The following is a 53,666-nucleotide window of genomic DNA, read 5'->3' on the forward strand; positions in this document are numbered from 1 at the left end:
ACGGCGGCGAACAGGTCGAGCAGCGGCGGTTCGCCGGGCGCCAGCGCCACGCTCGCCACGCACCAGACGAGCACTGCCACCGCCAGGACCGTCGTCACCACACCCAGCCGCCCGCCGCGTGCCGGCAGCGCCGACACGGCGACCGCGAGCAGGAGTACGCCGAGAACGAGGCCCCACGCGATGAGCCGCTGCCGGTCCATGCCGTCCTGCCAGTGCTCCAGCAGGTACGCCCTCGCCGCCGCCTGGCCCCGGGCCAGGTCGCCCGCGTCCGTCCCCCATCCCCGATGCCGGAGCAGGTTCGCCGCCACCAGGGCGAACACCCCGGCACCGGCCGCGACGCCCCGCCGCACCCGGGGCGTACCGGAGGTGGTGAGCGCGTGGCCGCACAGGGCCGCCAGGGTGACCGCTGCCCACAGCAGCGACGCGTCCGGCATGGCGAGCAGCGCCGCCCCGACCGACAGCAGGCCGGCCACGACCGCGGCGGCTCCCAGGCTCGACGACAGACGCATGGCGCAGAGAGTGGCACAGGAATCCCGGCCACGGTGACCCGCCGGTTCCGTCGGTGGTCTCGGGCATGATCGCGTGCGTCGCCGGACTACGAGGCGGGTGCCCGGAACGAGATCTCCTACTGGGGGTTCTCCGGGGACTAGCGTGCCGTTCCGGCGAGCAGCCACCGCCGGACGGGCACCTCCAGCAGCACCCGCTCACCGTCCGGCGTGACCGGCTGCCGGATGTCCCATCCCCCGTACTTCTCCGCGAACGCCGCGACGACCTCGGGCGGGAAGCCGGTGCGGTGTACGCGGGCCTCGCCCTCCGCTACGACCGGGTGGACACCGTCCTCCAGGGCGAGCGAGACGCGGGGGTCGGCCGTCACGTTGCGGGCCTTGACGCTGCGCCCCTCGCAGCCGATCCACCAGACGCCGTCCGCGTAGACGAACCACACCGGCGTGACGTGCGGGGAGCCGTCACGGCGCAGCGTGCAGAGCCAGACGTTGCGCTCGCGGGCGAGCCGGTCCTCGACGGCCGGCGGGAGCGGTGTGGCGGGAGATGAGGCCATGCGACAAGTGGATCAGGTGTCACGCGGCGGAACGCGACCGGCTCACTCGCAGATCCGCCACTCGCCGTCTTCCTTGACCATCGGGAACGACTGGGTCACGTTCGTGCCGACCGAAGGCGTGAAGCGGATGGTCGTCGACCCGCTCACCCGCCCGTTGTTGTTCGACACGTTCAGCCCGGTGATCTCGTAGCCGGTGAACTCCGGCTGGGAGGACTGCTGCCGGGTGAAGTCCGCCTCGCTGACCCGGTCGCGCACCGAGGAGCAGAACTGCCGGTACGCGGCGGGATAGTCGCGGTCGACGATCGCCTCGGCGTAGGTCTCCGCTGTGGACCGGGCCGGGCCGGTGGCTTCCTGCACGGCCCGGAAGAGGAAGAAGCCGGCGAGCACACCGCCGGAGCAACAGATCGCCAGCACCACGCCGAGCACGATGAACAAGGTTCGCTTGGGCTTCTTCGGCGGCACCATGGCCGGCTGGTATGCCATACCCCGCAGGGTAGGAAACACCGGCAACCGTAAACCGGATGCCGCGGCTCCGCTTCTCGGCGACCATCGATCGATGCCCGCACACCGCCCGGCCGAACCGGACATCAGTCGCTACTACACCGAGGTCTACGCCGAGGCCGACCGGCTGGAAGGGTCACCGCAGGGCCGGCTGGAGGCACGGCGTACCCGCGATCTGCTCGCCCGGCTGCTGCCCGCCGCACCCGCGGACGTGCTGGACGTCGGCGGCGGTCCCGGTGCCTACGCGGGTCCGCTCGCCGCGGCCGGTTACCGGGTGCACCTGGTCGACCTGGTGCCCGCGCACGTGGCGGCGGCGCGGTCCGCGTACCCGCTGGTGACCGCGTCGGTGGGGGACGCCCGCGCGTTGCCGTCGCCCGACGCGGCGGCGGACGCGACGCTGCTGCTCGGCCCGCTCTACCACCTGCCGCGGCAGGCCGACCGGGTGGCGGCGCTGCGCGAGGCGGCGCGGGTGACCCGGCCGGGCGGGACGGTCGTGGCGGCGGCGATCAGCCGCCACGCCGCGCTGATCGACCTGAGCGCGCAGGGCCGCGTCGACGAGCACAACCGTCGGTTGCTGCGCGCCGAGTACGAGACCGGCGTGAACGATCCGCGCACGGGCTTCACCACCGCGTTCTTCCACCGGCCGGAGGAACTGGCCGCCGACTTCGTCGCGGCCGGACTGCCCGACCCCCAGGTGTACGGGGTGGAGGGTCCGCTGTGGCCGCTGCTGAACGCGCTCGGCACCGGGTCGCACGAGCGGTTGTTCGCCGACGCGCTGGCCTGCGCCGAGACGTTCGAGCGGGACGCGGCGATCCTCGGCGCCAGCGCCCACCTGCTCGCCGCCGCGCGCCGCTGACCGCCGGGCCGGAGTGCGGTCTGCTTTACGCCGGAGCGAAACTCGTCAAGCACCAAGGGTGACCAGTTGCGACAAACCATGTTATTCTCCAGCGTCAATCTATGCCGCGCGGACCCGGCCGGGTCGCTGCCGGAAGGACATCCCCCCGATGCCGGTCGCTGCCGCCATGCCCCTGTCACGGGCCCCGCTGGCCCGTCCGGCGGGTGACGCGTTCAGCCGGATCTTCACCACCCTGCCGGCGCTGCTGCGGCTCACCTGCGGCCTGGTCGGCGCGGTGGTCGCGCTGTCGGTGCGTACGCCACCGGTGCGGGTGGCGCTGCTGGTCCCCGCGGTGGCCGTGCTGACCGCCTGGTCGGTCTGGTACGCGTTCCGCGCGTTCCGGCACGGCATCGGCGGCGCGCTGGTCGCCGGGGACGTGGCGCTGACCACCGCCGCCGCGCTCGCCGTCCCGTGGCTCGTCGCGCCGGAGGTGCTGCCGGGCGAGGCCAGCTGGGTCGCGGTGCTGGCCAGCTCGACCGTCATCAACGCGCAGGCCACCGCCCCGGCCCGCTGGTCCGTGCCGGCCGGCCTGCTGGTCACCGCCGCGTACGTCACCGGCACCACGCTGGCCGGCAACCCGGTCGAGGCGCGGGCGCACGCCGGGACGCTGCTGGTGCAGACCGGCAGCGCGGCGGTGATGACAGCGGTGATGCGCCGCCGGATCGCCCGCGCCGACGCCGCGTTCGCCGACTACCAGCGGCTGTCCCACGAGGCGGTGGTGGCACGCGCCGCCCGCGAGGACGAACGGCGGCAGAACCGCGACCTGCACGACACCGTCCTGGGCACGCTCACCATGGTCGGCCTCGGCGCCGTACCCGACTCGGCGACGTTGCGCGAGCGGTGCGCGGACGATCTGCGTACCCTCACCGCCCTGGCGGGCGCGCGGACCGCGACCGCGCCCGGCGAGGCCGACCTGGACGAACGGCTGCGCGAGGTGCTGGCTGGGACGCCGGGGCTCGCGGTGACCGCGACGCTCGCGCCGTGCCGGCTGCCGGCGGAGGTCGCCACGGCGCTCGCCGACAGCGCCGCCGCCGCGCTCGCGAACGTGGCCCGCCACGCGCCGGGCGCGGCCACGTCGCTGCGCCTGGCCCGCGAGGGCGGCACCGTCGTGGTCGAGGTGGTCGACGACGGCCCCGGTTTCGACCCGTCCACGGTCCCGGCCCACCGGTACGGGCTGCGCGAGTCGATCCACGGGAGGATGAGCACTGTGGGCGGTCGGGCGGTGGTGACTTCCGCCCCTGGCACCGGCACCCGGATTCGGCTGGAGTGGTCCGATGGCGAGTGAGTCGGGTACGGCCGTGACGGCCGGCTCCGCGCTGCGCCCGCTGCCCCGGCCGCGGACGGCGACGCGCTCCGCGGCGGCCACGGCCCCGCCGGAGGCGCACGCGGTGGCCGACGCGTCCGACGGCGGCGCGCGGATCGCCGCGATCGTCATCGCGGCGGCCTGGCACCTGGCGGTGGCGCTGCCGGCCGTGTTGCGGGCCGGGCCGGGGATGGCCTTCCCGGCCGTGGTGGCGACGGGCTGGCTGGTGACCGCGCTGGTCGGGGTCGGGGCCGGCGTACGGCTGCTGCGCGGCGGGCTGCCGGCGGCCGGGCCGCTGGCCGCGGTGCTGCTGGTGGTCGACGCGGCGGTGGTCGCCGGTGCCGGCGACCGGTTCCTGTTCAGCACCGCCAACTGGGTGTGGGGCGGTCTGGCCTGGTTCTTCCTGCTGGTGCTCTGGCAGCGGCCGGTGCGTCGGCTGCTGGTCATGCTCGCCGCGCACGGCACGATCGCGCTGGCCGCGGTGATGCTGTACGGGGCGACCGCGCCGGCCGACCTGAGCCGGGCCGCGATGTACGTCTACGGCACCTCCACCCTGCCGGTGGCGGTCTTCGTCGGCGCGGCGGCGCTCACCGCGCAGGCCCGGAACCGGGCGGCCACCGCCGCGGCGACGCTCGCCGTGGCGGCGGAGCAGGAGGCGGCCGAGCGGGCCCGCACCGAACGGCAGGCACGGCTGGCGCTGGTCAGCGGCACCGCCGAGGAGGTGCTGGCCGAGCTGGCGGCGGGCGACGCCGACCCGGCCGACCCGGCGGTACGGCGGCGCGCGGTGCTGGCGGCGGCCCGGCTGCGCCGGCTCATCGCCGAGTCGGACGACGTGCCGGACGCGCTGCTGCACGAACTGCGCGCGGCGGCCGACCTGGCCGAACGCAACGGACTGCCGATCGACCTGGTGTCGGTCGGCACGCCGCCGGAGCTGCCGGTGGAGATCCGGCGCGGGCTGGCCGACCCGCTCACCGCGGCGCTCGCCGCCGCCGAGGGTTGGGCCCGGCTCACAGTGGTAGCAGGCCAGGACGAGGTGGTGGTCAGCCTGGTGACACCGGATCACGACGGCCCGGACGAGCCGGCGACCGGCGGGGACGGGCCGGTGGAACACCTGCACGAGCGGGACGGGGAGATCAGATGGACGCAGACCCGCTGGCGGCGGACGTGAACGCCGGAACCCCGATCGGGGTGGCGATCGTCGACGACCATCCGGTGGTGATCGACGGGGTGCGCGCCTGGCTGGCCCGCGAGCCCCGGTTGCGGGTGCTGGCCACCGGCGACGACCCGGACGAGGTGCTGCGGGCCGCGCCGGACGCCGAGGTGGTGCTGCTCGACCTGCGCCTGCACGGCCGGATGGTGCTGGACAAGCTGGCCGAGCTGAGCGCGGCCGGGCGCCGGGTGGTGGTCTACTCCGAGCACAGCGACCCGCAGACCATGCTCGCCGCGCTCGACGCCGGGGCGGTCGCGTTCCTGGCCAAGCACGAGGGGCGCGAGCACTGCGTGGCCACCGTGCTGGCGGCGGCGAGCGACCGGCCGTACGTGCCCCCGGCGCTGGCCGGCGCGATGGTCGGTGACGCCCGCCCGGATCGTCCGTCCCTGTCGGACAAGGAGCGCGAGGCGCTGCTGCTGTGGTTCCAGTCGATGTCGAAGGCGTCGGTGGCGCGCCGGATGCAGATCAGTGAGCACACCGTGAAGCAGTACGTCGACCGTGCGCGGATCAAGTACACCCGAGCGGGGCGTCCGGCCGCCACGAAGGCGGCACTGCTCGCCCGGGCGATCGAGGACGGACTCGTCCGACCGGAAGATATCGGCATCTACCGGTCGCAGGCGTCGGCCGACCGGCCGACCCCCTAACAGGCGTCATGACAGTCACCCCAGGAATCGGGCAGGCTCGCCGTTACCGCCAACCGTCATCGGGAGGTCGTACCGTGCCGGAGGACGCCACACCCTTCTTCGTCGGACCGCACCGGTTCGACGCCGACGACGACCCCACCCGTCCCGTGCTCGACCGGCGCTACGAGCTGGTGCCCGAGCCGGGCGAACGTCTGCTCGGTCAGCACTGCCTGCGCGTCGCCGGGCACCTGCTCGGCCCGAGCGAGGACGTCCGCTGCTGGTCGCTGCCCGCCCCGGCGACGATCACCGTGACCGACCGCCGCCTGGCGTACGTCTGCACCGGCTCCGAACTGTCGGTGGTGTCCGGGCGGGACAGCCGGGCAGGTGCCCGGCACCGGCGTCCGGCCCGGCTGTCCCGCCTGGTCAGCGGCCAGATCCGCTGGCAGTGGCCGTCCCGGCTGGAGCTGGCCGAGGTGGGCGACGGCATCGCCGAGCTGCGCATCGTCTGCGACGCGCTGCGCACCATCCGGCAGCCGGCGCTGGCGCTGACCGGGCCGGTCGGTCTCGTCGCCGGGCTGGCCCGGCAGGTACGCCGCTCGGTGGCCGGTTTCCGGCTCGCCAACGCCGACCTGGTGGACCTGTCCCCGCCGGAACGGGACGTCCTCGCCGTCCGGGTCGCCGCCTCCCCCGGCCCGACGCTGGGCACCGTGACGCTGCCGGGATCGCTGCCGGTGGAGTTCCTGTCCCGCGACGACTACTACCGTCCGCCGGAGGCCGAGGCGTCGCCGTGGGCGTGGTCCGGCTTCCCCGCCCACGACCAGCCCGGCTCCGCCTGCTGACGCTCCCCCGCGGCGGAACCCGGCGTGGTCAGGAGGCGCTGCGGGTGCGGCGCTCGGACCGGTCCAGCTCGACCGCCTCCTCCGGGGTCGGCGCGCCGCCGCCCAGGTGGGCCGGCTGCCACCAGGTGTCGTCCGGGCCGGACGGCTTGTCCGGGTACTCCCGCTGGGCCCGGTCGACCAGCGCCGACAGGCGGGTACGCAGGTCGGCGGTCATGACGGTGGCGTCCGGGTAGGCGGACGGGTCCATCGGCTCGCCGACGATGATCGTGATCGGGGTGTGCCGGCGGGTCAGCGTGCGCGGGCGGCCCTTCGTCCACAGCCGCTGGGTGCCCCAGAGCGCGACCGGCAGCAGCGGCACGCCCGCCTCCTGCGACATCCGGGCCGCGCCGTTCTTCAGGTCCTTGACGGTGAAGGAGCGGCTGATCGTCGCCTCCGGGAAGACGCCGACCACCTCGCCCCGGCGCAGCGCGCTCACCGCGGCGGCGTACGAGCCGGCGCCGGCGGCCCGGTTGACCGGGATGTGCTTCATGCCGCGCATCAGCGGACCGGAGACCCGGTGCCGGAAGACGCTGTCCTTGGCCATGAACCGGACCAGCCGCTTGGCCGGGTGCGCGCCGTAGCCGCAGAAGATGAAGTCGAGGTAGCTCACGTGGTTGGACGCGAGCACGGCGCCGCCGGTCTGCGGCACGTGGTCGCTGCCGGACACGTCGAGGCGCAGGTCGAGAAGCCGGAACATCGTCTTCGCGGCGGTGATCACAGGGGGGTACACGAGTTCCGACATGTCGAAACTTTACCCCGAGTAGGTTACGCGACCGTAGGGCCGATCTGCCCTCGGCAGACCCGGGTCGCGCACCGGCCCGGGCCCGGCGACGATGGCGACATGACCGAACGCGCGGTGCTGCTCTGGATCCACGGCGGAGGATGGCGGGCCCGCGCCGAGGAGGACGGGACGGCACTCGCGTCGCTCGGGCTGCGCGTGGTCCCGGCCACGTACCGGTTCTCGCACCAGGCGCGCTGGCCGGCGCAACTCGACGACGTCCGCGCCGCGGCCCGGGCCGCCCGGGCCGCGGCGGGCGGCCTGCCGCTGCTGGTGGGCGGCGACTCGGCCGGCGGGATGCTGGCGCTTCAACTCGGCCTGCGCGGGGTGGACCGGCCCGGCGACGTGGCGGGGGTGCTCGCGTACTGGGCACCCGTCGACCCGCTCGACCCGGAGCAGCGGCGCCGGCGCGCTCCCGGCGACGACCCGTGGACCGACCTGCTGGGCCGTCCGCCGACCGCGGGCGATCCGGCCACCGTCGACGCGACTGTCGCCACCCACCTCGGCTCCGGCGTACCGGTGCTGCTGGTGCAGGGGCGCGACGACGAAGCGGTGCCGGCCGCCCAGCCGGTCGAGCTGGCCGGCCGGCTGCTCGCCGCCGGGCACCCGACGCATCTCTGGCTCACGCACGGCGGTCACGCGCTCGACCTGGCCCGGCCCGACCTGCGCGCGGCCGCCGCCGCGTTCCTGGACAGCGTCCTGCCCGCCGCCGCGGGCGACTAGGTTCGAAGAATGCCCGACCTCGCCGCGATCGTCATCCACTGCCGCGACCCCTACCTGCTCGCACCGTTCTGGAGTGCGGTCACCGGGCTGCCGGTGGTCGAGGCGGACCGGGTGAAGCTCGCCGAGGGCACGCTCGCGCCGACCGAGGCGGTGCTGCTGCGCGACCCGCACGGACGGCGTCCGGACCTGTGGATCAGCCCCGCCGACGTGCTGCCGGAGCCCGGCCGGATCCACCTCGACCTGGTCGGTGACGCCGAGGAGCGGGCCGCGGTGCTGGAGGCGGGCGCGACAGTCGTGCGCGAGCTGCCGCGCTGGACCGTGCTGGCCGACCCGGAGGGCAACGAGTTCTGCCTGCTCCCCCCGAACGAGGCACACACCGCGCCGCCGCCCGGGCACTGACCCGCCGCCCGGGCGCCGGCACTTGTCCCGGGCGCCGGCCCGCTCAGTCGGCCAGCTCGTCGAGGTCGAGCCGACCCCGGGCGAACGCGTCCACCCGGCCCCATCGACCCGGGATGTCCAGCACCTCGATCCGTCCCATGCCCACCGGCAGCCGCGGGTCGACCGCCAGGTGCTTGTCGTGCGGCTCCAGCCCCAGCATGGTGCGCAGCAGCAACAGCGGCGCGCCGGTCGACCAGGCCTGCGGGCTGCACGCGGTCGGGTACTCCACCGGGAACTTGGTCAGCTCGCGCTGGTAGCCGCCGAACGCCTCCGGCAGCCGGCCGTCGAAGTAGGTGGCCGCGTCGAGGATGCCGTTGGCCACTGTGGCGGCCTCCTCGGCGAAGCCGTACCGGCGCAGGCCCCAGGCGACGAACGAGTTGTCGAACGGCCAGATCGTGCCGTTGTGGTAGCCGATCGGGTTGTAGCGGACCTCGCCCTCGGCCAGCGTCCGCACCCCCCAGCCGGACCAGAGCCGGGGACCGACGAGATGCTCGGCGATCTTCGGCGCCCGCTCGTCGTCCACGATCCCGCTCCACAGCAGGTGCCCGATGTTGGAGGTGAGCACGTCGCACTGGCGCCCGTCCGGGTCCAGCGCGAGCGCGTAGAAGCCGCGGTCGGCGACCCACCAGTCGTTGTTGAAGCGCCGCTTCAGCTCCGCCGCCTCGCGTTCCAGCTGATCGGCGTACGTGGGGTCGTCCCAGAACTCCCGGGCCATCCGGGCGGCCCGCATCTTCGCGTCGTACGCGTACCCCTGCACCTCGCAGGTCGCCCGCGGGAACGGCGGAAGCGTGCCGTCGGCGTACGAGATGGAGTCCCACGAGTCCTTCCAGCACTGGTTCTCCAGGCCGGTGTCGGTGTTGCGCCGCTCGTACCAGATGTAGCCGTTGCCGAGCAGGTCGGCATAGTCGTCGATCCACTTCAGCGCGGCCCGGCACTCCCGTTCCAGCTCCTTGACCAGCGCGCCGTCGCCGCTCCACCGCTCGTACTCGTCGAGCAGCACCACGAACAGCGGCGTCGCGTCCACCGAGCCGTAGTACGGCGAGTGCGGCTGCTCCTCGAACGCGGCGGTCTCGCCGTACCGCATCTCGTGCAGGATCCGGCCCGGGTCCTCGTCCCGGAAGTCGTCGAACCGGGTGCCCTGGAGCGCGCCGAGGATGCGCAGCGTGGTCTTCGACATCTCCGGCGCGAACGGCAGCACCTGGAGGCAGGTTAGGATGCTGTCCCGGCCGAACATGGTCATGAACCAGGGCAGGCCGGCCGCGGGCAGCGTCTGCCCGCCGAGTGACAGCGGCGAGAAGCGCAGCGCCGCGAGGTCGACCAGGCTCCGCCGGTACGTCGCGGCGAGTTCCTCGTGCTCGCTGTTCAGCTTCGGGGCCCGGCTGATCCACTCCTCCAGGTCGTGCTGGAGCGCGAGCCGCTCGGTGCCGTGCGCGCGCAGTCCCATCCGCAGGTCCCGGCCGCCGGGGCCGATCGCGAACGTCTGCACGTCGATCACGGCGTCCCACTGCTCGTTGGGTTCCAGCCGGATGCTCCAGGCGAAGCCGCGCTGGTCGTAGCGGGCCGGCTGGTTGGCGGAGACGAGCGTCTCGCGCCGGAAGTTGCCACGCCGGTAGCCCAGGCGCAGCCGGTCCGGCTCGGCCTCGGCGTAGTGTTCGCCCTTCTTGTTCAGGATCTCGTCCTTGACCTGGAACAGGTCGGCGAAGTCGGAGCCGGCGTCCATCCGGATCTCCAGGTCGACCGCCTTCTCGTCGTGGTTGAGGATGGTCAGCGTCTCCCGGAAGCTGCCGCCGACGGCCCGCTCCCGGATGACCGACAGCTTCGCGTCGATGTAGTGCGTGGCCATGCCGGGCACCAGGAAGAACCGGGCCTCGTAGTACTGGAGGTCGTCGTAGGAGAGCGCGTTGAGCCGCTCGCCGTTGACGGTGAGCACCCACTTCGACAGGTACCGCGTGTCGAGCGAGAACAGGCCCGTCGGCTCGCTCGGCGTGGCCTCGATGTCGCCGGTGTCCTCGCACACCACGAACGTGTTGCCGTCCAGGATCCGAACGGTGTTGCCGCCGGGCATCAGGCACCCCTCCCGCTGAACGTGTGATGCGGTCCGCGGGAGTCCGGTGGGCCGGGGAAGACCCGCTCGACCTGAAGCACGAGCCGCAGGTCGCCGACGACTGTCATGTCGCCGCGCAGCAGCGCCGCGATGGCGTTCTCCTCGCCGCCGACCAGCTCGGCGAACAGGCGCGGCTCGGTGCCGACCACCGTGTCCGCCTCGCCGTCCTCCTGCCGGACCCGCAGGTTGCCCCGATCGATCTCCAGCAGCCAGTGCGTGGTGTGCGGGCCCTCGTGCAGGTCGAAGCGGAGCGTTCCGGATGTCTTGACCAGCAACGGCTCGAACCCCCGCCGGTCCAGGTCCTCGAAGAATCTCGTGGTCATGTCCACCATCCGGGCGACTCCTCCCGCGATCCGCGGTCCACCTGTCGAAGCTCCGTGTCCCCACCCGGTCCGGGGCCAACCTCGCCCGAACCGGGTGAGCGCGGCACCGTCGCGACGCGCGACGCCGGCCCCCGAACCGGGGGCCGGCGTCACCGCGGCGGACAGGTCTAGTTGTTGGGGTCGTCGGCGCTGATGTCCGCGAGCACCGACTGGGGTTCCCGCTCCACCGCCAGGTCACCCATGGAGATGAGGCCGACCAGCCGGCCGTCGTCGACCACCGGGAGGCGGCGGACCGCGTACGTGCGCATCAGGTCGGCGGCGGCCACGGCGTCGTCGTTCTGGCTGACGGTCACCACGTCCTTGCTGGTGATCTGGTTGAGCCGGGTGGCGGTGGGGTCCATGTTCTCGGCCACGCCCCGTACCGCGATGTCCCGGTCCGTCACGATCCCGACCACGTTGTCGCCGTCGGTCACCACCACGTCGCCGATGGCGCTGTCGCGCATCTCCTGCGCCGCGGCGATCAGCGTGTCGTTGCCGTCCATCGTCACCAACCGGGTCGTCATGAACTCTCCGACCGTTGTCATGGTGCTCCCCTCTCGGTGTCGGCACCGCCGTCTACCCGCCGCCACAGGCGGGGTAACGCGGGCGTCACCGCCGGTGACGCAGGCGCCGGCGCAGGTCGTAGAAGCCGTTGCTGGACAACCCGTAGAAGAGCGGCAGCAGCAGGAGCACCACCAGCGCCGCCGGCACGCTCAGCAGCACGCCCACCAGACCGGCGATCGCGTACGCGAGGACGCCGAGCAGCGCCCGGACGCGTTCGGCCTCGAAGAACCGGGCGGGGACGTGCGGCTCCAGCAGCTCCCGGTGTCGGCTCAGATAGTGGTAGAGCCACAACCAGGTGATCGACAGGATCACGCCGACCAGCGCGTACGCGGACACCGCAATCCGCTCGTCGAAGACGTCGCCCTCCTCCACGGCCCGGGAGACGAGCGCGGTGACGAACGGAAGCAGCGCCACGCTGAACAGCACGCCGAGGTTCGCCCAGTGCAGTCCCCGGTCGGCGCAGCGGACCCGGTGGAACGTCCCCTTGTGGTTCAGCCAGTTGACCGCCACGTACAGGTAGGACGTGACGTAGGCGAGGTAGACCGGCCACTGGTCGAGCAGCGCGCGCAGCATCCCGCCCGGCGCCGTCTCGGGCACCCGCAGGTCGAGCACCAGCAGCGTGATGACGATGGCGAAGACCGCGTCGCTGAACCCGATCGCCCGACCGGTGTCCGGGAGGATCCCGGCGTCACCGGTGTCTCCTTCGGCCGTCATCGGCACCCCCGCCCTGCCGGCGCGGGGCGGCCGGCGACGCGGGTGCATACCCGCTGCGGGGGCGTCCGTGCCGGGTGGTCCGGCACGGACGCCCGCGGGGTCAGCGCTCGGCGGCGACCAGCTCGGCGAGCTGCACGGCGTTCAGCGCCGCGCCCTTGCGCAGGTTGTCGTTGGCGCAGAACAGCGCGAGCCCGTGCTCGACGGTCTCGTCGGCCCGGATCCGGCCGACGTACGTCGGGTCCTGGCCGGCCGCCTCCAGCGGCGTCGGCACGTCGCGCAGCGCCACGCCGGGCGCGCCGTCGAGCAGCTCGCGGGCCCGGGCCGGGTCGATCGGCCGGGCGAACCGGGCGTTGATCTGCAACGAGTGGCCGGTGAAGACCGGCACCCGCACGCACGTGCCGGAGACCTTCAGGCCGGGGATCTCCAGGATCTTGCGGCTCTCGTTGCGCAGCTTCTGCTCCTCGTCGGTCTCGTCGGAGCCGTCGTCGACGATCGAACCGGCGAGCGGGAGCACGTTGAAGGCGATCGGACGGGCGAACGAGCGCGGCGCCGGGAACTCCACCGCCCCGCCGTCGAAGGCGAGCCCGGCGGCGTCCTCGGCCACCTTGCGGACCTGCTCGTCCAGTTCCGCCACCCCGGCCAGGCCGGCGCCGGACACCGCCTGGTAGGTGGCGACGACGAGGCTGACCAGCCCGGCCTCGTCGTGCAGCGGGCGCAGCACCGGCATGGCGGCCATCGTGGTGCAGTTCGGGTTGGCCACGATGCCCTTCGGGCGGTCCGCGATCGCGTGCGGGTTGACCTCGGCCACCACCAGCGGCACCTGAGGGTCCATCCGGAACGCCGAGGAGTTGTCGATCACCACGGCGCCGGCCTCGGCGACCCGGGGAGCCAGCTCCTTCGCGGTGCCCTTGCCCGCCGAGAAGAGCACGATGTCCAGACCGCGGTAGTCCGCGGTGGCCGCGTCCTCCACGGTGACCTCGCCGCCGCGCCAGGGCAGCGTGCGCCCGGCCGACCGGGCCGAGGCGAACAGGCGCACCTGCTCCGCCGGGAACTCGCGCTCCGCCAGCACCTGCCGCATGACGCCACCGACCTGGCCGGTGGCTCCCACAATGCCGATCCTCATGCCCGCGAGGCTACCCAGCCGGGCGGTGCGGGTGGGAAACGTTTCCCACCGCGCGGATGCGGGGCGACGGGAATCACAGGCCCGCCGCCCCGTCCGGTCACGTGTGGTCGACCACCTCGCCGAGACCGCTGGCGACCAGCTCGTCCCGGATGACCGCCGCGTCCCCCTCGATCACCATCGTCAGCGACTCGGGGTGCAGGTAGGTCGCGGCCGCGGCGGAGACGTCCTCGACTGTCGCCGCGAGCAGTTGCTCCCGCAGCCGCGCGTGGTAATCGTCCGGCAGGTCGTGCACGACCAGCGTGCTCAGGGCCGCGGCGATGGCCCGGGGGCTCTGCAACTCGACCGAGAGCTGCCCGGCCCGCCAGGAACGCGCCACCTCCAGCTCGTCCTCGCTGACGCCGGTGAGCTGGGTACGCGAGATCTCGCCCACCGACTCGACGAGCGCCGGCGCGGTCACCGCGGTCTGCACGCCGGAGCTGACCGCGAACCGGCCGAACCGCCGGGACGAGGCGAAGTCGCCCCGGATCCCGTACGTGTAGCCGCGCACCTCGCGGATCAGGTGGTTGAGCCGGGACGTGAACGCGCCGCCGAGCACGGTGCCGGCGAGCGTCATCGGCACGTGGTCGGGGTGGGCGCGGTGCGGGGACGGATGGCCGAGCCGCAGCGTGGACTGCACCGAGCCGGGCCGGTCCACCAGGATGATCCGGCGCTGCCCGGCCAGCGGCACGTCGATCGGGCCGCCGCGTTCCACCGGGCCGCCGCCGGCCCCGGCGAACGCCGTCGCGGCGAGCGCGTCCAGGTCGATCCGCTCCAGGTCACCGGCGACGACGAGCGTGCCGGGGCGGATGAACCACTCGGAGTGGAAGACGGTTACGTCGTCCACCTCCAGCGCGGCCACGCTGTCCGGGTCGCCGTAGAGCGGGCGGCCCCACCGGTGCTGCGCGCCGAACAGCTCGGCCCGCAGCACCGCGTCGGCACGCGGGCCGGGGTTGGCCCAGTCCATCCGCAGCGCGGTGGCCTCGTCGTCGCGTACGCGCAGCACGTCGGCCGGGTCGAGCCGGGGCGTACGGACCGCCTCGGCCAGCAGCTCCACGGCGGCGGTCAGCCGGTCCACCGGCACCTGCACGCTCACCTGGAACGAGTCCCAGTCGAGCCCGGTCGCCAGCTCGGTGCCGAGCGCCTCGATGGCCAGCGCGTACGCGGTGGCGTCCCGCTGCGCGGTGCCCTCCTCCAGCGCCTTGGCCAGCACCGCGCCGAGCCCCTCCTTGCCGACCGGCTCCCGGCCCGCGCCGCCGTCGAGCAGCAGCAGCGCGACGGCGAGGTTCTGCCCGGGCAGGTGCGCGGCGACCACCTGGCCGCCGGCCGTCGTCCGCCGGACCACCTGCGGGAACCGGTAGGCGCGGGCGGCGCCGGGGCCGGGACGGGTGGCGATCAGCGACATCAGTTCTCCTCGGGCAGGTAGGTCAGGATCACCCGGTCGGCGGCGCCGAGCAGCTCGGCGGCCTGCTCGGCGATCTGCTCCGCGGTCACCGCGAGCCAGGCCGGCAACCGGTCGGCCGCGCGGGCCGGGTCGCCGAACTGGGTGGCGTACCGGCCGAGCGTGTCGGCCCGCCCGTCGACAGTGGACATCTGCCGCCACCACATGGTGCTCAGCAGCGCCTTGGCGCGGTCCAGCTCGGCGGCGGTCACCGGCACTGTGGCCAGCTCGTCGACCACCTCGGCCAGCCCGTCGCGCAGCCGCTCGGCGCTCACCCCGGGGCGGGCCGTGGCGGTGGCGATCAGCGGGGCGGGCGCGTGCGCCAGGTCCACCCCGTACGCGCCGACCAGGTCCGGCTGGGCGATCCGCTCACCGTCGGCGAGCCGCTGGTAGAGGCGGCTGCCCCGGCCGCTGCCGAGAACGGTGCCCAGCACCGTCGTCACGTCGTACCCCTGGGTGCCGAACGGGTGGGTGCGGTGCGCGACGTAGACGCGGGGGGCGGGCACGTCGGCGGTGACCGTCTCCACCGCCGGGCTGCCGGTGGCCGGCACCGTGCGGCCGTCCGGCGCGGCCGGGATCTCGGCGCGCGCGGCGAGGCCGCCGAAGTACTTGTCGGCGAGCGCGAACACCTCGGCGGCGGTGGTGTCGCCGACGACGGTGAGGACGGCGTTGTTCGGCGCGTAGTAGGTGCTGTGGAACTCCTGGAAGGTGGCCAGGTCGGCGGCGTTCAAGTCGGCCATCGACCCGATCGTCGCGTGGTGGTACGGGTGGCCGGGCGGGTAGAGCAACGGCAGCAGGCGCAGCCACGCGTCGCCGTACGGCACGTTCTCGTAGCGCTGCCGCCGCTCGTTCTTCACCACCTCGCGCTGGTTGTCCAGCGTCTCCTGGGTCAGCGCCGGCACCAGACCACCCATCCGGTCGGCCTCCAGCCAGAGCGCCAGTTCCAGGTGCTCGGCCGGGACCGTCTCGAAGTAGTTGGTCCGGTCCGGGTTGGTGGTCGCGTTGAGCGAGCCGCCCGCGCCCTGGATCAGCTTCATGTGCTCGGTCTTCGCCACGTTCACCGAGCCCTCGAACATGAGGTGTTCGAAGAGGTGGGCGAAGCCGGTCTGTCCCGCCGGCTCGTGGCGTGAGCCCACGTCGTACCAGAGGTTGACCGCCACGGCCGGGGCGGTGCGGTCCTCGCTCACCACCACGCGCAGGCCGTTGTCCAGTCGGGTCGTCTCGATCGGCCAGGGGAAACCGCTGTCGGGCATGGGACGACGCTATCCGATCTCGGAGGCGGAAAGGTGACACGCGCGCCGGAGCATCGTCGCCGCGCGCCGGGGTACCCGTGCGGGCATGGCCGCCACCACACCCTCCGCCGTCGAGCGCGCCGCCGCCGCGCTGGCCCGGCTCCGGCACGCCCGGCTGCTGCACCCGGCCGGGCGCACGTTCGCCGGCGAGACCCGGGTCTGGGGTACGCCGGGACCGCCGACCGGTGTGCCGCTGCTCGACCTGCCGGGCCGGTGGCCGGCCACGATCCGCCTGTCCAAGGGCGTGCCGACGCCGGGCGGCTGGCCGGACGTGCTGGGCGTGGCGGTACGGCTGCACCGCGACCCGGAGCCGCCGGTGGACCTGCTGTGGAGTTCCAGCGGCGCCGCGCCGGTGCTGCGGAACCTGCCGCTGCCCCGGCGGCGCTTCACCGGGACGTACACGTCGATCATGCCGTTCCGGGCCGGCGGGCGGCGGCTGTTCCTGGCCGTGCTGGCCGACCCGGAGTCACCCGACCTGGGTCGCGGCCTGGCCGAGGCGGGCGCGGCGGTCGCCGCCGACGAGCCCCGGCTGGTGCTGGCCGTGGCCTCGGCGGTGGGCCGGTGGCGGCCGTTCGGCGAGGTACGCCTCGACGACGAGCGCGGCGCCGCCGAGGACGCCGCGCTCGCGTTCGACCCGATCGGCAACGTGCCGCCGGGGTTGTGTCTGACCGGCCCGCTGGCCCGGTTGCGGGACGACAGTTACCGGGGTTCCCGCCGGGCCCGGGGCGCGACGCTCAGTCGGGCGGCTCGACGGGGGTGACGGTCTGCTCGGAGGTGCGGTGCTCCAGCACCGTGTCGGGGGCGGCGTTCTGGTCCGCCTCGCGGATGTCGGACTCGGCGAGGATCGCGTCGGCCTGCGCCTGCGCGTCGTCGCTGCCCGCCGCCGCCTCCTCCGGCAGCAGATGTGCTCGGGACTCGATCCGTTCCTGGTCACTGGGGTCGTGGCTCGTGGTCATGGCGATCACATACCCCGCGTTCCGCACTTCGGAACGACAGCGGGAATTCCGGCCCGTGTCGGGTACGCTGGCCGACGTGACGCGGTCGTATCGATGGTTTAGGCAGCCGGCTGGAGGAGCCGGTGACTCGACCGTGAGCTGACGTCACCACCTCTTCGAGCCGGCCGGGCAGGGATTCTTTTCCCTGCCCTTTCGTATGCGAGCAGCCGGCTCGATCCCCCGGACCCGGCACGGGGGCACGGTCGGCGGAAGGAATCCCCACCGTGACCACGTCCCAGGACGCCCATCGGGTCATCGACCAGCGCATCGACCGTGTGGTGCCGCTGACCACCCCGGCCCTGCTGCACCACCACCTGCCGCTCGACACCCCGCTGGCCGAGGCCGTCGTGGCGGGCCGGCGTGCCGTCGGCCGGGTGCTGGACCGCGCCGACGACCGGTTGCTCGTCGTCGTCGGCCCCTGCTCCGTGCACGACCCGGCCGCCGCCCTGGAGTACGCGGGCCGGCTGCGCGAGGCCGCCGCCCGGGTCGCCGACGACCTGCTCGTGGTGATGCGTGTCTACTTCGAGAAGCCGCGCTCGACGGTGGGCTGGAAGGGCCTGATCAACGACCCGGCGCTGGACGGCTCCGGCGACGTGAACACCGGTCTGCGTACCGCGCGGGCGCTCCTGCTCGACGTGCTGCGGCTGGGCCTGCCGGTGGGCTGCGAGTTCCTCGACCCGATCACCCCGCAGTACATCGCCGACACGGTGGCCTGGGGCGCGATCGGCGCGCGGACGGTGGAGAGCCAGGTGCACCGGCAGCTCGCCTCCGGGCTGTCCATGCCGATCGGCATGAAGAACCGCCCGGACGGCAGCATCGCCACCGCCGTGGACGCGATCCGGGCCGCCGGGGTGCCGCACGTCTTCCCCGGCATCGACGTCTCGGGCACCCCGGCGATCATGCACACCCGGGGCAACGCGGACGGGCACCTGGTGCTGCGCGGCGGGGGCGGCCGGCCCAACTACGACGCGGAGTCGGTGGCCGGGGCGCTGGAGCTGCTGCGGGCGGCGGGCCTGCCGGAGCGGGTGGTGGTCGACGCCAGCCACGCCAACAGCGGCAAGGACCACCGCAACCAGCCGCTGGTCGCCGCAGACGTGGCCGCGCAGCTCGCCGCCGGTCAGCGCGGCATCGTCGGCATCATGCTGGAGAGCTTCCTGGTGCCCGGCCGGCAGGACCTGGACCCGACCCGGGAGCTGGCGTACGGCCAGTCGGTCACCGACGCCTGCATCGGCTGGGACAGCACCGCCGAGGTGCTGGAGCACCTGGCCCAGGCCGTCCGGGCCCGCCGGGCCACGCTCCCGGCGCCGGCCTGAGCGGGGTTGGGGCGAGTTTGACCGGTTCGGTGCCGGGTAGGTGGTCGGCGTGACCGATGACGCGCCCGTGACCGAGCAGCCCGACACCAGGCCGATCGACGACCTGCTCGACGACATCTACCACGGCCAGGAGCGGATCACCCAGGCGGACATCTACCGCCGGGCGGTGGCCGCCGAACTCCCCGCGGAGCTGCTCACCCGGATCGCCGCGCTCCCCCAGGGCGAGTACGCGGCGGACGAGGCGGCCGATCTGCTGGGCGGCACGGTCGCCTGAGCCCCCGGAAGACCGAGAGGACGCGACATGACCGACCACAACCCCGACCACGAGCACCTGGCGGCGCTCGGACAGCCCCCGGAGGGCGTCGACACGCTGCCGGAGCCGGACTTCGCCAACGAGCACGACCGCACCGCTGTGGACCGGGACGTCGTCACCGGGGAGGACGAGGACGAGCGGGAGCCGGAGGCGTCGCGCGGCTGGGCCGGCGAGGACCACGGCACCACCCCCACCTGACGGTGGGAGACACGCGAAAGGGGGCCGGCGCCCGCGCGCCGGCCCCCTTCGTGTCCACGGGTCACGACTCGTGGCGTCCGCCCTCGGCCGCCTGCTGGGCGACCGCGTACCCCATCTGGAGGAAGTCGGAGGCGGCCACGGCGGTCAGCGCGGTGGCGACCAGCCGGGTCAGCCGGGGCGCCAGCACCAGGCCGCCGGTGAGCCCGGTGGCCACCCAGACCGCCAGGCAGAACGGGCAGCTCACCAGCTCGCCGAGCGCGTGCCGGGTCGGGCTGCCCTCGTCGCGGACCTGCTCCATCACCTCGCCGCTGCCGATCGGGTGGTCGTAGCGGGTGAACGGCGCGCGCAGCGGGCTGGTGATCGCGTCCTTGGACAGCAGCCGGCTGAGCTTGTGCGTGGCGATCGAGAGCAGCACCACGTCCGCGGGCGTGGGCCGCTCGGGCACCGGCCGGCCGGTCGCCCGGACCAGGCCGACGAGCGCGGCTGTCACACCGGCGTACGTGCCCATCGCCTTCAGGTAGCCCTCCAGCGGCCGATGCTCGTGCGGCGCGTACGCCTGGCGCAGGCGCGCCACCTTCTGCTTCAGGCCACTCCCGGTCAACCCGGCCTCCTCGTGCTCGTCGTGCGGCCGGGCTCAGCCGGCGGTCAGGTTGTCGGCCACCTCGCGGTCGAGGTTGGCCAGGATCTCGTCGGCCAGGTCGTGGTCCGGCCCGGCCAGGTCCAGCCGCACCCGCGCGCCGCCCGCGTCGGCCGGCTCCACGTCGATCTCGGCGGACCAGTCCGCGGCGCTCCACCGGGCCCGCATGTCGTCGGCGTCGACGACCTCCACCCGGCAGGCGCCGGAGCTGCGCAGCCGCTCGGGCAGCCAGGCCGACGAGCGGTCCGGGTCGGTCGCGGTGTTGAACACCACCTCCGGCGGCGCGGACATGCCGCGCTCGGCGTGGCTGGCCATCAGGCGTCCCGCAGCCGGCTCGGGTCGACCTCCCGGCCGGGGTGCCGGGCCAGGTACTCCGTCTCCAGTTCGGCGGTGCGCCGCAGGTGGTTGGCGAGCGCCGAGTCGGTGGCGTGCCGCAGCGTGTCCAGCCGGGTGCGGTGCAGGCTCTGCATCTCCCGGATCAGGTCCTCGTCGCCCAGCTCCGTGGGGTCCACCCCGAGCTGCTCGCCGTCGGCGTCGACGGTGCGGGCGTGGTCGCCGTCCCATTCCGCGACCCGCTGTTCCGGGCTCGCGTCCCGGCGTACCGATTCGGTCATCGTCGCCCCCTCGTCTCGTTCGGGTTGGCACCTGTTCGGATGCCCAGCGCGCGTGCCACCAAACCCCGCCCGTCCTACGACGCCGTGTCGGAGACGCCCCGGCGGCCCCGGTACTCTCGTGGGCATGGAACGGCTCTGGACACCGGCGTGGATCGTCCGCCACGTGGCCATGGTCGTGCTGGTGGCGGGTTGCCTCGGCATGGGCTGGTGGCAGGTCACCCGCGCCGCCGGGGGGAACGCGATCAGCTTCGGTTACGCGATCGAGTGGCCGGTGTTCGCCGCCTTCGTGGTCTTCGTCTGGTGGCGTGAGGTCCGCCAGACGCTGCGCGCCGCCGACCCGGCGCCGGCGGAGGACACCGCGCCGTCGGCCGGTCCCGCGCCGTCGGTGACCGCCGGCACCCCGGCGGTACGCCGGCCGGTGCGCGTCGTGCGGGTGCCGGCCGCGCCGGCCGACGGGGCGGACGACGCCGAGCTGGCCGCGTACAACCGCTACCTATCCTGGTTGAACGCCAATCCGGGCGCCCGGCCCGGCGACTATCCCGGCTGAGGCCGGTGCGGAAGGACGGACGACGGTGGGCGGAGCCTTTACCCGGTACCGCGTGATCGCCTGGATCGTGGGCGTGGCGCTCGTGGTGCTGGTCCTGATCGGCATGCCGCTGAAGTACGGCTTCGACAACCCGAGCGTGGTGGGCGTGGTCGGCGTGGCGCACGGCTGGCTGTACATGCTCTATCTGGCGCTCACGTTCGACCTGTCGCGCCGGGCGAACTGGCCGCTGAAGCGGATGCTGCTGGTGATGCTCGCCGGCACCGTGCCGTTCGTCTCGTTCTACGCCGAGCGGCGGGTGAGCCACTGGGTGGCCGCCGAGAGCCGCCAGCGTACGCCGGAGCCGGTCGCGGGCTGACCGCCGCTCACCGGGCCGGCCGCCACGGCTCGGCCGCCGGCGGGTCGGCCCAGCCGCCCAGGCGCGCCGCCTCGCGGGCCCGCGCCAGCGCGCGGGCGACCTGGCCGAACTGCCGCTCGTCGTCGCTGCTGAACAGCAGCACCTCGGTGCCCCGCACCCGTCCCCACAGCTCGTGCGCCGGGGGCCGCACGCGGTCGCCGATCAGCACGAGCAGCAGCGGCACCACCCCGACCGCGCCGAGCATGAGGTACGCCCCGGCGGTCAGCCGGTGCAGGCCGCCGGTGAAGCCGAGCAGCAGGCCGACCGCGGCGATCATCGCGGCGGACACGGCGACGGCCCGGATCGCGAGCCGGTCGTGCGGTCCACGGTCGGTCCGGAGCTGGGTGATCTCGGCAACCGGCCAGGTGTTGCGGCCGACGGTGAAGCGCTCGGCGGTGACGACGATGCCGGGCCGGGCGTAGAGCAGCCTGGGTCCGGCCGGTCGCGGCGAGCGGGGCGGCTGGGTGGCGGAGCGGTCGGTCTGCACGGCGGCCTCCCGGGAGCAGGGATCCCGTGGTGGGATTTCCCGTCCGGGCTCCATTGTGTTGGCCTCGCGCCACCTGACCTCGGGGTTTCGGCTGTCGCAGGGTTGACCGGCCCGGCCCTGCCCGCCGGAAACAGAGAACGATTTCCGTCTTTGTCATGACTTCGCCTGGCGTCGCCTGGCGACATCCGTCCAGAACGACGAATCGGGCGAGTCGCCTCATCCACCCACCGGATCCCCCTCATCACTTTCCGCCACTTTGCCAACTTTCGCCCCTGCTTGAACTCCCGGCTGCTGCGATCACGGGTTAGGTTGTCCAGGTCGGCCCGGTCGACAGCCGCCCACCCGGACGGCCCCGGGCCGGTGTCGCCGGGTCGCGAACGCGCCCGGCGACCGGTGGGAGAGGAGCTTTCCGCTCTTGTCGTCCTTACGGATGCTGCTCCGCTCGCTGGCGGTGGCCGGCCTCTCGGCCGCACTGCTCGCCCCGGCGCAGGTGGCCCGGGCCGAGCCCACACCCGCCGAGCTGACGAAGCAGATCGAGAAGTCCTCGACTGAGCTGGAGCGAATCGTCGAGTCCTACAACAAGCTCAACGAGGACATCAAGGCCAACAAGGCCACCGCGGCCAAGTTGGAGGCCCGGATCGGGCCGCTGCAGGAACAGGCCGAACGCAGCCGCGCCGACGTGGGCGTGCTGGCCGCGACGGCGTACAAGACCGGCGGCATGCGCACCGCGGCGGCCCTGCTGGACCCGGGCGGCCAGGCCACGCTGCCGGAGCGGCTGGGCACGCTCGACCAGCTCACCCGCCAGCGGCAGCGCACCATCAACAGCTTCACGGCCGACCAGCAGCGGCTGATCGACCAGAAGACCGCGCTGGACGTCACGCTCGCCCGGGAGGCGGCGCAGGCCAAGCAGCTCAAGTCCGCGAAGACGCGGATCGAGGCGGACCTGTCCGACCTCTACGAGATGCGGCGCAAGGCGTACGGGCGGGCCAACGAGGCGCCCGGCAACCCCAGTTCGGCGGGCAAGCCGCCGGCCGTCTCCGGTGACGCCGGCACTGTGGTGCGGTTCGCCTACGGCGCCGTCGGCAAGCCCTACGGCTACGGCCAGGACGGCCCCGGCAGCTACGACTGCTCCGGCCTGACGCTTGCGGCGTGGCGGACGGTCGGCAAGTCGCTGCCGCACAGCGCGGCCCGGCAGTGGAGCGCCACCACCCGGATCAGCCGTAGCGAGCTGCAACCCGGTGACCTGGTGTTCTACTCCGGGCTCGGGCACGTGGCGCTCTACGTCGGCAACGGCCAGATCATCGACGCGCCCAGCGCCGGGCGCAACGTCAGCAAGCGCGGCATGAACATCATGTCGATCGCCGGCTACGGCCGGGTCTGAGCACCGCGAAGACGGCGAACGGCCGGCGTCCCCCTGTCGGACGCCGGCCGTTCGCCGTTCATTGTTACCAGGTCAGGCTGCCTGGAGCCCTTCCGCGCGAGCCAGCTCACGCAGCCGGCCCAGTGCCTGGATCTCCAGCTGGCGGATGCGCTCGCGGGACAGCGAGAACCGCGACGCGACCTCGGTCAGCGAGTGCTCCCGCCCGTCCTCCAGGCCGTACCGGGCCCGCATGATGCCGGCGGAACGGTCGTCGAGGTGGTTGAGCAGACCCTCGATCCGCTGCCGCTCCAGGCCGGTGAGCACGATCTCCTCCGGCGACGGCGCGTCGCTGTCGGCGACCAGGTCGCCGAGGTTGGTGTCGCCGTCGTCGCCCACCGGGGTGTCCAGCGAGACGGTGTCCTGCGACCAGCGGACCAGCTCGTTGACCCGCTCGACGGTCACGCCGAGCGCGGTCGCGATCTGCTCCGGCTCCGGGTCGCCGCCCAGCTCACGGGTGAGCTGCCGGGCCACGTTGCGCATCCGGTTGACGTCCTCGACCAGGTGCACGGGCAGCCGTACGGTCCGCTCCTGCTGGGCGATCGCCCGGCTGATCGCCTGGCGGATCCACCAGGTCGCGTAGGTGGAGAACTTGAAGCCCCGCTCGTAGTCGAACTTCTCGACCGCCCGGACCAGGCCGGTGTTGCCCTCCTGGATCAGGTCCAGCATGGGCATCCCGGAGCGCACGTAGCGCCGGGCGATCGACACGACCAGCCGCAGGTTCGCGCGGATGAACAGGTCCTTCGCGCGCTCACCCTCGACGACCAGCCGCTCCAGGTCCTCCCGGTCGACGCCGTCGGGGATCCGATCCTCGTCGAGCAGGTGCTCGGCGTAGAGGCCCGCCTCGATCGCCTTGGAGAGGTCGACCTCCCGGGCGGCGTCGAGCAGCGGCGTCCGGGAGATCTCGTGCAGGTAGACGCCGACCAGGTCCCGCTCCTCGGCGACCTCGTCGGTACGCATGCCGATGTTCTTGTCCACGATTGCCACGGTCCCCTCGCTAGCGCCGGTTGCCCGGTTCCTTGCCATCCCCACGTTCATCAGCCCTCCCCGTAACCTCCGCTGTGCCCGTAGGTGCTGACACCTACACAACAGATGTGACGCGTCGGGGATTCCATGTCGTGAGTCGAAACTGTCACGAATGCCTGAGTAGTAGCTGAGAGCCCGGTCCATGTTTCCTGTTACCGGCCCGGTTCGGGCGGCTCGCGGGCGCCGTTTTCGGCGCACACCGGAGCTGCGAAATCGCCGTTCGCCCATGGAATGGCACCATTGCCTGTTCCATGAACACAGCGAGCCGCGTCACCGAGTCGTTGCGATCCTGGTCACTGCGAGATACGCGCCTGCGGACCGGTCGGTTCAGCCATGCTCAAGGATTACCCTCCGCCTCGTTGAACAATCCGTGCGGGAGGAGTCGTCCCCTCCCCGCACGTGATACGCGTCGCACCCGCCGGGCGGATGCGCCGGGCGGGTGGATCGGGCGGGACGGGCCTGCCCGCGGCGGGGGCCGGAACGCTCAGGAGGCGAGCAGTTCGAGCGCGCCGCGTACCTGATGGGCGGAGCGGGCCAGCGCGGCCCGGGCGGCCGGCACCTCGGCGCCGGAGACGAGCGCGACGAGCGCGGTCTTGAGGTCACCGTCGGCCTCCCGCAGGGCGACCCGGCACACCTCCTCGGCACAGCCGGTGGCCTCCATGAGGATCGAGATCATGCGGCCGCGCAGTTTGGCGTTGGTGGCCACCATGTCGATCATCAGATTCGAGTAGACCCGGCCCAGACGCACCATCACGGCCGTGGAGAACGTGTTGAGCACCAGCTTCTGCGCCGTGCCGGCCTTCATCCGGGTCGACCCGGTGACCACCTCCGGTCCGGTGTCCACCCCGATGAAGACGTCCACCGACGCGGCGGCCTCGGCCTCCGGATTCGCGCAGAGCAGCACCGTACCGGCCCCCTGCGCCCGGGACGCGGCGAGCGCCCCGAGGACGTACGGGGTGCGCCCGCTGGCCGCCAGGCCCACCACGAGGTCGCCGGGGCGTACGCACTCGGTGGCGTCGGCGGCACCGCCGCGCTCGTCGTCCTCGGCGTCCTCGACGGCGCGCCACATGGCGTCCGGGCCGCCCGCGAGGTGCGAGCAGAACCAGTGCCGGGGCGAGTTGAACGTGGGCGCCAGCTCGGCCGCGTCCAGCACGCCGAGGCGGCCGGAGGTGCCGGCGCCGAAGTAGTGCACGCGGTGCCCGTCGCGCAGCGCGGCCACGGCCAGGTCGACCGTCTCGGCGATCTCGTCCAGCACGGCGGCGACCGCGGCCGGCACCCGCCGGTCCGCCTCGTTGATGACGGTGAGCACGTCCCGGGTGGACATCAGGTCGAGGTCGACGCTGTGCGGGTTGCGCCGCTCGGTCGGCGCGCCGACGCGCACCACCGGCCGCACCGCCGCCACGCCGTCGCGCTCCACCCGACCCGCCGTCATCCCCGCCTCCGCCCGGGGCCGACCCGGTGCGACTGGACCGCCTCGGCGGTGGCCTCCAGGGCCTTCTTGGTCCGGGCCCGGCTGCGGGCGGCCACCCCGACGAAGAGGCAGTCGACCACTGTGAGCTGGGCCAGCCGGCTGGCCGTCGCGCCGGACCGGTACGTCGTCTCCCGGGCGGCTGTGGTGAGTACGTGGTCCGCGACCTCGGTGATCGGCGAGCGCGGGAAGTTGGTCAGCGCCACGGTGGTGGCGCCGCGCGCCCGCGCCTGCTCCAGCACCTCGATGACGTCGGACGTGGTGCCGGTGTGCGAGATGCCGACGGCCACGTCGCCGCGGCCCAGCAGGGCGGCGGAGGTGAGCGCGGTGTGCACGTCCGGGAAGTAGAACGCGATGCGGCCGATGCGGTGCAGCTTCTGCTGGAAGTCGGAGGCGACGAAGCCGCTGGCGCCCGCGCCGTAGACGTCGATCCGGGCGGCCGCGCCGATCGCCTCGACCACCTGCTCGCAGACCGCCGGGTCGAGCTGCTCGGCAGTCTCCTCGACGGCCCGGGCGTCGTTGAACGCGATCGTGGCGATGATCTGGGCGAGGTCGGCGCCCGGCGGGATGTCGCCGCCGACCACGCGCGCGTCCGGCGGCTCGACCCGGCGGGCGGCCTCGGCGGCGAGCCGGATCCGCAACTGGGGATAGCCGTCCATGCCGACCGAGCGGCAGAAGCGGATCACTGTCGCCTCGGACGTCTCGGCGGCGGTGGCGAGGTCGGTGATCGTACGCCGGGCCGCGTCCGCCGGATCGGCGACGACCAGCCGGGCCACCCGCTGTTCGGCCGGGGACAGCGAGGGCAGCAGGCCGCTGATGTGGACGATCAGTCCACCGGGCTCGTGACTCGCAGAAATCTTCGAACTCTTCGCCACGGATGAAACTTACTTTCACGAGGCGTGAGCGTCAACCATGACACCGCGTATCGGGAAATTTACTGTCTTCCGTGCCCGCCCCGGGCCAAGGATCCCATTGTCGCAGCCCTACCGCCTCATCCGCTCCGGTCGACTCACTCCTGCCGCCCGACGTGCCGGTCCGCCGTCGCGCCGCAGGTCCTGCCCGGTCGGCCTCGACCCGGCGGGCCGGACGGCCCACCGGTCCGTCGCCAGGGCGGTTGGCTAGCGTGTGTCCATGACGGAACGCACGGTACTGGTGACCGGAGGCACGGGCGGGCTCGGCGGCGCGGTCACCGCCACCTTCCTCGACGCCGGCTGGCGGGTGGTCGTACCCCAGCGGGAGCCCGGGACGGACGACGGCCCGGTCCGGGTCGTGGCCGACCTGCTGACCGCCGACGGGGCCGCGCGGGCGGTCGAGGCGGCGACGGCCGAGCCGGCCGCGCCGCTGCGCGCGGTGGTCAACCTCGTCGGCGGGTACGCGGCCGGCGGCCTGGTGCACGAGACCCCGGTCGACGACTTCGAGCGGATGCTGCGGCTCAACCTGCGCCCGACGTACCTGGTCACCCACGCGGCGCTGCCGCACCTCATGGCGTCCGGCGACGGCGCGGTGGTCTGCGTCGCGGCCCGGGCGGCGGTCTCGCCGTTCCCCGGCGCCTCCGGCTACGTCACCGCCAAGGCCGCGGTGCGGGCGTTCGCCGAGGCGGTGGCGGTCGAGTACCGGCAGCGCGGCGTGCGGTGCAACACGGTGCTGCCGAGCGTCATCGACACCCCGGCCAACCGCGCCGCCCAGCCCGGCGCCGACCACGGGCGCTGGGTGCCGCCGGCCGAGATCGCCGAGGTGATCCGCTTCCTGGCCTCCCCCGAGTCCGCGCCGACCAGCGGCGCGAGCATCCCGGTCTACGGGCGGGCCTGAACCGGCACCGGCCCGTCCCGCCCGGCGCCACCGGCCGGGCGTCGCGGACCGGCCGGAGCCGGACCGGCCGGAGCCGGCCCGGGACCGGCGGACGGGTCGTCGGGCAGCCACTCGCTCAGGTGCGCCCGGATCCGGCGGGCCACCTCGTCCGGCGGCCCGTTGCCGTCCACCACCACGAAGCTGCCGTACTCCGGCAGTTCCCGGTAGGCGGCGGCCGCGGCGGTCAGCCACTCCATCGTCTCGTGGTCCGTGCCGCGCCGCTCGATCCGGCGGTACGCCTCGGCGGGGTCGACGGTGAGCAGGAACGTCACCCGGGGCGCCGGGAAGATCCGGTACCCGGCTCGGGCCAGCCGCTCCCACCGCTGCCCGCCGTGCGCCCGGATGCTGGCGTACTGGCAGGCGGACCACCTGTCCATCACGGCCGTCCGGCCGGTCACCAGGCAGCTCAGCAACGCGAGCGCGATGGCCAGCCACCGCAGCACCGACTCGACCACGAGCAGGCCGTCGCGCCCGACGAGCCGCTGCGCGTCCGGACGGCCGACCCGCTGGGCGATGCGGCCGAGCCAGCGGCGGCCACCGGCGTTGCGGTGGTAGGTGGCGGGACGGCCGGCGGCGGTGAGCGCCTGGGCGAGCCGATGGGCCTGGGTGGTCTTACCTGAGCCGTCGATGCCGATCAGGGCGACGGTGCGCAGTCGGGCCCCGCCCCGCCGCGTCCGCAGTGAGCTGGCCACCCTCCCGAGGTTATCCGACCGATGCTCACCCGAGCCCGGATGTCGCTTTCCTGCCCTGACGGGCCGATCGCGCCGCAACAGGTGTGACCGGAGCGTCCGCCGGGTACGCATCGTGGTCCCACCGCAGATATGACGACGAGGGAGCCGCAGATGGCCGAGCGCGGGGACGAGACCCTGGTGCACACGCTGAAGAAGGTCGCCGCCGTGCTCAAACAGTCCGAGATCCCGTTCGCGCTCGGTGGCAGCTTCGCGGTGTACGCGCACGGCGGCCACTCCAGCGACCACGACGTGGACTTCCTGCTCCGCGAGGCGGACGTCGACCGGGCGCTGGAGGCGCTGGTGGAGGCGGGCTTCACCGCCGAGCGTCCGCCGGAGGACTGGCTGGTCAAGGTCTACGACGAGGACCGGATGGTGGACCTGATCCACCGGCCGGTGGAGACGCCGGTCACCGAGGAGACGTTCGCCGACACGATCGTGCGCCCGGTCGACGCGATCCACATGCCGGTGCTCTCGGCCAGCCAGCTCATGGTGCACAAGCTGCTGAGCTTCTCCCAGCACTACTGCGACTTCGCCCGCGCCCTGCCGCTGGCCCGTTCGCTGCGGGAACAGATCGACTGGGAACGGGTACGGAAGGAGACGCAGCACTCGCCGTACGCGGAGGCGTTCCTGGTGCTGCTCGACCGGCTGGACGTGCTGCCCGGCGGCGCGCCCGGCGGAAGGGAGACCCTGTGACCGGACTGTCCGGCGACGTTCCCCCCGACGAGTACGTCGAGGCGGAGATCCAGAGCATGCTGGCCGAGGACCCCACCGTGGCCGAGCAGGGCATCACAGTGGTGCGGCGGGAGAACGGGCTGGTGCTCTACGGCGAGGTGGAGAGCCCGCACCGGCGGGAGGAGATCCTGCGGCGGGTGGCCGAGCGCTTCCCGGACACGCCCGTGACCAGCGACATCGGGGTGATCCGTACGCAGGCGCCCACCCAGGTCGAGGAGTTGCCGTGAGGGAGGTTCGATGGTGATCCGGATCGCCGCCGTGGGCGACGTGCATCTGGACGAGGACGTGGTGGGCCGGTTCCGTCCGGCGCTGGAGGAGCTGCCCGGCTGCGCCGACGTGCTGCTGCTCGCGGGTGACCTGACGCGGCACGGCACCGAGGCCGAGGCGCGGTGCGTGGCCCGCGAGTTCGGCGACCTCGGCGTACCGGTGATCACCGTGCTCGGCAACCACGACCACCAGTGCGACGAGGTGCCGCAGGTGGTGAAGGTGCTGGAGGACGCCGGGATCACGGTGCTGGAGGGCACCGGCACGGTGGTGGACACCCCCGGCGGGCGGCTCGGGGTGGCCGGCGTGAAGGGGTTCGGCGGCGGGTTCGCCGGGCGGTGCGCCAGCGACTTCGGCGAGCCGGAGATGAAGGCGTTCGTGCGGACCACCCGGGAGAGCGCCGACGCGCTCACCGGCGCGCTGCTCTCGCTGGAGTGCGACGCGCTCGTCGCGCTCACCCACTACTCCCCCGTACCGGACACGTTGGCCGGCGAGCCGCTGGAGATCTACCCGTTCCTCGGCTGCTACCAGCTCGGCCAGGCGATCGACTCCGCGCCCACCGCGCTGGCGCTGCACGGGCACGCCCACCACGGCACCGAGCGCGGCACCACACCGGGCGGCGTACGGGTCCGCAACGTGGCCCACCCGGTGATCAAGCAGGCGTACAGCGTCTTCCACCTGGGCGGTGATCAGGTCGACTGACCGGGAGGTTTCCGGTAACGGGCGCACGGGTATTCAGCCGACATGGAGCTGATTCTCTGGATTCTCGCAGTCGTACTGGTGGTCGCCGGAATTCTCGCCCTGTTCCGCCGGCAGATCCTCTGGGGCATCGTCCTCATCGTCGTCGGCCTGCTGGTCGGCCCGGGTGGCGTCAGCATCTTCAACACGTAACGCGGTTCTCGTTCCCGCCGGGGTCGCCGGGCCCGGGCGTTCCGTCCTGCCGGACCGGAACGCCCGGGTCGGGTGACCCCGGCTCTTCCGCGTCCGGGTCCGGTGACGCCCGGGCGTTTGCCGGGCCGGTCGAGCGGAAACATCTCGACCATGGAGATGTCGCAGAGTGGCACCCGGCGCACCACCGGAGCCCGTACATGGTTGGCGCTGCTCGGCTTCGCCGCCGCCACCTTCGCCGCCGCCGCGATCGGCGGGCTGGGTGTCCAGGGCACCTCCGCCGAGTACCAGAGCCTGGAGCAGCCCGCCTGGGCGCCGCCGTCGTGGCTGTTCGGCCCGGTCTGGACCGTGCTCTACGCGCTCATCGCGATCGCCGGCTGGCTGGTCTGGCGCCGGGCCGGTTTCGGTCCCGCGGTCTGGGCCTGGGTGGTCCAGCTCGTGCTCAACGCGATCTGGACCCCGCTGTTCTTCGGCGCCGGGGCGTACGGGCTGGCGTTCGCCGAGATCGTGCTGATGTGGCTGGCGATCGGCGTGACGGTGGCCCTGTTCCGGCGCGTCTCCCGGCCGGCCACGCTGCTGATGCTGCCGTACTGGGCCTGGGTGACGTTCGCGTCCGCGCTGAACTTCGCGGTGTGGCGGCTGAACTCCTGACCGGTACGGGCGCGGGGGCCGCTCGCCCCCGCGCCCGCCGGGTTCAGCAGCGGGGTACGCCCGGGATGTAGCCGTCGTACCCGGTGTAGACGTAGGCGTCGGAGATGAACCGGCCGGAGCCGATCCGGTCCCAGATCGAGCTGGTGCCGTACGTGCCGGTGACGCTGGTGCCGCTGGTCTGGCACTGGATGGTCACCTTCGCCCCGTCGGCCACCGTGCCGACCGAGCTGTAGCCGGTGCCGGGGCCGGAGCGGACCGTCAGCGGGGAGCCGGCCGTGTTGACGGTGCCCTCGCCGGTGTTCGTCCCGCCGCAGCCGTTGTCGCTGGTGTAGGTCTTGGTGCCCCAGTAGAGCGCCTGGACCCCGTTGAACTTGATCTTCACGGAGCTGCCGTCGATGCGCTGCTCGTAGTGCAGGTGCGGGCCGGTGGAGCCGCCGGTCGTGCCGACGTAGCCGATCACCCGGCCGTAGCCGACGGTCTGCCCGACCGAGACGTTGAAGGCGTTCAGGTGGGCGTAGTAGGTGGTGTGACCGCCGCCGTGGTTGATCCGGACGTACTTGCCGTAGCTGGTGTCGCCGAGGTTGGTGACCACGTCGACGGTGCCGGGCGCGCTGGCCACCACCGGGTCGCCCAGGTCGTCGGTGCGGTTGAAGTCGATCGCGTTCGCCGGGCTGTGGTTGGTCCGGGTCTGACCGGACCAGGACTGGTTGCACGGGAACGGGACCTTGAACGTCGGCGCGGCCATCGCCGGCGCGGCCGGCACGAGGGTCGCCGCCAGGACCGCCGCGCTCGCCCCGAGGGCGAGCCATCGCTTCCGCATCCACTACCTCCAATGTTGAAAGTCTTCAATGTGATGCGGACATCGTGACAGAAAGTTCCGTTCCCGGGAAGATTCGTGGGAGCGCACCCACCGCCCGTGGTCAGGGTTTCGGGATTGTTACCGGGCCGTGTCCGGCCAGGGGTGGACCCGACACGATGCAAGCGCTTACATGTGAGGACGACCATCGGACCGGCGCGGGTTCGATCCCCCCACGCGCCGGCAAGGAAGGAGATCGGCATGGCGTTTGCCAGATCGCGCCAGGCGCTCGCGGTCGCCGGCGTCCTGGGGCTGGCGCTCGGCGTCGCCGCCTGCGGCACCGGCAACGACAAGAAGAGCAGCAACGCGGGCTCGGCCGAGTGCGGCGCATACGAGAAGTACGAGGGTCACGACGGCAAGAAGGTGACCATCTACTCCTCGATCCGTGACATCGAGGACGAGCGCCTCCAGCAGTCCTGGAAGGAGTTCGAGGACTGCACCGGCATCGAGATCGACCACGAGGGCTCCGGCGAGTTCGAGGCCCAGCTGCCGGTCCGGGTCGACGGCGGCAACGCCCCCGACCTCGCCTTCATCCCGCAGCCGGGTCTGCTGAAGCGGTTCGTCGACTCGGGCAAGCTCAAGCCGGCCGGCGCCGACACCAAGGCCATGGCCGAGCAGAACTACTCCGCCGACTGGCTGAAGTACAGCACCGTCAACGGCCAGTTCTACGGCGCCCCGCTCGGCTCCAACGTGAAGTCCTTCGTGTGGTACTCGCCGAAGACCTTCAAGGAGAAGGGCTGGACCGTCCCCACCACGTGGGACGACCTGATCAAGCTCTCCGACCAGATCGCGGCCAGCGGCACCAAGCCGTGGTGCGCCGGCATCGAGTCCGGTGACGCCACCGGCTGGCCGGCCACCGACTGGATCGAGGACGTGCTGCTGCGCACCGGCGGCCCGGACGTCTACGACAAGTGGACCACCCACGAGATCCCGTTCAACGACCCGCAGGTGGCCGACGCGCTCAACCGGGCCGGCACCATCCTGAAGAACGAGAAGTACGTCAACGGCGGCTTCGGCGGCGTGAAGAGCATCGCCACCACCTCGTTCCAGGAGGCGGGCACGCCGATCACCACCGGCAAGTGCGCGCTGCACCGGCAGGCGTCCTTCTACGCCAACCAGTGGCCCGAGGGCACCAAGGTGGCCGAGGACGGCGACGTCTTCGCGTTCTACTTCCCGGCCATCGACCCGTCGAAGGGCAAGCCGGTGCTGGGCGGCGGCGAGTTCGTCGCGGCCTTCGCCGACCGTCCCGAGGTCCAGGCGGTGCAGACCTACCTGGCCTCCGGCGAGTACGCCAACAGCCGCGCCAAGATCGGTGACTGGGTCTCCGCGAACAAGAAGCTGGACCTGAACAACGTCCCGAACCCGGTGGACAAGCTCTCCGTGGGCATCCTCCAGGACGAGAAGACGGTCTTCCGCTTCGACGGCTCGGACCTGATGCCGGCCGCGGTCGGCGCCGGCACCTTCTGGAAGGGCATGGTGGCCTGGATCAACGGCAAGGACACCACCGCCGTCCTGAACGACATCGAGGGCAGCTGGAAGTGATCTAGCAGGTGGCCCGGTCCGGTTCCCCCGGACCGGGCCACCTCTGCTAGCCGAACCCTTGAGGGAGGGTCGATGGAGTTCGACTTCGCGGCGGAGCAGCCGAAGTTCCTCATGCTGATGTACGGGCTGATCGCCTTCGTCGCGGTGGTGGGCGGGCTGCTCCTGCTCCTCGACGTGGTGCCGTCGTTCTTCGCCCGGCGCCGGGAGGCACAGCTCGTCGCGGCCTCGGCCAGCGGCGCGCCGCTGCCCCGCCGGCGCAAGCAGGGCGAGGGCGCGTTCGCGTTCTTCTTCCTGTTGCCGACGCTGCTGCTGCTCGCCGTCGGGCTGGTGGTCCCCGCCGTCCGCACCACGCTGCTCTCCTTCATGGACTCCGGCAGCAACGACTGGGTGGGCCTGGACAACTACCGCTGGATGTTCGCCGAGGACTCGATCGTCCGGGTCCTGATCAACACGCTGATCTGGGTGCTGCTGGTGCCGCTGGTGGCCACCGCGTTCGGCCTGATCTACGCGGTCCTGGTGGACAAGGCCCGGTTCGAGGCCGTGGCCAAGTCCCTGATCTTCCTGCCGATGGCGATCTCGTTCGTCGGCGCCTCCATCATCTGGAAGTTCGTCTACGCCTACCGGGGCGAGGGCGACCAGATCGGCCTGCTCAACCAGATCGTGGTGAGCCTGGGCGGCGAGCCGAAGCAGTGGCTGCTGGACTCGCCGCTGAACACGTTCCTGCTCATCGTGATCATGGTGTGGATCCAGGCCGGCTTCGCGATGGTGGTGCTCTCCGCCGCGATCAAGGCCATCCCGGCCGACATCGTCGAGGCGGCCCGCCTGGACGGCACCACCCCGTGGCAGATGTTCTGGCGGATCACCATTCCGAGCATCCGGCCGGCGCTGATCGTCGTGGTGGTGACGATCTCCATCGCCACGCTCAAGGTCTTCGACATCGTCCGGACCTCCACGAACGGCAACTACGACACGAACGTGATCGCGACCGAGATGTACAACCAGGCGTTCCGCTACCAGGAGAACGGTCAGGGCTCGGCGCTGGCGGTGTTCCTGTTCGTCCTGGTGATCCCGATCGTGATCTACCAGATCCGCAACCTGCGCAAGCAGCGGGAGGGCTGAGATGACCACCGCCACGCCCACCGTCGGAGTCGGCGCCCAGGCCACCGAGCCGACCACCCGGAGCGCACGGGTGCGCAAGCGCCTGAACAGCCGTACCGCCACGCTCGTGTCGATCGTCATCGCGATGCTCTGGACGATCCCGACCTTCGGCCTGTTCATCTCCTCGCTCCGGCCGGAGAACGAGATCAAGACCACCGGGTGGTGGACGTTCTTCACCAACCCGCAGATCACCCTGGAGAACTACCAGGAGGTGCTGTTCAGCCGCGGCTCGTCCGGGCAGTTGGCCAGCTACTTCATCAACTCGCTGGCGATCACCATCCCCTCGGTGCTCTTCCCCCTGGCCTTCGCGTCGCTCGCCGCGTACGCGCTGGCGTGGATGAACTTCAAGGGGCGGGACTGGGTCTACATCGGGATCTTCGCGCTCCAGATCGTGCCGTTGCAGATGGCCCTGGTGCCGCTGCTGCGGTTCTTCTCCACCGGCGTCACAGTCGCCGGGGTGCAGATCATGCCCGCGTGGGACCTGGTCGACGAGCAGAAGTTCGCCCAGGTGTGGTTCGCGCACACCTGCTTCGCGCTTCCGTTCGCCGTGTTCCTGCTGCACAACTTCATCTCGCAGCTCCCCGGCGACCTGATGGAGGCGGCCCGGGTCGACGGGGCCACCCACCCGAAGATCTTCCGCACCATCGTGCTGCCGCTGATCATGCCCGCGCTGGCGGCGTTCGGCATCTTCCAGTTCCTCTGGGTCTGGAACGACCTGCTGGTCGCGCTGATCTTCGCCGGTGGCGGCGACGAGACCGCCCCGATGACCGTCCGGCTCGCGGAGCTGGCCGGCACCCGGGGCAACGAGTGGCAGCGGCTGACGGCCGGCGCGTTCGTGTCGATCGTCGTACCGCTGATCGTGTTCCTGTCCCTCCAGCGCTTCTTCGTGCGAGGTCTGCTCGCCGGCAGCGTCAAGGGTTGATCCGGCGCCCCGCCGCCGGCACGGCCGGCGGCGGGGCCCGGGTCACAGCGGGGAGCTCACGATGACCAAGATTGACGACGTCGCCCGTCTGGCCGGGGTCTCCACGGCCACCGTCTCCCGGGCGCTGCGGGGCCTGCCGACGGTCTCGGCCGCGACCCGCCGCCGGGTGCTCGCCGCCGCCGAACAACTCCAGTACGCGGTGTCGCCCAGCGCGAGCCGGCTGGCCGGCGGCCGGACCGGCACGGTGGCGGTGGTGGTGCCCCGGATCACCAGGTGGTTCTTCGGCACGGTGGTCGAGGCGGTCGAGGAGTTCCTCCAGGACAGCGGCTACGACCTGCTGCTCTACAACCTCGGCGGCCGGGAGCGGACCCGGCAGCGGGTGCTGCGCACGGCCAGCCTGCACAAGCGCGTGGACGCGATCATCCTGGTCGCGACCCCGCTGCGCGCGGCCGACGTGCACGCGCTGACGAAGCTGGACCTGCCGGGCGTGACGATCAGCTCCGGCAGCGAGGTGCCCGGCTGGCCCTGCGTCCGGATCGACGACGTGGCCGCCGCCCGGACCGCCACCCGCCACCTGCTCGACCTCGGCCACACCCGGATCGCGCACATCTCCGGCGACCCGGACGACGAACTGGCCTTCACCACCCACCTGGACCGGCGGCGCGGCTACCAGGAGGCGTTGCGGGCCGCCGGGCTGCGGCCCGATCCGAGCCTCGACGTCGAGTCGCGGTTCACCATCGACGGCGGCACCCGCGCCACTGCCGAGCTGCTGGCCCGGGGCGAGCCGCCGACCGCCATCTTCGCCGCCTGCGACGAGATGGCGATGGGCGCGATCACCGCGCTGCGTGACGCCGGGCTGCGGGTGCCGCAGGACGTGAGCGTGATGGGCATCGACGACCACGACCTGGCCGGCGTGCTCGGGCTCTCGACGATCGCCCAGCCCGCCGCCGACCAGGGGTCGCTCGCCGCCCGCATCCTGCTCGACCCGCTCGGCGTACGGGCCACCGAGCCGTATCCCGGCCTGGTGCCCGCGCCGCGCGGCGCCGACACCGGCGACGGGACACCACCCCCGGTGATCCTGCCCACTCGCCTGGTGGTGCGTGAATCGACCGCGCCGCCCCGGGCACACTGAACGAACTCGCTCGTCACCGCACCACCCAGACAGGAGTAAGGCGCTGAACACCGACGCGACGCAGCAGGCCCCGGGCACCGGCTGGTGGACCGAGGCGGTCATCTACCAGGTCTACCCGCGCTCGTTCGCCGACTCCGACGGCGACGGGATCGGCGACCTGCCGGGCATCACGTCCCGGCTCGACCACCTCGCCGAGCTGGGAGTCGACGCGGTCTGGCTGTCCCCGTTCTACCCGTCCCCGCAGGCCGACGCCGGGTACGACGTGTCCGACTACCGCGACGTCGATCCGCTGTTCGGCACGCTCGCCGACGCCGACAAGCTGATCGCCGAGGCGAAGGCCCGCGGGCTGCGGGTGATCGTCGACCTGGTGCCCAACCACACGTCGTCCGCGCACCGCTGGTTCACCGCGGCCGTGGCGGCCGCGCCGGGCAGCCCGGAGCGGCAGCGGTACGTCATCCGCGACGGCAAGGGCCCGGACGGCACCGAGCCGCCGAACGACTGGGTGAGCGTCTTCGGCGGGCCCGCCTGGACCCGGCTGCCCGACGGGCAGTGGTACCTGCACCTGTTCGACGCGGGCCAGCCCGACCTCAACTGGGACAACCCGGAGGTCCGCGCGGAGTTCCTCGACGTGCTGCGCTTCTGGCTGGACCGGGGCGTGGACGGCTTCCGGGTGGACGTGGCGCACGGCCTGATCAAGCAGGCCGACCTCGCCGACTGGCAGGAGCCGCAGGAGATCCTCTCCGGCAGCGAGGTGGACAAGCCCCGCCCGCCGATGTGGGACCAGGACGGCGTGCACGAGATCTACCGGGAGTGGCGCCGGGTACTCGACTCGTACCCCGGTGAGCGGATCCTGGTCGCCGAGGCGTGGGTGGAGCCGGCCGAGCGGCTGGCCCGGTACGTGCGCCCCGACGAGATGCACCAGGCGTTCAACTTCGAGTACCTGCTGGCGGCGTGGAGCGCGCCGGCCCAGTACGCGGTGATCACCCGCTCGCTGGAGGCCACCGACGCGGTGGGCGCGCCGACCACCTGGGTGCTGTCCAACCACGACGTCGTCCGCCACGCCTCCCGGCTCGGGCTCGGCACCGCCGGCGGCCGGGCCAACGGCGTCGGCGTCGACGACCCGCAGCCGGACGCCGCGCTGGGCCTGCGCCGGGCCCGGGCGGCCAGCCTGCTGATGCTCGCGCTGCCCGGCTCCGCCTACCTCTACCAGGGCGAGGAACTGGGCCTGCCGGAACACACCACGCTGCCCGACGAGGCCCGGCAGGACCCGACCTGGAAGCGCAGCGGCCACACCGAGCGCGGCCGGGACGGCTGCCGGGTGCCGATCCCGTGGGAGGCCGACGCCCCGTCGTACGGCTTCGGGCCGACCGACGCGAGCTGGCTGCCCCAGCCGCCGGTGTGGGCCGAGTACGCGCTGGACCGGCAGCGCGGCGTGCCCGGCTCGACGTACGAGCTGTACCGGACCGCGCTGCGGCTGCGCCGCGAGCACGCGCTGGCCCGGGGCCCGCTGCGGTTCCTGACCTCCGGCGACGAGGTGCTCACGTTCACCAACGGCGACCTGACCGTGCTGACCAACTTCGGCGCCGACCCGGTGCCGCTGCCGGCCGGCGCCCAGGTGCTGGTGTCGAGCGCGCCGCTGGACGGCGACGCCGTGCCGACCGACGTGACGGTCTGGTTCCGGAGCTGACGCGGTGGCCCCGCCAGACGGTCACCGTCCGGCGGGGCCCTCGCTCTCCAACCGGCCGGCGCGGGCGTGCAGCAGGTCGTGCACCTGCGCGATGTCCCGGGGCGAGGTGCGGGCAGCCAGCCAGTACATGATCCCGGTCGGGATGAAGAAGAGCTGGAACGCGGCCAGCCCGACCGCGTAGTTCAGCGGCGGCGGGAAGGCCGCCCGCAGCGCGGCGAACGCCACCCCGACCAGCCCGTTGCCCGCCGCCCGGCCCACACCGTTGACCAGGTTGCCCAGGCTGTAGACGGTGCCCCGGTGCTCGGGCGGGTTGACGTCGGCGATCAGGGCGAACCAGTTCGGCGAGTTCGCCGACGTCAGCGCCAGCGCCACCACGGCGGTGAGCAGGCTCAGCCCCACCGACGGCTCGGTGAACACGCTGGACAGCACGGCAGTCACCACCGCGCCGGAACCGGCGCCGTCGGGGACGTCGATGCGGATCGGCACGAAGAACAGGACCAGGTAGAACGGCAGCGCCGCGAGGATGCCGACGGCCGCGACCATGGCCCGGCCGCTGGGCGTACGCCGTTGCAGCGCGTCGCCCACCAGACCGCCCACGATGGACAACACGCCGCCGAGCTGGAACAGCGTGGCGAAGACGCTGCCCACCACCACCGCCGTGGCGGGCGAGTAGCCCTGCGCCTCGGCCCGCTGGCTGAACAGCACCGGCAGCCAGACCAGCGAGCCGAACGCGGCCTGGGCGGTGAGCCCCTGGAGGATCAGCCAGCGGTTGGTCCGGCGGGCCAGGATCCGGGGCAGGTCGGCACGGCTGATCCGGTAGTCGTACTCGTTCCCGGCGTCGATCGCCCCGGCCAGCTCCGGTTCGCTCTGCCCGCGCCGGATGTCGTAGGTGAACAGGTACGCCACAGTGGCGGCCAGGCCCACGCCGGTCAGCAGCAGGAACGGCCGCCGCCAGTCGGTCGCGCCGAGCACGCCGCCGAGCAGCGTCCCGGCCAGCGTGCCGACGCCCTGGGACAGGCCCCAGAAGCTCATCACCAGGCCGCGGCGGCGCGGTGAGATCAGGTCGGTGACCACCGAGAAACCGACCGACCCCACCGCGCCGAGCCCGACCGCGCCGACGAACTGCGCGATCAGGAACGTCGCGTACCCACCGGCGAGCGCGCTGCCGCCGGTGCCGGCCGCCCAGAGCAGCGTGCCGACCATGAGCAGCGGCTTGCGGTTGGTGCGGTCCCCCACGTACGCCCAGCCCACCGCCGCCACCGCGCTGACCAGGAAGCTGACGGCGGTGACCAGGCCGAGCATCCGCTGGGGTACGTCCAGCGCGGCGGAGATCGGCCCGTACAGCGGGGGCACCAGGCCGATCGCCACGTTGTCCAGCGAGGCGAGCACCACGAAGACCACGACGCTGTAGAACCGGTGTGCCGCGTTCCCGCGCCGGGAGATCCTGGTGCCCGTCATGCCGGGCAGCAAATCAGGTGCAGGTCACCTGCGCAGCACGACCCCCCGTACCGGCGTCATCCCCGCGCCTCGGCGTAGCGCTCGCGGATGGCGGGCACCGCGTCGCCGGTGTACTCCTCGGTGTCGCCGACCGACCAGGCGGGCGGGGTGTCGCCACCCAGCGCCACCCAGGCGGCCTGCCGGGCCGCGCCGTCGGCCACGTACTCCCCCGGCGGCGGCACCACCACCGGGCGGCCGAAGACCTGCGGCGCGATCCGGCGCACGGCCGCCGACCGCGCGCCGCCGCCGACCAGGATGATCCGGTCGGCGCGGGCGCCCTGCGCGATCAGCGCGTCCAGGCCGTCGGCCAGCCCGCAGAGCATGCCCTCGACGGCGGCCCGGGCCAGGTGCGCCGGGGTCGAGGTGCCGAGCGTGAGGCCGTGCAGGGTGCCGGTGGCGTGCGGCCGGTCCGGCGTCCGCTCCCCCTCCAGGTACGGCACCAGCACCAGCCCGTCCGCGCCGGGCGGGGCGGACAGGGCCAGCTCGCCGAGCGTGTCGAGGTCGACGCCGAGCAGCGTCGCGGCGGCGTCCAGCACCCGGGCCGCGTTGAGCGTGCACACGAGCGGCAGGAACCGGCCGGTCGCGTCGGCGAATCCGGCCACCGCGCCGCTGGCGTCGGCGGCCGGCGTGTCCGCCACCGCGAACACGGTGCCGGAGGTGCCGATCGAGACGACCACGTCGCCCGGACCGGCCCCGGCCCCGAGCGCCGCGGCGGCGTTGTCCCCGGTGCCCGGCCCGAGGAGCACCGGACCGGCGGCACCGGTTCCCGGGCTCCCGGCCGTACCGGACGCCGCGCCGCCGCCGAGCACCGCCGGGTCGAGGTGCCCGGCCGCCTCGGCCGGACCGAGCACGACCGGCACCTTCGGGCGCCGGCCGAAGGCCCGCTCCAGCAGGTCCAGCCGGTACTCGCCGGTGCGCGGCGACCAGTAGCCGGTGCCGCTGGCGTCGCCCCGGTCGGTGCGCAGCGCGTCCAGGCCGGGAGCGCCCGCCAGCCGCCAGGTGAGCCAGTCGTGCGGCAGGCAGACCGCTGCCACCCGGTCGGCGTTGTCCGGCTCGTGCCGGGCCAGCCAGCGCAGCTTCGTCGCGGTGAAGCTGGCCACCGGCACCGCGCCGGTCGCCTCGGCCCAGAACCGGCGGCCGGTCTCCCCGCCGCCGGTCTCCTCGACCAGTTCCCGGGCCGCGTCGGCGGAACGGGTGTCGTTCCACAGCAGCGCCGGGCGGACCACCTCGCCTGAGGCGTCCAGGCAGACCATGCCGTGCTGCTGGCCGCCGACCGAGACGGCTGCCACGTCGGCCAGGCCACCGGCCTCGGCGACCGCCGTCCGCAGGGCCTCCCACCAGGCGTACGGGTCGACCTCGGTGCCGGGCGGGTGCGGCGCGCGGCCCTGCCGGACCAGCGCGCCGGTCTCCGCGTCCCGGACGACCACCTTGCAGGACTGGGTCGACGAGTCGACCCCCGCGACGAGCGGCATGGCGGCCCGCCTCAGCGCGCGCCGAGCACGTGCTCGACGGCGAGCTGGTTGAGCCGGACGAAGCCGAAGCCCTTCGCCCCGGCGGCCTCCGGGTCGAACTCCTCGAACGCGGTCCGGTCGGCCAGCAGCTCGCGGTAGCCCTCACCGGGGTTGAGCGTCGGGGTGGCCAGCTCGGCCACCCGGGCGGCGGCGAGCGCCTCGACCACCTCCGGGTCGGCGCGGAACGCCGCGGCCCGCTCCTTGAGCAGCAGGTACGTCCGCATGTTCGCCTCGGCGGAGGCCCACACGCCGGTCATGTCCTCGGTGCGGGACGGCTTGTAGTCGAAGTGGCGCGGGCCGTCGTAGGCCGGGCCGCCGTTCGGGCCGCCGTGCTCCAGCAGGTCGACCAGGGCGAACGCGTTGAGCAGGTCGCCGTGGCCGAAGACCAGGTCCTGGTCGTACTTGATGCCGCGCTGGCCGTTGAGGTCGATGTGGAACAGCTTGCCCTGCCAGAGCGCCTGGGCGATGCCGTGGGCGAAGTTCAGCCCGGCCATCTGCTCGTGCCCGACCTCCGGGTTGAGCCCGACCATCTCGGGGCGGGCCAGCGTGGAGATGAAGCCGAGCGCGTGCCCGACGGTGGGCAGCAGGATGTCGCCCCGGGGCTCGTTCGGCTTCGGCTCCAGCGCGAAGCGCAGGTCGTAGCCGTTGTCGACGACGTACTCGCAGAGCAGGTCGACCGCTTCGCGGTAGCGGTCCAGCGCGGCCTGGACGTCCTTGGCCACGTCGTACTCGGCGCCCTCCCGGCCGCCCCACATGACGAACGTCTTCGCGCCCATCTCGGCGGCGAGGTCGATGTTGCGCAGCACCTTGCGCAGCGCGTACCGGCGCACGTCGCGGTCGTTGCTGGTGAAGCCGCCGTCCTTGAACACCGGGTGGTTGAACAGGTTGGTGGTGACCATCGGCACGACCAGGCCGGTCTCGTCGAGGGCCTTGCGGAAGCGGCTCAGCCGGGCGTCGCGGGTGGCGGCGTCCGCGCCGAACGGGACCAGGTCGTCGTCGTGGAAGGTGATGCCGTACGCGCCCAGCTCGGCGAGCCGGTGCACCGCCTCGACGGCGTCCAGCTCGGGGCGGGTGGCGTCCCCGAACGGGTCACGGGCCGGCCAGCCCACCGTCCAGAGGCCGAAGGAGAACTTGTCCGCGGGGGTGGGGCGGGGTGCCATGGCAGACCTCCAGGTGGTGGTGTCGTCCGCGATTTGTTCAGCGGTTGAATTAAATGGCGGCGATGTGGCAGTGTCAAGAGGTGACAAGCACCAGCACCGCCGGGGCGGTCCGGCAGGGCAGCCTGCGCGAGTTGAACCTCGCGGTGGTGCTCCGGCGGATCGCCGCCGCCGAACGGCCGCCCTCGCGCGCCGGGATCGCCGCCGACACCGGCCTCACCCGGGCCACCGTCTCCGCCGTGGTGGACGACCTGATCGCCGGCCGGCTGGTCGTCGAGGCGGAGCCGGAACCGCGTACCGGGGCGGGCCGCCCGGCCCGGGGCCTCGTGCTCGCCTCCGACGGCCCGGCCGGGCTCGGCCTGGAGGTGAACGTCGACTACCTGGCGGCCTGCGTCGTCGACCTCACCGGCACGGTCCGGCACCACCTGGTCCGCCGCGCCGACCTGCGCCCGGTCTCCCCCGCCGACGCGCTCGCCCGGCTCGCCGCGTTGGCCGCCGAGGCGCGCGCCGCCGCCGTACGCGACGGGCTGACCCTGGCCGGCGCGGCGCTCGCCGTGCCCGGCCTGGTGGGCGACGGCGGCCTGGTCCGGCTCGCGCCGAACCTCGGCTGGCGGGACGTGGACGTGCCGGCGCTGCTCGCCGGTCACCCGCTGGCCGAGCCGGTCGACGGGGTGCCCCCGCTGGTGGTCGACAACGAGGCGAACCTGGCCGCGCTCGGCGAGCTGTACGCCGGCCCGGGCGGCACGCGCAGCTTCCTGCATGTCACCGGCGAGATCGGCATCGGCGCCGGGATCGTGCTCGACGGCGCGCTCTACCGGGGCGCACGCGGCTGGAGCGGAGAGATCGGTCACTTCCCGGTGCAGCCACAGGGCCGGCCGTGCCGCTGCGGCGGCCAGGGCTGCCTGGAGCGGTACGCGGGCCAGGAGGCGATCCTCGCCGCCGCCGGACTGCCCGGCGCGGAACTTCCGGCGGACACCGCCGCCACCCGGCTCGCCGACCTGGCCGAGGCCGGTGACCCGGCCACGCTGACCGCCCTGACCGACGCCGGCACCGCCCTCGGGATCGCCGTCGCGGGCGTGGTGAACCTGCTGGATCTGGACACCGTGGTGCTCGGGGGCGGATACGCCCGGCTCGCGCCGTGGCTGCGGCCGACGGTGGAGGCGGAGGTCTCCCGGCGGGTGCTCACCGCCGGCTGGGCGCCGGTCACGGTGCGTCCGGCAGTGCTCGGGGCGCAGTCCGCGGCGGTCGGCGGCGCCGGCTCGGTGGTCCGCCGGATCGTCGACCGGCCGGTGGGCTGGCTGGCCCGGACCACCTGATCCGGGATGATCCTGGACGGGCATTCCGTGCCTGCGCTCGGTACGCTTGCCGCCAGGCAACATGTCGCCGAGTGAGGGGTGCACCGACAGCATGCGCAGGGGTCGACCGACCGAAGCGCCCGGCCACCGGAGGTGACCGCCGCGCGCCGGGGCGGTGTCGCGGGGCCGGTCAGCGGCGGTGGACACGCCTCGCGGAGACGGCCCCGGCGGGTTGCCGAGGCCGCGCTGCCGGCTGACGACCACCTGGCCCGGGAGCTGCTGGACGGGCTCGCCGAGGCGGTCGTGACCGTCGACCACGGCGGGGTGGTGACGCTCGTCAACGCGATGGCCGCCGACCTGCTCCCCGAGGTGACGCCCGGCGTCGACCTGAGCGCGTGCCGGGTGCCGGCGCTGGCCGACGCGGCCGCCGCCGGGTCGGACGCGTTCGAGACCGACCACCACGGCCGGCGGCTGCGCGGCGTGCGGCGCGCCCTGGCCGACGACCGCAGCGCCTGGTACGTCCGGGACGTCACCGAGGAACACGCGCGCACCGACGCGCTGCTCGCCGAACGGTCGCGCACCGCGTTCCTCGCCGAGGCGGGCAGCCGGCTCGGGCTGTCCCTGCACCGCGAGCAGACGCTGCGTACCGCCGTGACGCTGCCGGTGCCCTACCTGGCCGACGCGGCAGTCGTGGTGCACCGCCCGCCGCCACCCGCCGAGGACCAGCCGCACTGGATCCGGTACGCCACCGGCGACCCCGGCCCGGTCACCGGCCTGGCCGGCTGGCCCACCGTGGAGTCGGTGCCCGGCCTGGTCGAGGCGCTCGACGGCGACCTCACCGAACCGAGCCCCTGGCTGGACGCCGAGCTGGCCGACCTGGCCGAGGTGCTGCCCGCCGGGTTCGGCCGCCCGGGCACCGTGCTGATCAGCCCGATGCCCAGCGCCGGTGGTCCGGCCGGCGCGCTGGTGCTGGCCCGCCGCCGGGAGCGGCCCGGTTTCGACAGCCGGGAGATCGGCCTGGCCCGGGAGTTCGCCGGCCGGGCCGGCGCCGCGCTGGCCGCGGCCGAGCTGTACGGCGAGCAGGCGCACCTGGCCCGGGTGCTCCAGAACAGCCTGCTCCCGCCGGCGCTGCCCCGCCTGCCCGGGATGACGCTCGCCGGCGGTTACCGCGCCGCCGGGGACAGCCTGCGCATCGGCGGCGACTTCTACGACCTGTTCCCCACCGGCGACGGCGGCCTGTTCGCGCTCGGCGACGTCTGCGGCAAGGGCGTCGGCGCAGCCGTGCTGACCGGCCGGGTCCGCCAGTCGCTGCAGACCCTGCGCCTGGTCGAGCAACGCCCCCGGGAGCTGCTGGAACTGCTCAACCGGGCGCTGCTGGACGCTCCCGACGCGGCCCGCCGGGCCCAGTTCACCACGCTCCTGCTCGGTGCGCTGCGCCGCGAGCCGGACGGCGGGCTGCTGATCCGGGTGGCAGGTGGCGGGCACCCGTCGCCGCTCGTCGTCCGCGCCGGCGGCGGCGTCGAGACGGTCCGGGTGGGCGGCATGCCGGTGGGCGCGCTCACCGACGCCCGGTTCGCCGACACCGAGGTACGGCTGGCGCCGGGTGACCTGCTGCTGGCGTACACCGACGGGGTGACCGAGGCCCGGGGCGGTCCGACCGAGCCGGCCATGTTCGGCGACGCCCGGTTGCGTCAGGCGCTCGCCACCGGCGCCGGGCTTCCGCCCGCCGCGCTCGTCGACCGGGTACTCCAGCTCGTCGACGAATGGCTGGACGGGCAGCCCCACGACGACATCGCCATGCTCGCCGTGGCGGCCGGGTGACGCCGCCGCCTGACCGCCCCACCCCCGCGGCCGGGCGCCGGATCGGGCCGGAGACGCTCGCCGCGTACCTCGACCGCCTGGACGCCGCCGACGGGGCCGGCGCGGTCGCGCTGGCGCGCGGCCTGCTGGCCGACGGCTTCTCGGTCGCGGACGTCCTGGTCGACCTGGTCGCGGCGGCGCAGCGGGAGGTCGGCCGGCGCTGGCTCACCGGCTCGTGGAGCGTCGCCCAGGAGCACGCCGCCACCCACGTCAGCGAGCAGGTGGTGGACGCGCTGGGCGCGAGGGCCGGCCCGCCGCGGCGCGGTCACGTGGTGATGGCCTGCGTGGAGGGCGAGTGGCACGCGCTGGCCGCCCGCATCGTCACCGAGGTGGTCCGGGCGGCCGGCTGGCGGGTCACGTTCCTCGGCGCCAGCGTGCCGGCCCGGCATCTGGTCTCCTACCTGCATCAGACCGGCCCGGACGCGGTGCTGCTGAGCTGCGTGCAGCCGAACCGGCTGGTCCGGGCGGCGCGGATGGTGGAGGCCAGCCGCGCGGCCGGGGTGCCGGTCCTGGCCGGTGGTCCCGGCTTCGGCCCGGACGGCCGGTGGGCCACCGCGATCGGCGCGGCGGGCTGGGGCGCCAGCGCCCGGGACGCGGTGGCGCTGCTGGAACGGCCGCTGTCGGCCGCACACACCGGAGCGCCGCCGCCCCCGCCCGACGACTCGTACGTGGCGGTGCTGCACCGGCGGCGTGAGCTGGTCGGGCTCGCGCTCGCCACGGTGGACCCGCCCGAGGAGCACGCCGAGGATGTCGCCGCCGGTATCGCGCACCTGGTGGACGCACTGATCGCGGCCGTGCGGGTGGACGACGACCGGCTGCTGCGCGACTTCGTCGGGTGGCAGGAGGAGGCGCTGACGTCCCGGGGCGGCCGGGCGCTGCTGGACGAGGTGCTCGGCACGCTGGAGCGGGCGCTCACCGAGCATCCCCGGGTGGTGGCCCGGTTGCGGGCCGCCCGCGAAAGCGCGCCGGACGATCCCGGCCGGGCCGGCTGAGTCAGGCGGTACGGGCCACCGGAGGCTCGCCGGCCGGCCCGACCGGGTCGCCGATCCGTTCCCCGGAGGGCTGCAGCATCGGCCAGCCCTCCGCCACGGTGGCCTCGCCGCGCCGGCCCACCTCGTCGAACTCGCGCATGCCGCGTACCAGCGCGGCCCGGCCCTCCGGGCTCATCCCGGCCAGGATCCGCTCCAGCCGGCGCCGCCGGTCGGCGCGCAGCTCGGCGAGGAGCCGTAGGGCGGCGGGCGTGAGGTGCAGCGAGATCTCCCGCCGGTCGTAGCGGCCCGGCTCGCGCTCCAGCATCCCGGCCGCGACCAGCCGGTCGCACAGCCGGCTGGCGGAGGAGAGCAACATGTCGGTGAGCGTGGCGAGACGGCGGAGGTTGATGCCGTCATACTGCTCGACGACCATGATCGCGCGTAGCTGGGCACTCGACAGCCGGCTGGTGGTGCGCTCCCGGGCGGCCTCCCAGACGGCGAGCAAGGTGCCGGCCGCCTCGTCCAGGGCGGCGGACGTACTCGTTTCAGGTCCCCGGGGACCGCGCTCTTCGGTCATGGTGGGCCCGAGACTACTCCCCGGATCTGCCCGGCGACCTGTGCAAAGGAGCAAAGATGAGCGGAGCGGAGGGCCACGCGCGCCGGGTCCTGACCGAGGCGCCGACGGATCTCATCGTGGATCGGCTCGCCGCCGAGCTGGCGCGCACGTACGGCGTCACCCGCACCGAGCTCTACCAGGTCGACTACCGGCTCGCCGAGCTGCTGCCGCTGGGTGACGGCGCGGCGGTCACCGGCCCCGGCCACCCGGCCTGGCGCGCCTTCGACCACCAGGAGCCGGTGATCGCCGACGGCGTCGGCTGGTTCCCGGTGGGCATGCGCGGCGAACGCCGGGGCGTGCTCGAGGTCTCGCCGGTGCCCGCCGACCCGGACGCCCGCCGGGAGCTGGACACCATCGCCACGGTGCTCGGACACGAGCTGAGCGCGGTCATGGCGACCACCGACATCTACCGGACGGCGCGGCGCAGCCGGCGGCTCACGCTGGCCGCCGAGATGCAGTGGGAGCTGCTGCCCGGGCGCAGCCGGATCCGCCCATCGTTCAGCCTGGCCGGGCAGTTGGAGCCGGCGTACGCGGTGCGCGGGGACAGTTTCGACTGGTCCGACGACGGCCACCGGCTCTGGCTGGCGGTGCTGAACGGCTACGGCGAGGGGGTGGCCGCGGCGCTGCTCGCCTCGCTGGCCACGTACGCGCTGCGCAACGCGCGCCGGGCCGGGCTCGACCTGGCCGACCAGGCCGCGCTGGCCGACCAGGCGATCTACGCCCAGCACCGGGGCGAACAGCACGTCTCCGTGCTCCTGATCGAGCTGGACCTGGCCACCGGCGAGCTGACCGTGGTCGACGCCGGTTCGCCGCGGTTGCTGCGGCTGCGGGCCGGCGAGGTGACCGAGCAGGAGCTGGACAAGCAGTTCCCGCTCGGCATGTTCGAGGGCACCGACTACCGCCCGCAGCGGTTCCGCCTGGAGCGCGAGGACCGGCTCTTCGTGGTCAGCGACGGCGTGATCGAGGCCACCACCGAGCAGGTGCGCTACGGCGAGGTGGCGCTGGACCGGTTCCTGCGCCGGACCGGGCCGATGGAGCCGCTGGACGCGGTCCGGTCGCTGATCGGCGACCTGCGGGCCTTCGTCTCCGGTGACCTGGTGGACGACGCGGTCGTGGTCTGCCTGGACTGGCTGGGGCCGCAGCCCTGACCCGCCCTCTCAGTACGCGCCGCGGCTGTTGACCACCGCGCCGAACGTCTTCCAGAGGATGGTCAGGTCGGCGGCCAGCGACCAGTTCTCCACGTAGTAGAGGTCCAGCCGGATGCCGTCCTCCCAGCTCAGGTCCGACCGGCCGCTGACCTGCCAGAGGCCGGTCATGCCGGGCTTGACCAGCAGCCGGCGTGCCACGTCGCCGTCGTACCGGGCCACCTCGGACGGCAGCGGCGGGCGCGGGCCGACCAGGCTCATCTGGCCGAGCAGCACGTTGACGAGCTGGGGCAGCTCGTCCAGCGACCACTTGCGCAGCAGCCGGCCGACCCGGGTGACGCGCGGGTCGTCGCGCATCTTGAACATCAGGCCGTCGGTCTCGTTGCGCGCGGCCAGCTCGGCGAGCAGGGCGTCGGCGTTGACCACCATGGTGCGGAACTTGAAGACGCCGAACTCCTCGCCGCCCTGGCCGACCCGGGTCTGCCGGAACAGCACCGGACCGCGGCTGTCGATCTTTATGGCGAGCGCGATCACGATCAGCAGCGGCGCCAGCACGAGCAGGGCGATCGACGAGATCGACCGGTCGACGAAGCCCTTGACCAGCTTGCGGGCGCCGCGGAACTCGGGCGCCTCGACGTGGATCAGCGGCAGGCCGGCGACCGGACGGGTGTGGATGCGGGGACCGGCCACGTCGGTCAGCGCCGGTGCCACCACCAGGTCGACGCCGGTGCCCTCCAGCTGCCAGCCGAGGCGGCGCAACCGGGTCGCGGTCAGCTCGCCCGAGGCGGTGACCGCCACCGTGTCGGCGCCGATCGCGGTGGCGGCCTCCGGGATGCCCCGGAAGCTGCCGACCACCGGCACGTCGCCCAGCCGCTGCGGCACCGGGGCGAGCAGCGCGTCCGGGATGCACGCGCCGACCACCTGGTAGCCGGCGTACGGCTCCCGGCGCAGCGTGTGCACCAGCTCCAGGACGTGCGCGGTGTCGCCCACCACGAGCACCTTGCGGGACCAGCCGGCGCCCCGGTCGCGGGCCCGGTGCAGCCGCTTGCGGGCCGCGAACCGCGCCACCTCCAGCCCGATCGTGCCGACGGCGAAGGAGATGGCCAGGAAGCCCCGGGAGACGCCGACATCGGCGATGTACCCGGCGATGGCGATGCCGCCGGCGAGCCGCATGCTGGCCGCGCTGACCCGGCGGTACTCGTCGGCGCCGTAGCCGAGCACCTGGTCGTCGTAGCACCGCATCGCCTTGAGCGAGACGAGCCAGACCAGCAGCAGCACCGGGGCGACCACCACGTACGGGATCTCGGAGCCGGTCGGCTCCTCGTCGCCGAACCGGGCCAGGTAACCGACCAGGATGGCCACCGCGAGCACGGCGGTGTCCAGCACCACCAGGACCCGGATGTAGGCCCGCTCCGCTGCTCGCGTCGTCTTGCCCGGGCGTTCACCACCGGGTCGCGACGACGTGGCAGGAGTCAACAGCGTCGCCGAGGTCACCGGCCCTCCCCACTTCGCTCAGGACCGCCCCGTCCCCGCCCGGCTCCGGTGTGGAGCCCGCGGTCGAGGCACCCGGTCATCATGCCTGGACAATTATGGTTACCGATTGATTCGGACGCATTACCGTCAGTTCTCATCCCGCGCCTTGACCCGGGAAGCCTTCCGCCGTACCGGATTTCCGGTACGGCGGAAGACTAGCGCTGAGCTTCAGGTCAGCGGGGGGCGGGCGGCCGGAGCGCGATCGCCCGGAGGAAGATCTCGCCGATCTTGCTGGGGTCGGTGGTGACGAAGGCGCCGCCGCCGGTGACCTTGGTGATCGACTCCAGCTCGGCCCGGTTCACCTCGGTGCCGATGCCGATGATGACGACCTGGACCGGCTGCTCGTCGTCCTTCAGCTTCTTCAGCTGGTCCAGCAGCTCCTTCTGCGAGATGCCGTTGTCGTCCTCGTTCTTGCCGTCGGTGAACAACACGATCGAGTTGACCTTGCCCGGCTCCCAGTCCTGCTGCACCTTCTTGTACGCCGCGAGCATGGTGTCGTACAGGCCGGTGTCGCCGCTTGAGGGCTTGATCGAGGCGAGGCCGCGCTGCAGCGCCCCCCGATTGCTCGACAACGGCTTTATTCCGACCAGCTCGCTCCAGTCCTGCGAGCCCTGGAGGTTGGTGGAGAACGTCCAGAGGCCGATCGACCAGGAGTCGTCGAACAGTCCGAGGCCCTGGCTCGCGGCGGCGACGGTGACCTGCTCCCGGCTGGCGCCGTTGGCGGTCGCGACCGGCTTCTTCATCGAGCCGGAGACGTCGATGACACAGAGCATCCGGCCCGACTGCGTGGCCACCGACCAGGTCGTGGTCGCGGTCGAGATGGCACCGGGGTCGAGGTCGGCCGCGCCGCCCTGACCCGACGGTGGCACCTGGCTCGCGCCGCCGTTGGCCGGGCTCGGCGCGCCGGTCGGGGCCTGGAAACCCCGCCCCCAGTTGCCGTCCGGCGCGCGCAGCGCCTGCGCGGCGAGCCGGTCCTTGAAGGCCGGCGTACGCAGCACCTCGAAGAGCACCTTGGCGGCGGACGCCTTGGCCGGCTCGATGCCGGGCAGCACCGCGAACGGGTAGTCCAGCGGGATCGGCGCCGGCTCCAGGTAGAGCGCGGCGAGCCGGATCGGCGGCTTGGTGCTGTTGTAGGCGATCACGTCCTCCTCGGACAGCGCCGCCGCCCCCAGCCCGTTGGCGATCGCCGTCGGGTCCGACGAGCGCGGGAACCGCGCGAGGAGGTCCTGCCGCAGCGAGGAACGGTTGGTCGCCAGCGCACGCAGCGCACCGACCATCGCCTCCTGTGCCTTCGGCGAACCGGAGTCGCCGGTGGAGCTGGCCGCGGCGGTCAGCGACAGCAGGCCGGACAGGCCGGCCGCGTCCTGGGTCGGCTCGACGATCCCGGCCCGCAGCGGCTTGCTGGTGGTGACCTGAGTCAGCAGGTCCGACCAGCGCAGCTTCTTGTCCGGCCACCCGATGCGCGAGGCCACCGGCTCGGGCAGCGCCACCACGACCGGGCTGCGCGCGATCGAGGCACCGTTCGTCGGCGCGAACGCGCTGGCCCCGCCGCTCTTGAGCCGGACCAGCCAGGTCGACGAGTCCGGCACCCAGACGTCGGGGGTGACGGCGGTGCCGCTGGCCTGCCCGACGCCGGCGAGCGTGGCGCCGTGCTTGCTCGCCACCGCGGCGGCCACCTCGACCGACTCGGACGAGGAGACGTTCACCGCGATGCACGTTCCGCTCACCGCCGCGCCGTCGGAGACCCACTGGTCGGCGGCGGCGCGCACCGCCGGGGCGATCTCCGGGGCGGTCGCCACCGACAGCTCGAGCCGACCCGAACAGTTCGGGCCGGCCAGCTGCTGGTAGCCGAACCAGGAGCCGGCTACGACGGCGACCAGGGCGGCCGCCACGGCGGCGGCACCTGCTCCGCGGAGGTGAGAACGCATGCGATGGCGGCCAGACACGGTGACCATCTTGCGTACCTCGTGGGGTTACCACCACAACCGTTCGGACGAAAGTTACGCAGCAGAAACAGTTGATCACCTAACCCATACGCTAAGTTACCAGTCAGTCATTTATGGTGATGTCAATCCACTTCGGACTATCATCCGGTCACCGTTCGGTCACGGCAGGACGCACGTCGGGCTCGCCACCGGCACCGGCTCCCCCACCGGCTCGGGCACCCCGCCGTCCGGATCGACCCGGAAGATCCTGATCATGTCGGCCCGCTCGTCCGCCACGTACAGGTGCGCACCGGCGAACGCGAAGTGCCGGGGCCACTCGCCGCCGGTGTCGACCTCGGCCACCAGCTCCGGCGCGGGGCCGTCGAGCGCGAAGACCGCGACCGTGCCCACCCCGCGGTTGCCCACGTAGAGGAAACGCCCCCCGGGCCCGACCGCCACCTCGGAGGGCTGGACGTGCCCGGTCCGGCCGCTGGCGTCGACACGCGTCGACTGCCGCGGCCCGTCCGGCGTCAGCTCGTACGCGGTGACCGTGGCGTCCAGCTCACCGACCAGCCAGCAGCGCCGCCCGTCCGGATGCCGGGCCAGGTGCCGGGGTCCGGTTCCGGGCGCCGTCCGCAGCCGCGGCTCCCGCTCGGCCAGCCGGCCGGTGGACGCGTCGACGTCGTACCGGTAGACGGAGTCGGTGCCCAGGTCGACAGCGAGCAGCCCGCCCCCGGCCGGGTCGGGCGAGACCATGTGGCAGTGCGCGTGCTCCTGCCGCTGCGGGTCCGCGCCGTGGCCGGAGTGCCGGACCAGGTCGGTGCGCTCCCCCGGCACGCCGTCGGCGTCCAGGCCGAACACCGCCACGCTGCCGCCGCCGTAGTTCGCCACGAACAGGTGCCGCCCGTCCGGGGCGACCGCCACGTGGCACGGCTCCGCGCCACCGGTCTCGCGGACGCCCAGCGGCGTGAGGTCGCCGTCCGGGGCCACCCGGAACGCGCTCACCAGCCCGTCGGGCAGCTCGTTGCACCCGTACAGCACCGGCAGCGCCGGGTGCCGCACCAGGAACGACGGCGACGGGGTCACCGCCACGACGCCCAGCGGGGTCAGCTCCCCGGTCGCCCGGTCCCGCCGGGCCGCCACGACGCCCTCGGCCCGCCCGCCCGTCTCCGCCGTGTAGCCGCCGATGTGGACGATCTCGTCCTGCCCGGTCACCGCTCCCACCTCTCGTCGGTCCTGCCTGCGATCCAACCAGAGGCTTCCCGGTGGCGCGCCCGGTCAGTCCCGCCGGGCCCGACGGATCGGGCGCGGGGTGCTCAGCCCACCGGCACCGGCTCGCCGCGCTGCCGCGCCACGTGCTCGACCAGCGAGATCAGCACCAGCTTGCCGGACTGCCGCTCCCGCGCGTCACAGAGCACGAGCGGGACGTCCGGGTCCAGGTCCAGGGCGTCGCGGACCGCCTCCAGGCCGAACCGGCGGGAGCCCTCGAAGCAGTTGACGCCCACCACGAACGGGATGCCCCGCTGCTCGAAGTAGTCGATCGAGGGGAAGCAGTCGGCCAGCCGCCGGGTGTCGGCGAGCACCACCGCGCCGAGCGCGCCGAACGCCAGCTCGTCCCAGAGGAACCAGAACCGGTCCTGGCCCGGGGTGCCGAACAGGTAGACCTGGAGGTCGTCGTTGATTGTGATCCGGCCGAAGTCCATCGCCACCGTCGTCGTCGACTTCTGCTCGACCCCGGAGACGTCGTCGGTGCCGAGCCCGGCCCCGGTCAGGACCTCCTCGGTCTGCAACGGCCGGACCTCACTCAACGCGCTGACCAGCGTCGTCTTTCCGGCGCCGAAGCCACCGGCGATGAGGATCTTCAGAGCCAGCGGCACCCGGGGCGCCCCCGGCTCCCGGTCATAACGCACGGAGTCCACTGACCACCGCCTTGAGGATGTTGTCGTCGGGCAGGTACGCGGTGGCCGGTGGGCGGTGCACCGCGACGAGCTCATGGGCGAGAAGGTCGCCGAGCAGCACCCGGACCACGCCCACGGCGAGGTCCAGGTCGGCGGCGAGGTCGGCCACGGCCTTCGGCCGCCGGGCCAGCTCGATCAGGCGGCGGTGCTCCGGCTGGAGCCCGGGCGTGCCGGCCGGGTCCGCGCCGGGGGCGGCGAGCACGAACGCCAGCAGGTCGAAGCCGTCGACGGGTGGGCGTACCCGGCCGCCGGTGAGCGTGTACGGGCGCACCACCGGGCCGGCGTCGGCGTCCAGCCACTCGTGCTGCGGCCCCGGCGACTCAGCGCGCATCGGTC

General features: G+C 73.5%; 59 protein-coding genes and 1 pseudogene (2 of these 60 cut by a window edge). 29 read left to right on the forward strand and 31 right to left on the reverse strand.

Annotated elements, in window-relative coordinates; genetic code table 11:
* From ACN27D_RS07080 to ACN27D_RS07090, 3 genes are all read right to left on the reverse strand, one after another.
* Positions 1–509, reverse strand: the 5' portion of a protein-coding gene (locus tag ACN27D_RS07080; RefSeq protein ID WP_421498815.1) for an aminopeptidase. The gene continues 340 nt to the left of window position 1, outside the view; the window shows 509 of its 849 coding nt (coding positions 1–509); the start codon lies at positions 507–509; the stop codon falls past the left edge of the window.
* A 137-nt stretch (positions 510–646) separates the two neighbouring features.
* Positions 647–1,057 carry a TIGR03618 family F420-dependent PPOX class oxidoreductase gene (locus tag ACN27D_RS07085; protein ID WP_047890586.1) on the reverse strand — a complete coding sequence of 137 codons (411 nt, stop codon included), beginning with the start codon at positions 1,055–1,057 and terminating at the stop codon, positions 647–649.
* Between the two features lie 42 nt (positions 1,058–1,099).
* Complete coding sequence (locus ACN27D_RS07090; RefSeq protein ID WP_421498816.1) at positions 1,100–1,540, reverse strand: hypothetical protein; 441 nt, start codon at positions 1,538–1,540, stop codon at positions 1,100–1,102.
* Between the two features lie 73 nt (positions 1,541–1,613).
* On the opposite strand from ACN27D_RS07090, the gene ACN27D_RS07095 reads away from it, so the two are divergent.
* From ACN27D_RS07095 to ACN27D_RS07115, 5 genes are all read left to right on the forward strand, one after another.
* On the forward strand, positions 1,614–2,414 hold the full coding sequence (locus ACN27D_RS07095) for a class I SAM-dependent methyltransferase (RefSeq protein WP_047890585.1): 801 nt from the start codon (positions 1,614–1,616) through the stop codon (positions 2,412–2,414).
* Positions 2,415–2,562: 148 nt separating this feature from the next.
* Positions 2,563–3,738 (forward strand): ATP-binding protein, encoded by a 1,176-nt coding sequence (locus ACN27D_RS07100; protein WP_421498817.1) that lies wholly within the window; start codon positions 2,563–2,565, stop codon positions 3,736–3,738.
* Entirely contained in the window at positions 3,728–4,924 is a 1,197-nt protein-coding gene (locus ACN27D_RS07105) for a hypothetical protein (protein WP_358175063.1), read from the forward strand. The genes ACN27D_RS07100 and ACN27D_RS07105 overlap by 11 nt, the downstream gene beginning before the upstream one ends.
* Positions 4,894–5,610 carry a response regulator transcription factor gene (locus ACN27D_RS07110; protein WP_013475435.1) on the forward strand — a complete coding sequence of 239 codons (717 nt, stop codon included), beginning with the start codon at positions 4,894–4,896 and terminating at the stop codon, positions 5,608–5,610. Before ACN27D_RS07105 ends, ACN27D_RS07110 begins: the two co-directional genes overlap by 31 nt.
* 74 nt (positions 5,611–5,684) lie before the next feature.
* Positions 5,685–6,428, forward strand: a complete 744-nt coding sequence (locus ACN27D_RS07115; RefSeq protein WP_120573506.1) for a hypothetical protein — start codon at positions 5,685–5,687, stop codon at positions 6,426–6,428.
* 28 nt (positions 6,429–6,456) lie between these two features.
* Here ACN27D_RS07115 and ACN27D_RS07120 read toward each other — a convergent pair whose 3' ends face one another.
* On the reverse strand, positions 6,457–7,209 hold the full coding sequence (locus ACN27D_RS07120; protein WP_120573505.1) for a lysophospholipid acyltransferase family protein: 753 nt from the start codon (positions 7,207–7,209) through the stop codon (positions 6,457–6,459).
* Between the two features lie 99 nt (positions 7,210–7,308).
* Between ACN27D_RS07120 and ACN27D_RS07125 the strand changes: the two genes are divergently transcribed.
* Positions 7,309–7,968: an alpha/beta hydrolase gene (locus tag ACN27D_RS07125; protein ID WP_356958541.1), complete on the forward strand. Its 660-nt coding sequence runs from the start codon at positions 7,309–7,311 to the stop codon at positions 7,966–7,968.
* A gap of 9 nt (positions 7,969–7,977) precedes the next feature.
* Positions 7,978–8,367 carry a VOC family protein gene (locus ACN27D_RS07130; RefSeq protein WP_047890580.1) on the forward strand — a complete coding sequence of 130 codons (390 nt, stop codon included), beginning with the start codon at positions 7,978–7,980 and terminating at the stop codon, positions 8,365–8,367.
* Between the two features lie 43 nt (positions 8,368–8,410).
* On the opposite strand, the gene ACN27D_RS07135 is transcribed toward ACN27D_RS07130, so the two are convergent.
* The 7 genes from ACN27D_RS07135 to ACN27D_RS07165 all read right to left on the reverse strand — a co-directional run bounded on the left by ACN27D_RS07135 (position 8,411) and on the right by ACN27D_RS07165 (position 16,003).
* Positions 8,411–10,471, reverse strand: coding sequence for a glycogen debranching N-terminal domain-containing protein (locus tag ACN27D_RS07135; RefSeq protein WP_120573502.1), 2,061 nt, complete (start codon positions 10,469–10,471; stop codon positions 8,411–8,413).
* Complete coding sequence (locus ACN27D_RS07140) at positions 10,471–10,842, reverse strand: SCP2 sterol-binding domain-containing protein (protein ID WP_091422977.1); 372 nt, start codon at positions 10,840–10,842, stop codon at positions 10,471–10,473. Before ACN27D_RS07140 ends, ACN27D_RS07135 begins: the two co-directional genes overlap by 1 nt.
* Before the next feature lie 158 nt (positions 10,843–11,000).
* A complete protein-coding gene (locus ACN27D_RS07145; protein ID WP_013475429.1) occupies positions 11,001–11,417 on the reverse strand; it encodes a CBS domain-containing protein in 417 nt (138 codons plus the stop codon).
* A gap of 64 nt (positions 11,418–11,481) precedes the next feature.
* A complete protein-coding gene (locus tag ACN27D_RS07150; protein ID WP_421498818.1) occupies positions 11,482–12,150 on the reverse strand; it encodes a TMEM175 family protein in 669 nt (222 codons plus the stop codon).
* A gap of 100 nt (positions 12,151–12,250) precedes the next feature.
* Positions 12,251–13,273, reverse strand: a complete 1,023-nt coding sequence (locus tag ACN27D_RS07155; RefSeq protein ID WP_421498819.1) for an aspartate-semialdehyde dehydrogenase — start codon at positions 13,271–13,273, stop codon at positions 12,251–12,253.
* Between the two features lie 97 nt (positions 13,274–13,370).
* Complete coding sequence (locus ACN27D_RS07160; RefSeq protein ID WP_252450303.1) at positions 13,371–14,714, reverse strand: M16 family metallopeptidase; 1,344 nt, start codon at positions 14,712–14,714, stop codon at positions 13,371–13,373.
* Entirely contained in the window at positions 14,714–16,003 is a 1,290-nt protein-coding gene (locus tag ACN27D_RS07165; RefSeq protein ID WP_421498820.1) for a M16 family metallopeptidase, read from the reverse strand. Before ACN27D_RS07165 ends, ACN27D_RS07160 begins: the two co-directional genes overlap by 1 nt.
* Before the next feature lie 85 nt (positions 16,004–16,088).
* Between ACN27D_RS07165 and ACN27D_RS07170 the strand changes: the two genes are divergently transcribed.
* Positions 16,089–16,802 carry a phosphodiesterase gene (locus ACN27D_RS07170; protein WP_421498821.1) on the forward strand — a complete coding sequence of 238 codons (714 nt, stop codon included), beginning with the start codon at positions 16,089–16,091 and terminating at the stop codon, positions 16,800–16,802.
* Here ACN27D_RS07170 and ACN27D_RS07175 read toward each other — a convergent pair.
* Positions 16,777–16,998 carry a hypothetical protein gene (locus ACN27D_RS07175; protein WP_114921124.1) on the reverse strand — a complete coding sequence of 74 codons (222 nt, stop codon included), beginning with the start codon at positions 16,996–16,998 and terminating at the stop codon, positions 16,777–16,779. The genes ACN27D_RS07170 and ACN27D_RS07175 overlap by 26 nt on opposite strands.
* 254 nt (positions 16,999–17,252) lie before the next feature.
* On the opposite strand from ACN27D_RS07175, the gene ACN27D_RS07180 reads away from it, so the two are divergent.
* From ACN27D_RS07180 to ACN27D_RS07190, 3 genes are read left to right on the forward strand one after another with little or no spacing between them, the layout of a single operon-like run.
* Positions 17,253–18,350 carry a 3-deoxy-7-phosphoheptulonate synthase gene (locus ACN27D_RS07180; RefSeq protein ID WP_121684196.1) on the forward strand — a complete coding sequence of 366 codons (1,098 nt, stop codon included), beginning with the start codon at positions 17,253–17,255 and terminating at the stop codon, positions 18,348–18,350.
* Between the two features lie 40 nt (positions 18,351–18,390).
* Positions 18,391–18,624 carry a hypothetical protein gene (locus ACN27D_RS07185; protein WP_421498822.1) on the forward strand — a complete coding sequence of 78 codons (234 nt, stop codon included), beginning with the start codon at positions 18,391–18,393 and terminating at the stop codon, positions 18,622–18,624.
* A 27-nt stretch (positions 18,625–18,651) separates the two neighbouring features.
* Positions 18,652–18,861, forward strand: a complete 210-nt coding sequence (locus tag ACN27D_RS07190) for a hypothetical protein (RefSeq protein ID WP_421498823.1) — start codon at positions 18,652–18,654, stop codon at positions 18,859–18,861.
* A 61-nt stretch (positions 18,862–18,922) separates the two neighbouring features.
* On the opposite strand, the gene ACN27D_RS07195 is transcribed toward ACN27D_RS07190, so the two are convergent.
* Genes ACN27D_RS07195 through ACN27D_RS07205 form a run of 3 tightly spaced genes read right to left on the reverse strand, consistent with a single transcriptional unit; the run spans position 18,923 to position 20,112 of the window.
* Positions 18,923–19,462: a DUF1360 domain-containing protein gene (locus ACN27D_RS07195; RefSeq protein ID WP_120573497.1), complete on the reverse strand. Its 540-nt coding sequence runs from the start codon at positions 19,460–19,462 to the stop codon at positions 18,923–18,925.
* 33 nt (positions 19,463–19,495) lie between these two features.
* Positions 19,496–19,813: a hypothetical protein gene (locus ACN27D_RS07200; protein WP_120573496.1), complete on the reverse strand. Its 318-nt coding sequence runs from the start codon at positions 19,811–19,813 to the stop codon at positions 19,496–19,498.
* A complete protein-coding gene (locus ACN27D_RS07205) occupies positions 19,813–20,112 on the reverse strand; it encodes a DUF6158 family protein (RefSeq protein ID WP_047890574.1) in 300 nt (99 codons plus the stop codon). The genes ACN27D_RS07200 and ACN27D_RS07205 overlap by 1 nt, the downstream gene beginning before the upstream one ends.
* A gap of 124 nt (positions 20,113–20,236) precedes the next feature.
* Here ACN27D_RS07205 and ACN27D_RS07210 point away from each other — a divergent pair, with 124 nt between their 5' ends.
* Both ACN27D_RS07210 and ACN27D_RS07215 read left to right on the forward strand, forming a co-directional pair.
* Positions 20,237–20,659: a hypothetical protein gene (locus tag ACN27D_RS07210; RefSeq protein WP_120573495.1), complete on the forward strand. Its 423-nt coding sequence runs from the start codon at positions 20,237–20,239 to the stop codon at positions 20,657–20,659.
* A 25-nt stretch (positions 20,660–20,684) separates the two neighbouring features.
* Positions 20,685–21,014, forward strand: a complete 330-nt coding sequence (locus ACN27D_RS07215) for a DUF3817 domain-containing protein (RefSeq protein WP_120573494.1) — start codon at positions 20,685–20,687, stop codon at positions 21,012–21,014.
* A gap of 7 nt (positions 21,015–21,021) precedes the next feature.
* Here the strand turns inward: ACN27D_RS07215 and ACN27D_RS07220 are convergent, their stop codons facing one another.
* Positions 21,022–21,540 carry a DUF6232 family protein gene (locus ACN27D_RS07220; protein ID WP_120573493.1) on the reverse strand — a complete coding sequence of 173 codons (519 nt, stop codon included), beginning with the start codon at positions 21,538–21,540 and terminating at the stop codon, positions 21,022–21,024.
* Between the two features lie 415 nt (positions 21,541–21,955).
* Here ACN27D_RS07220 and ACN27D_RS07225 point away from each other — a divergent pair, with 415 nt between their 5' ends.
* Positions 21,956–22,921, forward strand: coding sequence for a C40 family peptidase (locus ACN27D_RS07225; protein WP_121684197.1), 966 nt, complete (start codon positions 21,956–21,958; stop codon positions 22,919–22,921).
* A gap of 72 nt (positions 22,922–22,993) precedes the next feature.
* Here the strand turns inward: ACN27D_RS07225 and ACN27D_RS07230 are convergent, their stop codons facing one another.
* The 3 genes from ACN27D_RS07230 to ACN27D_RS07240 form a co-directional block, all read right to left on the reverse strand.
* Positions 22,994–23,983, reverse strand: coding sequence for a sigma-70 family RNA polymerase sigma factor (locus ACN27D_RS07230; RefSeq protein ID WP_030271317.1), 990 nt, complete (start codon positions 23,981–23,983; stop codon positions 22,994–22,996).
* Positions 23,984–24,467: 484 nt separating this feature from the next.
* A complete protein-coding gene (murQ, locus tag ACN27D_RS07235; protein ID WP_120573491.1) occupies positions 24,468–25,415 on the reverse strand; it encodes an N-acetylmuramic acid 6-phosphate etherase in 948 nt (315 codons plus the stop codon).
* Positions 25,412–26,326: a MurR/RpiR family transcriptional regulator gene (locus ACN27D_RS07240; protein WP_120573490.1), complete on the reverse strand. Its 915-nt coding sequence runs from the start codon at positions 26,324–26,326 to the stop codon at positions 25,412–25,414. The genes murQ and ACN27D_RS07240 overlap by 4 nt, the downstream gene beginning before the upstream one ends.
* 256 nt (positions 26,327–26,582) lie before the next feature.
* Here ACN27D_RS07240 and ACN27D_RS07245 point away from each other — a divergent pair, with 256 nt between their 5' ends.
* On the forward strand, positions 26,583–27,260 hold the full coding sequence (locus ACN27D_RS07245) for an SDR family NAD(P)-dependent oxidoreductase (RefSeq protein ID WP_358175048.1): 678 nt from the start codon (positions 26,583–26,585) through the stop codon (positions 27,258–27,260).
* Here ACN27D_RS07245 and ACN27D_RS07250 read toward each other — a convergent pair.
* The gene (locus tag ACN27D_RS07250) at positions 27,245–27,991 is read right to left on the reverse strand and encodes a dTMP kinase (protein WP_358175045.1); all 747 of its coding nucleotides are present in this window, start codon (positions 27,989–27,991) and stop codon (positions 27,245–27,247) included. The two genes, ACN27D_RS07245 and ACN27D_RS07250, sit on opposite strands and share 16 nt — an antisense overlap.
* A gap of 150 nt (positions 27,992–28,141) precedes the next feature.
* Here ACN27D_RS07250 and ACN27D_RS07255 point away from each other — a divergent pair, with 150 nt between their 5' ends.
* The 5 genes and pseudogenes from ACN27D_RS07255 to ACN27D_RS07275 all read left to right on the forward strand — a co-directional run bounded on the left by ACN27D_RS07255 (position 28,142) and on the right by ACN27D_RS07275 (position 30,565).
* Positions 28,142–28,723 (forward strand): nucleotidyltransferase, encoded by a 582-nt coding sequence (locus tag ACN27D_RS07255; RefSeq protein ID WP_043328811.1) that lies wholly within the window; start codon positions 28,142–28,144, stop codon positions 28,721–28,723.
* A 56-nt stretch (positions 28,724–28,779) separates the two neighbouring features.
* Entirely contained in the window at positions 28,780–28,989 is a 210-nt protein-coding gene (locus ACN27D_RS07260) for a hypothetical protein (protein WP_225853111.1), read from the forward strand.
* A gap of 10 nt (positions 28,990–28,999) precedes the next feature.
* Positions 29,000–29,780 (forward strand): annotated as a pseudogene (locus ACN27D_RS07265) (metallophosphoesterase family protein).
* Positions 29,771–29,917 (forward strand): GPGG-motif small membrane protein, encoded by a 147-nt coding sequence (locus ACN27D_RS07270; protein WP_013288160.1) that lies wholly within the window; start codon positions 29,771–29,773, stop codon positions 29,915–29,917. The pseudogene ACN27D_RS07265 and the gene ACN27D_RS07270 overlap by 10 nt, the downstream one beginning before the upstream one ends.
* 150 nt (positions 29,918–30,067) lie before the next feature.
* Positions 30,068–30,565, forward strand: a complete 498-nt coding sequence (locus tag ACN27D_RS07275; RefSeq protein ID WP_358175040.1) for a TspO/MBR family protein — start codon at positions 30,068–30,070, stop codon at positions 30,563–30,565.
* Positions 30,566–30,608: 43 nt separating this feature from the next.
* Here the strand turns inward: ACN27D_RS07275 and ACN27D_RS07280 are convergent, their stop codons facing one another.
* Positions 30,609–31,385 carry a M23 family metallopeptidase gene (locus ACN27D_RS07280; protein ID WP_120573485.1) on the reverse strand — a complete coding sequence of 259 codons (777 nt, stop codon included), beginning with the start codon at positions 31,383–31,385 and terminating at the stop codon, positions 30,609–30,611.
* Between the two features lie 237 nt (positions 31,386–31,622).
* Here ACN27D_RS07280 and ACN27D_RS07285 point away from each other — a divergent pair, with 237 nt between their 5' ends.
* The 5 genes from ACN27D_RS07285 (at position 31,623) to ACN27D_RS07305 (ending at position 37,862) form a co-directional block, all read left to right on the forward strand.
* Positions 31,623–32,963, forward strand: coding sequence for an ABC transporter substrate-binding protein (locus tag ACN27D_RS07285; protein ID WP_120573484.1), 1,341 nt, complete (start codon positions 31,623–31,625; stop codon positions 32,961–32,963).
* Positions 32,964–33,035: 72 nt separating this feature from the next.
* Positions 33,036–34,082 (forward strand): carbohydrate ABC transporter permease, encoded by a 1,047-nt coding sequence (locus ACN27D_RS07290; protein WP_120573483.1) that lies wholly within the window; start codon positions 33,036–33,038, stop codon positions 34,080–34,082.
* 1 nt (position 34,083) lies between these two features.
* Entirely contained in the window at positions 34,084–35,043 is a 960-nt protein-coding gene (locus ACN27D_RS07295; RefSeq protein WP_120573482.1) for a carbohydrate ABC transporter permease, read from the forward strand.
* Between the two features lie 61 nt (positions 35,044–35,104).
* Positions 35,105–36,175 (forward strand): LacI family DNA-binding transcriptional regulator, encoded by a 1,071-nt coding sequence (locus tag ACN27D_RS07300; RefSeq protein WP_120573481.1) that lies wholly within the window; start codon positions 35,105–35,107, stop codon positions 36,173–36,175.
* A gap of 43 nt (positions 36,176–36,218) precedes the next feature.
* Positions 36,219–37,862 carry an alpha-amylase family glycosyl hydrolase gene (locus tag ACN27D_RS07305; RefSeq protein ID WP_421501118.1) on the forward strand — a complete coding sequence of 548 codons (1,644 nt, stop codon included), beginning with the start codon at positions 36,219–36,221 and terminating at the stop codon, positions 37,860–37,862.
* Positions 37,863–37,883: 21 nt separating this feature from the next.
* Here the strand turns inward: ACN27D_RS07305 and ACN27D_RS07310 are convergent, their stop codons facing one another.
* Genes ACN27D_RS07310 through xylA form a run of 3 tightly spaced genes read right to left on the reverse strand, consistent with a single transcriptional unit; the run spans position 37,884 to position 42,030 of the window.
* Positions 37,884–39,320 carry an MFS transporter gene (locus ACN27D_RS07310; protein WP_120573480.1) on the reverse strand — a complete coding sequence of 479 codons (1,437 nt, stop codon included), beginning with the start codon at positions 39,318–39,320 and terminating at the stop codon, positions 37,884–37,886.
* Positions 39,321–39,376: 56 nt separating this feature from the next.
* Entirely contained in the window at positions 39,377–40,831 is a 1,455-nt protein-coding gene (gene xylB, locus ACN27D_RS07315) for a xylulokinase (RefSeq protein ID WP_421498824.1), read from the reverse strand.
* An 11-nt stretch (positions 40,832–40,842) separates the two neighbouring features.
* Positions 40,843–42,030: a xylose isomerase gene (xylA, locus tag ACN27D_RS07320; protein ID WP_013288170.1), complete on the reverse strand. Its 1,188-nt coding sequence runs from the start codon at positions 42,028–42,030 to the stop codon at positions 40,843–40,845.
* A 53-nt stretch (positions 42,031–42,083) separates the two neighbouring features.
* Here xylA and ACN27D_RS07325 point away from each other — a divergent pair, with 53 nt between their 5' ends.
* The 3 genes from ACN27D_RS07325 to ACN27D_RS07335 all read left to right on the forward strand — a co-directional run bounded on the left by ACN27D_RS07325 (position 42,084) and on the right by ACN27D_RS07335 (position 46,174).
* Positions 42,084–43,343 (forward strand): ROK family protein, encoded by a 1,260-nt coding sequence (locus ACN27D_RS07325; RefSeq protein WP_358175022.1) that lies wholly within the window; start codon positions 42,084–42,086, stop codon positions 43,341–43,343.
* A gap of 78 nt (positions 43,344–43,421) precedes the next feature.
* The gene (locus ACN27D_RS07330) at positions 43,422–45,143 is read left to right on the forward strand and encodes a PP2C family protein-serine/threonine phosphatase (protein ID WP_358175019.1); all 1,722 of its coding nucleotides are present in this window, start codon (positions 43,422–43,424) and stop codon (positions 45,141–45,143) included.
* Positions 45,140–46,174 (forward strand): cobalamin B12-binding domain-containing protein, encoded by a 1,035-nt coding sequence (locus ACN27D_RS07335; protein WP_421498825.1) that lies wholly within the window; start codon positions 45,140–45,142, stop codon positions 46,172–46,174. Before ACN27D_RS07330 ends, ACN27D_RS07335 begins: the two co-directional genes overlap by 4 nt.
* A 1-nt stretch (position 46,175) precedes the next feature.
* On the opposite strand, the gene ACN27D_RS07340 is transcribed toward ACN27D_RS07335, so the two are convergent.
* Positions 46,176–46,730 (reverse strand): MarR family winged helix-turn-helix transcriptional regulator, encoded by a 555-nt coding sequence (locus tag ACN27D_RS07340; protein ID WP_120573475.1) that lies wholly within the window; start codon positions 46,728–46,730, stop codon positions 46,176–46,178.
* A gap of 56 nt (positions 46,731–46,786) precedes the next feature.
* On the opposite strand from ACN27D_RS07340, the gene ACN27D_RS07345 reads away from it, so the two are divergent.
* On the forward strand, positions 46,787–47,917 hold the full coding sequence (locus tag ACN27D_RS07345) for a PP2C family protein-serine/threonine phosphatase (RefSeq protein WP_421498826.1): 1,131 nt from the start codon (positions 46,787–46,789) through the stop codon (positions 47,915–47,917).
* 9 nt (positions 47,918–47,926) lie between these two features.
* Here the strand turns inward: ACN27D_RS07345 and ACN27D_RS07350 are convergent, their stop codons facing one another.
* From ACN27D_RS07350 to ACN27D_RS07375, 6 genes are all read right to left on the reverse strand, one after another.
* Positions 47,927–49,408, reverse strand: a complete 1,482-nt coding sequence (locus ACN27D_RS07350) for a sugar transferase (RefSeq protein ID WP_120573473.1) — start codon at positions 49,406–49,408, stop codon at positions 47,927–47,929.
* A gap of 212 nt (positions 49,409–49,620) precedes the next feature.
* Entirely contained in the window at positions 49,621–51,375 is a 1,755-nt protein-coding gene (locus ACN27D_RS07355) for a substrate-binding domain-containing protein (RefSeq protein ID WP_421498827.1), read from the reverse strand.
* Positions 51,376–51,552: 177 nt separating this feature from the next.
* Positions 51,553–52,587, reverse strand: a complete 1,035-nt coding sequence (locus tag ACN27D_RS07360) for a lactonase family protein (protein ID WP_358175009.1) — start codon at positions 52,585–52,587, stop codon at positions 51,553–51,555.
* Positions 52,588–52,688: 101 nt separating this feature from the next.
* Positions 52,689–53,291 carry a GTP-binding protein gene (locus ACN27D_RS07365; RefSeq protein ID WP_047890560.1) on the reverse strand — a complete coding sequence of 201 codons (603 nt, stop codon included), beginning with the start codon at positions 53,289–53,291 and terminating at the stop codon, positions 52,689–52,691.
* Positions 53,272–53,661 (reverse strand): DUF742 domain-containing protein, encoded by a 390-nt coding sequence (locus ACN27D_RS07370; protein WP_120573470.1) that lies wholly within the window; start codon positions 53,659–53,661, stop codon positions 53,272–53,274. Before ACN27D_RS07370 ends, ACN27D_RS07365 begins: the two co-directional genes overlap by 20 nt.
* Positions 53,651–53,666, reverse strand: the 3' portion of a protein-coding gene (locus ACN27D_RS07375; RefSeq protein ID WP_357896824.1) for a roadblock/LC7 domain-containing protein. The gene runs 407 nt beyond the window's last position; 16 of the gene's 423 nt are visible here — the last part of the coding sequence; its start codon lies beyond the right edge, outside the window; the stop codon is at positions 53,651–53,653. Before ACN27D_RS07375 ends, ACN27D_RS07370 begins: the two co-directional genes overlap by 11 nt.

The sequence above is a fragment of the Micromonospora sp. WMMD1274 genome, assembly GCF_049179035.1.
Taxonomy (GTDB): Bacteria; Actinomycetota; Actinomycetes; order Mycobacteriales; family Micromonosporaceae; genus Micromonospora; species Micromonospora tulbaghiae.

Bases quoted from the DNA above. Each gene is read 5' to 3' on its own strand.
- ACN27D_RS07085 (WP_047890586.1), bottom strand. From the start codon at position 1,057: ATGGCCTCATCTCCCGCCACACCGCTCCCGCCGGCCGTCGAGGACCGG.
- ACN27D_RS07090 (WP_421498816.1), bottom strand. From the start codon at position 1,540: ATGGCATACCAGCCGGCCATGGTGCCGCCGAAGAAGCCCAAGCGAACC.
- ACN27D_RS07095 (WP_047890585.1), top strand. From the start codon at position 1,614: ATGCCCGCACACCGCCCGGCCGAACCGGACATCAGTCGCTACTACACC.
- ACN27D_RS07100 (WP_421498817.1), top strand. From the start codon at position 2,563: ATGCCGGTCGCTGCCGCCATGCCCCTGTCACGGGCCCCGCTGGCCCGT.
- ACN27D_RS07105 (WP_358175063.1), top strand. From the start codon at position 3,728: ATGGCGAGTGAGTCGGGTACGGCCGTGACGGCCGGCTCCGCGCTGCGC.
- ACN27D_RS07110 (WP_013475435.1), top strand. From the start codon at position 4,894: ATGGACGCAGACCCGCTGGCGGCGGACGTGAACGCCGGAACCCCGATC.
- ACN27D_RS07120 (WP_120573505.1), bottom strand. From the start codon at position 7,209: ATGTCGGAACTCGTGTACCCCCCTGTGATCACCGCCGCGAAGACGATG.
- ACN27D_RS07125 (WP_356958541.1), top strand. From the start codon at position 7,309: ATGACCGAACGCGCGGTGCTGCTCTGGATCCACGGCGGAGGATGGCGG.
- ACN27D_RS07130 (WP_047890580.1), top strand. From the start codon at position 7,978: ATGCCCGACCTCGCCGCGATCGTCATCCACTGCCGCGACCCCTACCTG.
- ACN27D_RS07135 (WP_120573502.1), bottom strand. From the start codon at position 10,471: ATGCCCGGCGGCAACACCGTTCGGATCCTGGACGGCAACACGTTCGTG.
- ACN27D_RS07140 (WP_091422977.1), bottom strand. From the start codon at position 10,842: ATGGTGGACATGACCACGAGATTCTTCGAGGACCTGGACCGGCGGGGG.
- ACN27D_RS07145 (WP_013475429.1), bottom strand. From the start codon at position 11,417: ATGACAACGGTCGGAGAGTTCATGACGACCCGGTTGGTGACGATGGAC.
- ACN27D_RS07150 (WP_421498818.1), bottom strand. From the start codon at position 12,150: ATGACGGCCGAAGGAGACACCGGTGACGCCGGGATCCTCCCGGACACC.
- ACN27D_RS07155 (WP_421498819.1), bottom strand. From the start codon at position 13,273: ATGAGGATCGGCATTGTGGGAGCCACCGGCCAGGTCGGTGGCGTCATG.
- ACN27D_RS07160 (WP_252450303.1), bottom strand. From the start codon at position 14,714: ATGTCGCTGATCGCCACCCGTCCCGGCCCCGGCGCCGCCCGCGCCTAC.
- ACN27D_RS07165 (WP_421498820.1), bottom strand. From the start codon at position 16,003: ATGCCCGACAGCGGTTTCCCCTGGCCGATCGAGACGACCCGACTGGAC.
- ACN27D_RS07170 (WP_421498821.1), top strand. From the start codon at position 16,089: ATGGCCGCCACCACACCCTCCGCCGTCGAGCGCGCCGCCGCCGCGCTG.
- ACN27D_RS07175 (WP_114921124.1), bottom strand. From the start codon at position 16,998: ATGACCACGAGCCACGACCCCAGTGACCAGGAACGGATCGAGTCCCGA.
- ACN27D_RS07190 (WP_421498823.1), top strand. From the start codon at position 18,652: ATGACCGACCACAACCCCGACCACGAGCACCTGGCGGCGCTCGGACAG.
- ACN27D_RS07200 (WP_120573496.1), bottom strand. From the start codon at position 19,813: ATGGCCAGCCACGCCGAGCGCGGCATGTCCGCGCCGCCGGAGGTGGTG.
- ACN27D_RS07205 (WP_047890574.1), bottom strand. From the start codon at position 20,112: ATGACCGAATCGGTACGCCGGGACGCGAGCCCGGAACAGCGGGTCGCG.
- ACN27D_RS07210 (WP_120573495.1), top strand. From the start codon at position 20,237: ATGGAACGGCTCTGGACACCGGCGTGGATCGTCCGCCACGTGGCCATG.
- ACN27D_RS07230 (WP_030271317.1), bottom strand. From the start codon at position 23,983: ATGGCAAGGAACCGGGCAACCGGCGCTAGCGAGGGGACCGTGGCAATC.
- murQ (WP_120573491.1), bottom strand. From the start codon at position 25,415: ATGACGGCGGGTCGGGTGGAGCGCGACGGCGTGGCGGCGGTGCGGCCG.
- ACN27D_RS07245 (WP_358175048.1), top strand. From the start codon at position 26,583: ATGACGGAACGCACGGTACTGGTGACCGGAGGCACGGGCGGGCTCGGC.
- ACN27D_RS07255 (WP_043328811.1), top strand. From the start codon at position 28,142: ATGGCCGAGCGCGGGGACGAGACCCTGGTGCACACGCTGAAGAAGGTC.
- ACN27D_RS07260 (WP_225853111.1), top strand. From the start codon at position 28,780: ATGCTGGCCGAGGACCCCACCGTGGCCGAGCAGGGCATCACAGTGGTG.
- ACN27D_RS07270 (WP_013288160.1), top strand. From the start codon at position 29,771: ATGGAGCTGATTCTCTGGATTCTCGCAGTCGTACTGGTGGTCGCCGGA.
- ACN27D_RS07275 (WP_358175040.1), top strand. From the start codon at position 30,068: ATGGAGATGTCGCAGAGTGGCACCCGGCGCACCACCGGAGCCCGTACA.
- ACN27D_RS07280 (WP_120573485.1), bottom strand. From the start codon at position 31,385: ATGCGGAAGCGATGGCTCGCCCTCGGGGCGAGCGCGGCGGTCCTGGCG.
- ACN27D_RS07285 (WP_120573484.1), top strand. From the start codon at position 31,623: ATGGCGTTTGCCAGATCGCGCCAGGCGCTCGCGGTCGCCGGCGTCCTG.
- ACN27D_RS07290 (WP_120573483.1), top strand. From the start codon at position 33,036: ATGGAGTTCGACTTCGCGGCGGAGCAGCCGAAGTTCCTCATGCTGATG.
- ACN27D_RS07295 (WP_120573482.1), top strand. From the start codon at position 34,084: ATGACCACCGCCACGCCCACCGTCGGAGTCGGCGCCCAGGCCACCGAG.
- ACN27D_RS07300 (WP_120573481.1), top strand. From the start codon at position 35,105: ATGACCAAGATTGACGACGTCGCCCGTCTGGCCGGGGTCTCCACGGCC.
- ACN27D_RS07310 (WP_120573480.1), bottom strand. From the start codon at position 39,320: ATGACGGGCACCAGGATCTCCCGGCGCGGGAACGCGGCACACCGGTTC.
- xylB (WP_421498824.1), bottom strand. From the start codon at position 40,831: ATGCCGCTCGTCGCGGGGGTCGACTCGTCGACCCAGTCCTGCAAGGTG.
- xylA (WP_013288170.1), bottom strand. From the start codon at position 42,030: ATGGCACCCCGCCCCACCCCCGCGGACAAGTTCTCCTTCGGCCTCTGG.
- ACN27D_RS07325 (WP_358175022.1), top strand. From the start codon at position 42,084: ATGGCGGCGATGTGGCAGTGTCAAGAGGTGACAAGCACCAGCACCGCC.
- ACN27D_RS07340 (WP_120573475.1), bottom strand. From the start codon at position 46,730: ATGACCGAAGAGCGCGGTCCCCGGGGACCTGAAACGAGTACGTCCGCC.
- ACN27D_RS07345 (WP_421498826.1), top strand. From the start codon at position 46,787: ATGAGCGGAGCGGAGGGCCACGCGCGCCGGGTCCTGACCGAGGCGCCG.
- ACN27D_RS07355 (WP_421498827.1), bottom strand. From the start codon at position 51,375: ATGCGTTCTCACCTCCGCGGAGCAGGTGCCGCCGCCGTGGCGGCCGCC.
- ACN27D_RS07370 (WP_120573470.1), bottom strand. From the start codon at position 53,661: ATGCGCGCTGAGTCGCCGGGGCCGCAGCACGAGTGGCTGGACGCCGAC.